Consider the following 56,626-nt stretch of genomic DNA (forward strand, 5'->3'; position numbering starts at 1 on the left):
GGCCGGGGTGCTGCTGTTCGGCGGGTGGCTGCACCAGCGGGGCATGGTGAGCCTCGGGGCGGTGGTGGCGGCCTCCCTGTATCTGCTGCAGTTGAGCGGGCCGCTGGACGAGGTGCTGATGCGGCTGGAGCAGCTCCAGTCGGGCGGCGCCTCCTTCGCCCGGGTGGAGGGCCTGGTGCGGGCGCCGCGCGCGGCCGAGCGGACGGACATCCCGGATCCGGACGGCGACCGCATCGACGTGACCGGCGTGCGCTACGCCTACGACGGGGGCGGCGAGGTGCTGCGCGGGGTCGACCTGACCGTGCGACCGGGTGAGCGGCTGGCGATGGTGGGGCCGTCCGGTGCGGGCAAGACCACGCTGAGCCGGCTGCTGGCGGGCGTGGACGCGCCGACCGCGGGGACGGTGACCGTGGGCGGGGTGCCGGTGGCCGGTCTCGACCCGGAGCGGCTGCGGCGGCAGGTGGTGCTGGTCACCCAGGAGCACCATGTGTTCCTCGGTTCGGTCCGTGACAATCTGCGGATCGCCGAACCGGCCGCCGACGACGAGCGGGTGTGGGCGGCGCTGGCGGTGGTCGGCGCCGACGCGTGGGTGCGGGAGCTGCCGGAGGGGCTGGACACCGAGCTGGGCGAGGGCGGCCACGCCACCGACGGCTCCCAGGCGCAGCAACTGGCGCTGGCCCGGGTGGTGCTGGCCGATCCGCACACGCTGATCCTGGACGAGGCCACCGCGCTGCTCGACCCCACGACCGCGCGGCACACCGAGCGTGCGCTGGCCGCCGTCCTCCAGGGCCGTACGGTCATCGCGGTCGCGCACCGGCTGCACACCGCGCACGACGCGGACCGGGTGGCCGTGATGGAGGACGGCCGGCTCACCGAACTGGGCACGCACGACGACCTGGTGGCGGCCGGCGGGGTGTACGCGTCCCTGTGGCACTCCTGGCACGGCGACCGCCCCGCGTCCTGACCGGTCCCGGACCCGCTCAGCGCATGACGGGCACCGCGTCGCCCTCCGGCCCGCAGCGGACGGTCCAGGGCGCCCGGGTCCGGGTGAGGTCCTCGTGGACGCGGATGTCGACCTCGGTGGCGGGCCGGTCCCCGGGGACGTCGGCGTGGGCGGCGGTGCAGGCGAGCTGGCTGATCGCCGTCACGTCCAGCTCGCCCGTGCCGACCGTGCCGGGCACGACGAGGTCGACCGCCCCGGTCGTCGCGGTGACGGTCAGCAGTCCCTCCATGGGCGGCACCTCGCTGGTCAGGCCCCGCTCCTTCTCGGCCCGGGTGGGGCCCTCGAGGAGGAGGTCGAGCGCCTGCTTCGGGGTGAGGGGCCGGGCGACGGGCCGGGTGACGGCGCGGATGCCGTACGGGCCGGAGAAGTACAGGCGCACCGAGCGGTCCTCGTCGCCGGGCCGCTGGACGCCCGAGGCGGGGGCGCCCGCCCGCGCGGGACCGGAAGGGCTGATGCCGCAGGCGGAGGCGAGGACCGCGAGCAGCACGGCGAGCAGAGCGCGTCGGGTACGGGATGTCATGGGCGCTCCCGCGGGATGCCGGCGAGGGGAAGGGTGAGGGTGAACACGGCTCCGCCGCCGGGGGCGTTGGCCGCGGTGAGCGTGCCGCCGTGCAGGACGGCGTTCTCGTAGGTGAGGGCGAGGCCCAGGCCGCTGCCCTCGGAGCGGGTGCGGGCGGTGTCGGCCTTGTAGAAGCGTTCGAAGACGTGCGGCAGCGCCTCCTCGGGGATGCCGGGGCCGTGGTCGGTGACGGTGAGCTCGGCCCGGCCGTGCGCGGCGCGGGCGGAGACGGTGACCGGGGGCAGCCCGTGGCGCAGCGCGTTGCCGACCAGGTTGGCCAGGACCACGTCGATGCGCCGGGGGTCGACGCGGACCGGGACCGGTGCGTGCAGGAGGGCGGTGACGCGCGGGTCGTCGGTCCAGCCGCGCACCTGGAGGGTCTTGGCCACGATGGTGCGCAGGTCCACGTCCTCCATGTGGACCCGGGCGGCTCCGGCGTCGAAGCGGGAGACCTCCATCAGGTCCTCGACCAGGCGGGCCAGGGTGCGGGTCTCGGCGCTGATGAGGCGGACGGCGTCGGCGGTGTCGGGGGGCAGGGTGCCGGAGGCGGCGTCCTCGTCGAGCACTTCGGTGACGGCGGACATGGCGGCCAGCGGCGTGCGCAGTTCGTGGGCGACGTCGGCGGCGAAGCGGCGTGCCTGTGCCTCCATGCGGCGCAGTTCGGCGTCGTCCTTCTCGAGGGTGGTGGCCATGGTGTTGAAGGAGCGGGTGAGGGCGGCGAGTTCGTCGTGGCCGTCGGCGTCGAGTCGGGTGCCGAGCTCTCCGGCGGTGATGCGTTCGGCGCCGTGCCGCAGGCGCCGTACGGGACGCAGCACGCTGCGGGCGGCGAGCAGGGCCGGTACGAGGGCGAGCAGCAGCGCGGCGAGCGCGCCGGCCTGCGCGGCGGTGACCAGGGCGGCGACGTCGGTCTCGTCGTCGTCGAGCGGGAAGGAGACGTAGGCCGTCAGCCCGGAGAGCCGGTCCCCGGCGTCGGTGGTGCCGGCGGCGTCGGCGTAGGCGACGGGCATGCCGACGGCCAGCCAGGAGCGGCCCCGGTGTTCGACGTACTGGTAGGTCGCCGACCCGTCGTCCTGGACGGCGCGGCGGAGCGCGCCGGGCACCGGCGGGGTGTCCTCGGTGCGCGAGACCAGGGGGCCGTCCCGGTAGGCGGCGGCCGCGTGCCAGTCCCGGCTGCCGCCCGCCCGGTCGAGCTGTCCGGTCAGGTCCCGCAGGTCCTCGGCGGCGGGCGGGAGGGTCAGTTCGGGGGCGAGGGAGCCGAGCTGGGTGCGCAGGTCGGTGACGGCGGCGTTGCGGGTGCGCTCCAGGATCGCGGAGCGGGCCTGCTGGAAGGTGAGGCCCGCGGTGAGCAGCGCGCCGAACGCGGCGGCGAGCAGGAAGGCGATGACGAACCTGGTCCGCAGGCCCTGGGGGAGGCGGAGCCGGAGGGCCATCACACGGGTCCGAAGCGGTAGCCGAAGCCGCGCACGGTCTGCACGTACACCGGCTTGCGGGGCTCGTCCTCGATCTTGGCGCGCAGCCGCATCACACAGGCGTCGACGAGGCGGACGTCGCCGTAGTACGAGTGCTCCCAGACCTGTTCCAGGAGCTGCTGACGGGAGTAGACCTGGCCGGGGGCGGCCGTGAGGAACAGCAGCAGCTTCAGTTCGGAGGGCGCGAGCGCCAGTTCCGTGCCGTGCTTGGCGACGACCAGGGAGGCGCGGTCCACGGTGAGGCCGCCGTGCTCCTCGGGCCCGCCGGGGGCGGGTGCCCCGGGGCTGTCCTGGGCGGGCGCGACCCGGCGCAGGACGGCCTTCATCCGGGCGGCGAGGATCTCCGGGCCGGCCGGTTTGACGATGTAGTCGTCGGCGCCGGCCTCGAGGCCGACGATCATGTCGATCTCGTCGCCGCGCGCGGAGAGGATGATGACGGGGAGCTGCTGGTCCTCCCGGATCCTGCGGCACACCTCCAGGCCGCTCATCCGGGGCAGCATCAGGTCGAGCAGGACCAGGTCGGGCCGGCGGCGCTGAAGCGCCAGCAGTCCGGTCTCGCCGCTGCCGGCGACCTCCACCTCGTGCCCCCGGCGCTTCAGCGCGAGGGTCACCCCCTTCTGCACGGCGGGGTCGTCTTCGATGAGCAGGACTCGGACCATGGGTGGTGCGCTCTTCTCCGGCGGGGCTGCGGCGTTCTTGACCAGGATGCTGGAAGCGTATGACGCCTGTTTCCGCGCCGTGTGAGGAAACGATGACAGAGGTTCCGGGCGGCGCGGGCGTCGTCTGTGCTCGAGGGCATGAACTTCGACAACCTTCCCCTCCCCCGCCGTACCGCACGACTGGCCCTGGTGTCGGCGGCGGCGCTGCTCGCGCTGACCGCCTGCCAGGACTCGGGGGACTCCGCCGGCGCCCCGGACGGCGACGCCGGCACCTCCGTCGCCGGCTCCGACGCCCGCGGAGCCGAAGAGAAGAACGACGCCAGGCCGCAGCGGCTGCTGTGGATGGGCGACTCCATCAGCGAGGCGCAGGCACCGGCCGTGGAGGCGGCCATGCGGGCCGCCGGCACGGAGTTCGAGTCGATGGCCTCCACCGGCGGCGGCGGGGTGGTCGGCGAGATCGCGGAACCCACCTGGAAGGCGCTGCCGAAGTCGCTGACGTCGTTCCGGCCGGACGTCGTCGCCTACCAGATCACCACCTACGACTGGGGCACGCCCGACGAGCAGCGCGCCGCCTACACGCGGCTGGCCGAGGCCGTCACCGACGCGGGCGCCGAACTGCTCCTCGTGTCCGCTCCCCCGTTCAAGGTGGGCGACTTCTACAAGCCGCACGAGGCCGAGATCAAGGCCGCGCCGAAGACGGCGAAGGCCGTCGCGGACGAGCAGGGCGAGGCGGTCCGCTTCGTCGACTCCGCCTCCCTGTGGGGCACCGACAGCGACGCGGCCATGGCCCAGCGCAGCAAGGACGGCATCCACTCCTGCCAGCAGGGGTCGGCCGCCTTCGCCCAGTGGTTCGGCAAGGAGCTCCACAAGCTCTACGGCTTCACCCCGGCGGACGCGGAGAAGTGGGCCACCGGCTCCTGGACCGGCGAGAAGGTCTACAGCCAACTCGGTTGTGCGTAACGCACAACGGCGACCGCTTCGACCCCACCCTCCCTGGAGACCCGCACCCATGCAGACGGCACCCCCTAAGACGACGCACCGGCGCACCGCCGGGCCCGCGGCGACCGCCGGGCGGCGGCACATCGCACCGCTGGACGGGCTGCGGGGCGCGGCCGTCCTGGGGGTGCTGTTCTTCCACGCCGGTCATCTCGGCGGCGGCTTCCTCGGCGTCGACCTGTTCTTCGTCCTGTCCGGTTTCCTGATCACCGGCCTGTTGCTGAAGGAGGCGCGGGAGGGCGGCGGCCGTATCGATCTCGTCGCGTTCTGGGGACGGCGTGCGCGCCGTCTGCTGCCGGCGCTCGCCGTCATGGTGGCGGGCACGCTGCTGCTCGTCCTGGCGTTCGGTCCGCCGCCCCTGCTGCGGTTCGCGCTCGACGACGCCCCCTGGGTGGCGGCCAACCTCACCAACTGGCACTTCGTCAACGATCAGGCCGGTTACTGGAACGGGGCCGACACCCGGGTCTTCGGCCACTTGTGGAGCACCGCCGTGGAGGAGCAGTTCTATCTGCTCTGGCCGCTGGTGGTGGGGCTGCTCGCCCGGGGACGCCATGCGCACCGGCGCATCGCCGTCGTGGCCGGGGCGGGGGCGGTCGGCTCGCTGGTCCTCATGGTCGTCCTCACCGCCGCGGCCGGTCCCGGCGACACGACCCGGGTCTACGAGGGGACCGACACCCGTGCCTTCGCGCTGCTGCTCGGTTCGCTGGCGGCGACGGCACCGGCCGCGCGCCTGTTCGCCCGCGCCCGCGAGGCCGCCCTGGCCTGGACGGGCGCGGTCCTCGCCGTCGGGATCGGGGTGTACTGGGCGCTGGCGGACGGGCAGCGGACCCCGTCGCTGTTCCAGGGTGGCCTGTTCCTGCACTCGCTGGCCGCCGCCCTGCTCATCGGCGCTCTCGCCCGGGCGCCGCGCAGCCCGCTGGGCCGCGCCCTGGCCGTGCCCGTGCTGCGCCGGACCGGAGAGTTGTCGTACAGCCTCTATCTGTGGCACTGGCCGGTGTTCCTGCTGCTCGACGAGGAACGTCTCGGCCTGTCCGGCCGGCCCCGTACGTTCGTCCTGCTCGCCGTGTCCTTCCTGGCGGCCTGGCTGTCGAAGGTGCTGGTGGAGGACCCGGTGCGGTTCCGGGCCGGGTGGGCGCGGGGCCGCCGCGGCGCCCTGGCGCTGGTCGCGACGTTCGCCGCGCTCGCCGCGCTGTGGGCGGCGATCCCCGAACCGCGGACGGGAGACGGATCCGTCGACGTCACACGGCTGATGTCGGCGGACGGCTGATCCTTTCGCCGCCGCTCGGGGCCCCGCACGGCTGATCGTTCCCGCCCCATGTCCGTGGCGGTTCGTATAACGGAACCGGACTCCCGGACAGCGAACGATTTCCGCCAAAATCTTGACGCGCTCCTGACAGCAACCGCGCTCCCCTGCGACGCTTCCCACGGCCGCTTTACAGCAACCCCACCGCGTCACCCCCTCCGCTGCAGGGCGGCCACGGCTCAGAGCACTTCCGTTCTGCCCGGGCGACTCACCAGCCGCCCGGTCTCCCCAGGCCGCGCGACCCGCGGTCCACGCAGAAGGAGTCAGCGTTGAGAACCAGGACGTCCCACAGACGCACCCCCCACACCACCCACCGCCGTGCCGCGGCCGTCGCCCTCGCCGGGGTGGCCGCGCTGATCGCCACGGCCGTGCAGTCCGGCAGCGCCACCGCCGCCCCCGAGCAGGCGCAGGCGGCCGCGAGCAAGGCCGGGCCCGGCGCCGAGCCGGCCAAGCTCAGCCCCGCCCAGCGTGCCGAGCTGATCCGGGAGGCGAACGCCACCAAGGCCGAGACCGCCAAGGAACTCGGTCTGGGCGCCAAGGAGAAGCTCGTCGTCCGTGACGTGCTCAAGGACCGCGACGGCACCGTGCACGTCCGCTACGAGCGCACCTACGACGGCCTGCCCGTCCTCGGCGGCGACATGGTCGTCCAGGGCGACGCGCCCGGCGAGGCCGACACCGTTGTCAAGGCCACCCGGGCCGCGGTGAAGCCCGCGACCACCACCGCCAAGGTGCCGGCCGCCGACGCCGAACGGCAGGCCCTGTCCGCGGCGAAGTCCGAGAAGGCCAAGGGCGCCGACGTCGACCGCGCCCCGCGCAAGGTCGTCTGGGCCGCCGAGGGCACACCCGTCGTGGCGTACGAGACCGTGGTGGGCGGTCTCCAGCACGACGGCACCCCGCAGGAACTGCACGTCGTCACGGACGCCACCACGGGCGAGAAGCTCTTCGAGTGGCAGGCCGTGCAGAACGGCACCGGCCACACCGTCTACAGCGGCACCGTCGACCTGACCACCACCCAGTCCGGGTCCTCGTACAACCTCACCGACGGGGCGCGCGGCGGCCACCGGACGTACAACCTCAACCGCGGCACCTCCGGCACCGGCACGCTGTTCTCCGGCCCGGACGACGTCTGGGGCAACGGCAGCCCGTCCAACGCGGAGTCGGCCGGCGCCGACGCCCACTACGGGGCCGCGCTGACCTGGGACTACTACAAGAACGTGCACGGCCGCAGCGGCATCCGCGGCGACGGCGTGGGCGCCTACTCCCGCGTCCACTACGGCAACAACTACATCAACGCCTTCTGGTCGGACAGCTGCTTCTGCATGACCTACGGCGACGGGGCGGGCAACGCCAACCCGCTCACCTCGATCGACGTCGCCGCGCACGAGATGTCCCACGGCCTGACCTCGGCCACCGCGGGCCTGATCTACAGCGGCGAGTCCGGCGGACTCAACGAGGCAACCAGCGACATCTTCGGCGCCACCGTCGAGTTCTACGCGAACAACTCCAACGACGTCGGTGACTACCTCATCGGCGAGGAGATCGACATCAACGGCGACGGCACCCCGCTGCGCTACATGGACGAGCCGAGCAAGGACAGCCGGTCCAAGGACTACTGGTACTCGGGCATCGGCAACATCGACGTCCACTACTCGTCCGGTCCCGCCAACCACTTCTTCTACCTGCTGAGCGAGGGCAGCGGCGCCAAGGTCATCAACGGTGTCTCCTACGACTCGCCCACGTCGGACGGCCTCCCGGTCACCGGCATCGGCCGCGACAAGGCCGAGAAGATCTGGTTCCGCGCGCTGACCACCAAGTTCACCTCCACCACCAACTACGCGGGCGCCCGCACCGGCACCCTGGCGGCGACCGGTGAGCTGTACGGCACGGACAGCGCCGAGTACAAGGCGGTGCAGGACGCCTGGGCGGCCATCAACGTCGGCTCGCGCTCCGACGACGGCGGCGGCGGTGGCGGTACGTCCTTCGAGAGCACCGACGACGTGGCGATCCCGGACTACGGCTCCGCGGTGACCTCCCCGATCACCGTCACCGGACGGTCCGGCAACGCACCGTCCAACCTCCGGGTGACGGTCGACATCGTGCACACCTGGAGCGGTGACCTGGTCGTCGACCTGGTCGCTCCCGACGGCACCGTGTACCCGCTGAGGAGCCGCAGCGGCGGCTCCGCGGACAACATCCAGGAGACCTACACGGTCAACGCCTCCTCCGAGGCCGCCAACGGCACCTGGAACCTGCGGGTGCAGGACCGGGCACGCTACGACACCGGCTACATCAACGGCTGGACGCTCACCTTCCCGTAGGCGGGGGCGAGCACCAGAAGCGAGATCCGGAAGCAAGATCCGGAAACGAGTGAATGAGCGGCGCCCCGCCTTCCCCGAAGGCGTGGGCGCCGCCCTACTCTTGGGTCCCATGTCTGCCGCGGACTTCACCTACGACCACGTCGGCGCGACCCGGGACCCCGACTTCTGTCCTCCCGGCTTCCACCCGATGCGGGTGCGCACCCGGCTCGGCGAGGGCGAGCCCGTCTTCCGGCAGGCCGCGGAGGCACTGCTCACCTGGGAACTCCACCGGGAGCTGGGGGTCGGCATCGACGCCACCGCCGACCGGGCGGCCCCGGACGTCGACGTCACCGTCACCCTCGCCGGGGTGGTCAAGGCCCCCTGCCGGGTGGTGTGGACGGTGGAGGAACACCGCAGGGCGGGCTGGGCGTACGGCACGCTGGCCGGGCATCCGGAGAGCGGCGAGGAGGCCTTCGTGGTGGACCGCACCGGGGACGGGACGGTGTGGCTGACCGTCTCCGCGTTCAGCAGGCCGGCCCGCTGGTACGCCCGCGCGGGCGGCCCCGCCACCCGGGGCCTCCAGCACGCCTACGCCCGCCGCTGCGGAAAGGTGCTGCGGCGGCTGGCCACGCGGGGCATCGAACAGGACTGATCCAGGACCGATCAGCGGGCGTCGCCGGGCAGCCGGCGGGCGAAGAAGACGGCCATGGGATGGCCCTTGTGGGGGCCGTAGCCCTCGGTGCGTTCATAGCCCTCGCGGTCGTAGAACGCGATCGCGTCGGGCTGTTCGGTCCCGGTGGACAGGTGCACGGTGTGCACCCCGCGCCGGCCGGCGTGCGCCTCCAGCATGCGCAGGATGCCCGTGGCGACGCCGGTACCGCGCGCCTCCGGCGCGACGTACATGCGCTTGACCTCGGCCATGCCGTCGGACATCAGCCTGAGCGCGCCGCAACCGGTCGCCTTGCCGTCGGCGTCGCGGGCGACGAGGAACACGTCGATGGTCTCCGCGGTGGGTTTCTCGGTCTCCTGGTCGGGTATGTCGTAGCGGGCCGCCAGTTCCGCCTCCATGTCGGCGCGCAGGCGGATTCCGTCGGCGCTGTCCCACGGCTCCTCGGCGATGGTCGGGGTCATGGCGCTCCGTTCGTCATGCGTCAAGTGGGGCTTTTCGATCAGTCAACCAGGCGGCTGACCAGGCCGGAAATGCCGATCGGGCACGTCGTGCCATGTCCCGGGGGCATGCGGCGATCAGCGGGTTCCGGCCCACCACCGGCGCGCGCACTCGACGAACCGCTGGGCGGTGCCGGGATGCGCACGTACGGAGGTCGCGATGTCCAGCCGGCTCGGGGACAGGCCCTCGACCGGGCGGATCCGGATTCCCGGCAGCGCGTCCGGAAGCGTCGAGCCGTGCGCGAAGGCGATGGCCCGGCCCAGGATGACGGCGTTGAGAACGTCGGTGTTGCTGCGGACCGTGGGGCCCTGCCGGCGTGGGAGGCGGTCGGAGTCGGCGCCGCTCCAGTGCTCCGCCTGTTCCGCGGACATCCCCGCCCAGTGGGTGACCGGCTCGTCCCTGATGTCGGCGACCGTGAGGGTCTCGTGGTCCGCCAAAGGGTGTCCCTCGGGGAGCAGAACGGAGCGCGGCTCCAGTGCGAGCCGGTGGACGACCAGATCGCGCCGGTCGTAGCAGTCCCGCAGGAACGCGACGTCCGCCTGCCCGGTGCGCAGGTCGTCGGGCGGCAGGGACCACTCGCGCGGGTTGACGTGCACGCGCGTGCCGGGGTGGGCCTCCTCGAACACCTTGCAGACGGCCGACACGGTCACGACGTCGCACTCGCAGACGCTCACCGTCAGGGTGGCGGTCGTGGTCTGCGCACCGCGGGCGCGCTCCAGTGCGGTGCGGGAGCGCTCCACTATCTCGCGGGCCTCGGTGAGGAGGGCGCGGCCGGCGTCGGTGAGTTCCGCTTTGCGGGGGCCGCGGACGAGGAGGGTGACGCCGGCCTTTCGCTCCAGTGCCTGGAGCGCCCTGGACAGGGCGGGCTGAGTGATCATCAGGCGTTCGGCCGCCTTGGTGATGCTGCCCGCCTCGCCGACGGCGATGAAATACCGAAGCTGCCGAATCTCAAGCTCGCCCATACCCCGACGGTACGTCAGCCTTGGCCGCAGCAGCGCCTTCACCCGCCCGGGCCCGCGAAGCCCCCGCAGCCCGTCCGGCGTTTGAGGACGAGGCCCGTTCAGGGCCGACAGGGGGTCCGGGGGCTTGCCCCCGGGGACGGACGGGACGGGAAGGGGCGGCGGGGGCGACAAACTGTGGGTGCGTGGCTGGGGGATGGAGCCGCTGCCCGCTGAAGGGGTGCCGCCTGCGCCCACCCGTGCCGCCCCAGCGGCACGACTGCCCGCAGGCTGGAAGGTGCAGCGAACGGCGTTGCCGAACCCGGCGAGGGGTTGCAGTGGACGGGGTGTCCGGGGTGGGGCCGTGGTCACCGCATCAGGAGGCCCGCTGCCTCTGCCAGGTCTTCCGACGGCAGCGCGATCAGGCCCAGTTCCGCGCCGGAGGCGAGCCGGCGGTGGCTGGGGAGGATGCGGACCGTGTAGCCGAAGGGACCCGTGCGGTCGAGGGACAGCGGACCCTCGTACACCCAGCGGCCCTCCTGATCGGCCGTGCCCACCGGCTTCAGCGGTACGGCCGCCGCATCCGTGATGCGGTCCTCCTCGTCCACCCGCCCGGACACCGCCTGCACCTCGACGTCCTCCGGCTTCAGCCCGCCGAGCCCCACCCGCACCCGCAGCCCCAGCGTCGTACCGAGTTCCGCCGTGGCCGTCGTCGCGGACGTCTCCACGTGGTCGACCGTCACCCCGTGCCAGGCGCCGCGCACCCTCGCCTTCCACGCGGCGAGCGCCCGCGCCGCGTCCGGGTCCATCGCGCGGTGCGCGTGCGCGGCGGGCACGTACAGGCGCTCGACGTACTCCCGGACCATGCGGCCGGCCAGCACCTTCGGCCCGAGCAGGCTCAGCGTCCGGCGCACCATCTCGATCCAGCGGTCGGGCAGTCCGCTGCGCCCGCGTTCGTAGAAGGCGCGGGTCACCCGCTGCTCCAGCAGGTCGTACAGCGCTGCGGCCTCTATGGCGTCGCGCCGGTCCGGGTCGGTCCCGACGCCGTCCGCCGTGGGGATGGCCCAGCCGAAGTCGGGCTGGAACCACTCGTCCCACCAGCCGTCCAGCACGGACAGGTTGAGGCACCCGTTGAGCGCGGCCTTCATCCCGCTGGTGCCGCACGCCTCCAGCGGCCTCAGCGGGTTGTTCAGCCAGACGTCGCAGCCGGGGTAGAGCTTCTGCGCCATCGCCATGCCGTAGTCGGGCAGGAACACGATCCGGTGCCGCACGCGCGGGTCGTCGGCGAAGCGGACCAGCTCCTGGATGAGCCGTTTGCCGCCGTCGTCCGCCGGATGCGCCTTGCCCGCGATCACGAACTGCACCGGCCGCTCGGGGTGCAGCAGCAGGTCCATCAGCCGGTCCCGGTCGCGCAGCATCAGCGTCAGCCGCTTGTACGACGGCACGCGCCGGGCGAAGCCGATGGTCAGCACGTCCGGGTCGAGCACCCCGTCGATCCAGCCCAGTTCGGCCGTCCCGGCGCCGCGCTGCCGCCAGGAGGCGCGCAGCCGCTCGCGGACCTCGAGCACCAGCAGTTCGCGCAGCGAGCGGCGCAGCTCCCAGATGTCCTGGTCGGCGATGTCCGCCACGGAGTCCCAGCGGTCGGAGTCGCCGACGCTCAGCGCCTCCTCGGCACGCTGGGTACCGATCTGCCGGGCGCCGAGCCGGAACACCTCGGGCGCGACCCAGGTCGGCGCGTGCACCCCGTTGGTCACGGAGGTGATCGGCACCTCCTCGGGGTCGAATCCCGGCCAGAGCCCGGAGAACATCTCGCGGCTGACCTGGCCGTGCAGCAGGGAGACACCGTTGGCGCGCTGGGCCAGGCGCAGGCCCATCACGGCCATGTTGAACAGGTTGGACTCGCCGCCGGGGTAGGTCTCCATGCCGAGCCGGAGGATGCGGTCGACCTCCATGTTCGGCAGTTCGGCGTGCGGACCGAAGTGCCGGGCGACCAGTTCGCGGTCGAACCGGTCGATGCCGGCCGGGACGGGCGTGTGGGTGGTGAACACCGTCCCCGCGCGGACCGCCTCCAGCGCCGCGTCGAAGTCCAGCCCCTCGGCGCGCAGTTCGGCGATGCGCTCCAGGCCGAGGAAGCCGGCGTGGCCCTCGTTGGTGTGGAAGACCTCGGGTGCGGCGTGCCCGGTGAGCGCGCAGTACGTACGGACCGCGCGGACCCCTCCTATACCGAGCAGCATCTCCTGGAGCAGCCGGTGCTCGCTGCCGCCGCCGTAGAGCCGGTCGGTCACCCCGCGCTCGCCGAGGGCGTTCTCCTCGATGTCGGAGTCCAGCAGGAGCAGCGGGATCCTGCCCACCTGGGCCAGCCAGATCCGCGCGCGCAGGCAGCGGCCGCCGGGCAGGGCGAGGGTGACCTGCGCGGGGGTGCCGTCGGACTCCTTGAGCTGGTCCAGGGGCAGCTCGTTGGGGTCGAGGACGGGGTAGTGCTCCTGCTGCCAGCCGTCCCGGGACAGGGACTGGCGGAAGTAGCCGTGCCGGTAGAGCAGCCCGACGCCGATGAGGGGGACGCCGAGGTCGCTGGCGGCCTTCAGATGGTCGCCGGCCAGGATGCCCAGGCCCCCGGAGTACTGGGGCAGGGCCGCGGTGATGCCGAACTCCGGGGAGAAGTAGGCGATGGCGGTGGGCAGCCGGCCGGGCTGCGCCTGGTACCAGCGGTCGCCGGTCATGTAGGCGTGCAGGTCGTCGGCGACCGCGTTCAGCCGGTCCAGGAAGGCGCGGTCCCCGGCCAGCTCCGTGAGCCGCTCGGTCGCCACGCTGCCCAGCAGCCGTACGGGGTCGCCGCCCGCCGCGGCCCAGCGCCCGGGGTCGACGGAGCGGAACAGGTCACGGGTGCCGGAGTCCCAGGACCAGCGGAGATTCCGGGCCAGGTCGCTCAGGGGACGCAGGGGTTCGGGGAGCACGGGTCGGACGGTGAATCGACGGATCGCCTTCACAAGCCACCTCGGCGCGTTCGTGAGAGACGCGGTGTGCGTCCGGGCATCGCTGCCGACAGTACCCGCGCGAACACGCTCCGCGCGGGAAGCCGGAAGACACGGGCCCCTTGGATCCCCTACCCAAATGATTCACCGCAAAGCGGATATGGCCGATTCCGCCCCCCTGGGCGTCCTTGCCCCGCTTCTCCCCGCACGAGACGCTGCCCTGCACAGGGCCCAGGCCCAGGAGGGGGACTCGGACCATGGCACGGACGCGGACCCGGCGTCTGCGCCGGGTGGGGGTGGGCGCGGCGGTGCTGTGCGCCGCGGCGTTCCCGGCCGCCACCCTGCCCGCGCACGCCGCACCTCAGGGACACATACGCGGAGCCGGTGCGCCCGGCTCCGTGACCGGCAGCTACCTGGTGACGCTCGAGGAGGGGACGGCGGCCCGCTCGGCGGCGGGCCGGGCCCTCGCCGCGGCGTACGGGGCGAGAATCAGCCACACCTACGGCACGGTGCTGAACGGGTACGCCGTACGGGCCGGTCCGGAGCAGGCGCGGCGGCTGGCGGCCGACTCCCGGGTCGTCTCGGTCGTCCAGGACACCCGCGTGGCGCTGGAGGGCACCCGGCCGGGACCGCCGCCCTGGGGCCTCGACCGGATCGACGGGCCCGACCTGCCACTGGACCACCGCTACACCGCACCCGAGCCGGCGGGCGCCGGCGTGACGGTGTACGTGATCGACACCGGCGTGCGCGTCACGCACCGGGACTTCGGCGGCCGGGCCCGGCACGGCTGGGACTTCGTCCGGAACGACCCCGGCGCCCAGGACGGCAACGGACACGGCACGCATGTGGCGGGCATCGTCGCGGGATCGGCGCACGGTGTCGCCGGGAAGGCCCGGATCGTCTCCGTGCGGGTGCTCGACGACGCCGGGTCGGGCACCACCGCCCAGGTGATCGCCGGTGTCGACTGGGTGACCCGGAACGCGAGGAAGCCCGCGGTCGCCAATCTCAGTCTGGGCGGCCCGCACAGCCCGGAGCTGAACGCCGCCGTCCGTACGTCCATCGCCTCCGGCGTCACCTACACGGTCGCCGCGGGCAACGACGGCATGCCGGCGGCGCTGTATTCCCCGGCGGGCGTGAAACAGGCCCTCACGGTCGGCGCCACCGACCGTCAGGACAAGAAACCGGCCTTTTCCAATTTCGGCTCGGCGGTCGATCTGTTCGCCCCGGGGGTGTCGGTCACCTCGGCCTCCGCCGCGGGCGACACCGCGCGGGCCACCCACTCGGGTACGTCCATGGCGGCCCCGCACGTGGCGGGCGCGGCGGCGCTGTATCTCGCCGGGCACCGGCGGGCGACCCCCGCCCAGGTGTCGAAGGCACTGGTCAAGGGGGCGGCGGACGGAAGGGTGACGGGGCGCGGGCTCGGGTCGCCGAACCGGCTGCTCCAGGTGCCGCGCTCCTGACGGCGCTCCCTGCGGGAACGCCGGACGCCGAGTGGCCGGGTCCGCGCCGGCGAGGGTGGGAACGAGCCCACGCGAGGCGCTTCGGGGACCGGCTTGCCCCCGTGCGAACAGGACCGGTCTTGTGTGTCGACATACGCGTGAGTAGTTAACAAAGGGCCGGATTGCCCACCCGAGCAGTGTGGGAAGGCTCCTGCGGGTACACCCCACAGAAACCCCGCAGGACCCACCTCCCCACAGTCATCCGCCCACCCTCGTTGACGCGGACAGGAGCGGTCATGCCCGCCAAGCACCACTCGTCACCACCCCCGGCGCCCGGCACCCCGGCGCCCGTGAAACGCGGGGCCGGGGCCTCTCCCGGCCGCCCTGCCGGGACCGGCCCCCGCCCGTCCCCCGCCCCGGACCCGGCCCCGGCCGCCTCCGGTCCCCCGACCGCCGTGGGGCGCATCCCCGTGCTCGACGTCCGCCCGATGGTCCGGGAGGGGCGCCGGCCGGCGAAGGCCGTGCCCGGTGAGTCGTTCGAGATCTCGGCGACGGTGTTCCGGGAGGGGCACGACGCGGTGGCCGCCGATGTGGTGCTGAGGGATCCCGAAGGGCGCCGGGGGCCGTTCACGCCGATGCGGGAGCTGGCGCCGGGCACGGACCGGTGGGGGGCGACCGTCACCGCCGGGGAGCCCGGGCTGTGGACGTACACGGTGGAGGCGTGGGGCGATCCGGTCACCACCTGGCGGCACCACGCGCGGATCAAGATCCCGGCGGGCATGGACACCGAGGTGGTGCTGGAGGAGGGCGCCCGGCTGTACGAGCGGGCGGCGGCCTCGGTGCCGGACGCGGAGCCGAGGAGCGTGCTGCTCGCGGCGGTGGAGGCGCTGCGGGACGAGAGCCGTCCGGCGGCGTCCCGGCTGGCGGCGGCGTTGACGCCGGAGGTGGACGCGGTGCTGGCCCGCCACCCGCTGCGGGAGCTGGTCACCAGCAGCGACCCGCTGCCGCTGCTGGTGGAACGCGAGCGGGCCCTGTACGGGGCCTGGTACGAGTTCTTCCCCCGCTCCGAGGGCACCCCCCAGCAGCCCCACGGCACCTTCGACACCGCCGCCCGCCGCCTGCCCGCCATCGCCGCGATGGGCTTCGACGTCGTCTACCTCCCGCCCATCCACCCCATCGGCACCACCCACCGCAAAGGCCCCAACAACACCCTCAACGCCGGCCCCGACGACGTCGGCGTCCCCTGGGCCATCGGCTCCCCCGAAGGCGGCCACGACACCGTCCACCCCCGCCTGGGCACCCTGGAGGACTTCACCCGCTTCGTCACCCGCGCCGGCGAACTCGGCCTCGAAGTCGCCCTCGACTTCGCCCTGCAGTGCTCCCCCGACCACCCCTGGGTGCACAAACACCCCGAGTGGTTCCACCACCGCCCCGACGGCTCCATCGCCCACGCCGAGAACCCGCCCAAGAAGTACCAGGACATCTACCCCATCGCCTTCGACGCCGACATGGACGGCCTGATCGCCGAGACCTGCCGCATCCTGCGCCACTGGATGGCCACCGGCGTGCGGATCTTCCGCGTCGACAACCCCCACACCAAACCCGTGGTCTTCTGGGAACGCGTGATCGGCGAGATCAACCGCACCGACCCCGACGTCGTCTTCCTGGCCGAGGCCTTCACCCGACCGGCGATGATGCACACCCTGGCCCAGATCGGCTTCCAGCAGTCCTACACCTACTTCACCTGGCGCACCACCAAGCAGGAACTGACCGAGTACCTCACCGAACTGTCGGGGGACGCCGCCTCCTACATGCGGCCCAACTTCTTCGCCAACACCCCCGACATCCTGCACGCCTACCTCCAGCACGGCGGCCGCCCCGCCTTCGAGGTCCGCGCCGTCCTGGCCGCCACCCTCTCCCCCTCCTGGGGCATCTACAGCGGCTACGAACTGTGCGAGAACACCCCCCTGCGCGAGGGCAGCGAGGAATACCTCGACAGCGAGAAGTACCAGCTCCGCCCCCGCGACTGGGACACCGCCGAACGCGAGGGCCGCACCATCACCCCCCTGATCACCCGCCTCAACACCATCCGCCGGGACCACCCCGCCCTGCGGCAACTGCGCGACCTCCACTTCCACCACGCGGACCAGGAGGCGGTCATCGCGTACTCGAAGCGGAAGGGTTCGAACACCGTTCTGGTGGTCGCCAACCTCGATCCCCACCACACCCAGGAGGCCACGGTCTCGTTGGACATGCCGCAACTCGGCCTGGACTGGCACGAGTCGGTGCCGGTGCGCGACGAGCTCACCGGCGAGGTCTATCGATGGGGCAGGGCCAACTATGTGCGTCTCGGCCCGGGCGGGGCGCATGTGCTCGTCGTCGGCCAGGAGTCCGGGGAAGGGCTCCCCGACGCGCACGGCAGGGTTCTGCGACCGTCCACCCCGCAGATCGGAGGGTCACCCACCACATGAGCGTCAACGAGCCCGTCCCGGACACCTTCGAGGACACCCCCGCCAAGGACCGGGACCCCGACTGGTTCAAACGCGCCGTCTTCTACGAGGTCCTGGTCCGCTCCTTCCAGGACAGCAACGGCGACGGCATCGGCGACCTGAAGGGTCTGACCGCCAAACTCGACTATCTCCAGTGGCTGGGCGTCGACTGCCTGTGGCTGCCGCCCTTCTTCAAGTCGCCGCTGCGCGACGGCGGCTACGACGTCGCCGACTACACCGCCGTCCTGCCCGAGTTCGGCGACCTCGCCGACTTCGTCGAGTTCGTCGACTCCGCCCACCAGCGCGGCATGCGCGTGATCATCGACTTCGTCATGAACCACACCAGCGACCAGCATCCGTGGTTCCAGGAGTCCAGGAAGGACCCCGACGGACCGTACGGCGACTACTACGTGTGGGCCGACGACGACAAGCAGTTCCAGGACGCCCGGATCATCTTCGTCGACACCGAGGCCTCCAACTGGACGTACGACCAGGTGCGGGGGCAGTACTACTGGCACCGCTTCTTCTCGCACCAGCCGGATCTGAACTACGAGAACCCGGCGGTGCAGGAGGAGATGATCTCCGCGCTGAAGTTCTGGCTGGACCTGGGGATCGACGGGTTCCGGCTCGACGCGGTGCCGTATCTGTACCAGCGGGAGGGGACGAACTGCGAGAACCTGCCGGAGACCCACGCGTTCCTGAAGCGGGTGCGCAAGGAGATCGACACGCACTACCCGGACACTGTGGTGCTGGCGGAGGCCAACCAGTGGCCGGAGGACGTCGTCGACTACTTCGGGGACTACGCCGCCGGCGGCGACGAGTGCCACATGGCCTTCCACTTCCCCGTCATGCCCCGCATCTTCATGGCCGTGCGCCGCGAGTCCCGCTACCCGGTCTCGGAGATCCTCGCCAAGACCCCCGCCATCCCCTCGGGCTGCCAGTGGGGCATCTTCCTGCGCAACCACGACGAGCTGACCCTGGAGATGGTCACCGACGAGGAACGCGACTACATGTGGGCGGAGTACGCCAAGGACCCCCGCATGCGCGCCAACATCGGCATCCGCCGCCGCCTCGCCCCGCTCCTCGACAACGACCGCAACCAGATCGAGTTGTTCAACGCGCTGCTGCTGTCCCTGCCCGGGTCGCCGATCATCTATTACGGCGACGAGATCGGGATGGGCGACAACATCTGGCTCGGCGACCGCGACGCGGTGCGCACGCCCATGCAGTGGACCCCGGACCGCAACGCCGGGTTCTCCTCCTCCGACCCGGGCCGGCTCTTCCTGCCCACGATCATGGACCCGGTCTACGGCTACCAGGTGACCAACGTCGAGGCCTCCATGGCCTCCCCGTCGTCCCTGCTGCACTGGACCCGCCGGATGATCGAGATCCGCAAGCAGAACCCCGCCTTCGGCCTCGGCTCCTACACCGAGCTGCCCTCCTCCAACCCCGCGGTGCTGGCCTTCCTGCGCGAGGCACCTCCGAACGGGGAGGACGGGGACGACCTGGTGCTCTGCGTGAACAACTTCTCACGCTTCGCGCAGCCCACGGAGCTGGATCTCAGCGCGTTCGAGGGGCGGCACCCGGTCGAGCTGTTCGGCGGGGTGCGGTTCCCCGCCATCGGCGAGCTGCCGTATCTGATGACCCTCGGCGGGCACGGCTTCTACTGGTTCCGGCTCCGCAAGGACGCCGCGTAGAACCCGGGGCGGGACGGTTTTCACCGGCCCGCCCTGGGCACGCATCAGTAACACCCCGCCCACCGGCGGCGTCCTTCGTGGCGCGCCGAAAGAGGGGAAAGGACGCGACGCCATGTCGGAAGCCGTCACACGCACCGTCACGACACCGCCCGGCCTCCTTGCGTCACTGGATCCGCTGCTGAGGGAGTGGCTGCCGCGGCAGCGCTGGTTCGCCGGAAAGGGCCGCCCGGTCACCGGGTTCGAGCTGGTCGCGGCCACCGAACTGCTGCCGGCCGACGCCAAGCTGGGCCTGTACCACCTGTTGGTCCGCGCCCACCAGCCGCTCCTGCCCGGCCACGGCGGCCATGAGCTGCCCGGCGACTGCTACCAGCTGTTCATAGGCGTGCGCGAGGCGCTGCCGCCCCGGCTGGCGCCCGCGCTGATCGGTCATGTCACCCGGGGCCCGCTGGCCGGACGGACGGTCTACGAGGCCCTGCACGACACCCGGCCCGCCGAACTGCTCCTGGAGGCCCTGCGCACCCGGGCCCGGATCGGCGGGCTTCGCTTCGAGCGGGACCCGCACCAGGAGATCCGCCCCGGTCTGGTGCCGCGCCTGGTGACCGCCGAGCAGTCGAACTCGTCGGTCGTCTACGGAGATACGTTCATTCTCAAGCTGTTGCGCCGGATCGTGCCCGGCGTCAATCCCGACCTGGAGCTGCCGCTGGCGCTGGCCCGCGAGGGCTGCCCCCGGGTGCCGCCGCCGACGGCCTGGCTGGTCGCGGACCCCGACCAGGCGCCCGGCCCGCCGCCGTCGGCCGAACCGTATGTGCTCGGGGTGCTCCAGCCGTATGTGCAGGGCGCCACGGACGGCTGGGAACTGGCGCTGCGGGAGCTCGCCAAGGGTGAGGACTTCGTCGCCGAGGCACGGGCGCTGGGCCGGGCCACCGCCGAGGTGCACACCGCGCTGGCCCGCGCGCTGCCGACGGTCACGCTCGGCCACACCCAGCTGCGCTCCCTGGTCGACGGCATGCGGGAGCGGCTCGAGGCGGCGGTGCACGCGGTGCCGTCGCTGCGGCCGTACGCGGACGGGCTCCGCACCGCGTACACGGCGCTGGACGACCTGGCCGCCGAGGGCCGCACCTGGACCGCCCAGCGGGTGCACGGCGATCTGCACCTCGGGCAGTGTCTGCGCTCCCCGGCGGGAGAGTGGTCGCTGATCGACTTCGAGGGGGAGCCGGCCCGCCCGCTGGCCGAGCGGCGGATGCCGCAGCCGGCGGTGCGCGACGTCGCCGGGATGCTGCGCTCCTTCGACTACGCGGCCCGCTCGGTGGACCCGCCGCAGCCGGAATGGGCCGTGCACTGCCGGGCGGCGTACTGCTCCGGGTACGCGCAGGCCGCGGGCCGGGATCCGCGCACGGAGCCGGTGCTGCTGCGCGCGTACGAGACCGACAAGGCGGTCTACGAGGCGGTCTACGAGGCCCGGCACCGCCCCGACTGGCTGCCCGTACCGATGGCCGCGGTGCACCGGCTCGCCGCGGCCGACCTGACCTGACCCGTTCCGACCTTCGCCCAGGAGGCTTCGCCCGTGACCCCCCGCCCCGAGTCCAGCGGTTCGCATCCGGAGCAGCCGTCCGAGCAGCGGCACGGCGAGCCGCCGGCGCCCGCACGGAAGAAGGCAGCCGTGAAGAAGGACAGTGCGAAGAAGACATCGGCGCAGAAGAGCGCCGCGGCGGCGAAGACCACGGCCACGAAGGCGGCGGCCGAGAAGTCGACGGTGAAGAAGGCGGCCGGGAAGACGACGCGGAAGACGGCGAAGAAGGCGGCCAAGACGACCAAGGCGACCGAGGCGGCGAAGGCGGCGACTGCGAAGGCGACCGAGGACGCGGCCCGCACGGCCTCGGAGCAGGCGCTGCCGGACAGTACGGGCATCGCCGCGGAGGCCCCCGTCGCGCGGTCCGCGCCGCCCGAGGTGGAGATCGCGGTCTCCCCCGCCGTGGACGCCGCCGACCGGGAGCGGCTGCTGGACGGCACCCATCACGCCCCGCACTCCGTGCTCGGCGCGCACCCGGTGCCCGGCGGGGTGGTCTTCCGGGCGTTCCGGCCGTACGCCCTGGCGGTGACCGTGGTCTCCGGAGGGCTGACCGTCGAACTGCACGACGACGGCGACGGGTTCTTCTCGGGTCTGCTGCCGCTGCGGGAGGTCCCGGCGTACCGGCTGCTGGTGACGTACGAGGGGACGACGCAGGAGACCGAGGACGCCTACCGCTTCCTGCCGACGCTCGGCGAGCTCGATCTGCATCTGATCGGCGAGGGCCGGCACGAGGAGCTGTGGACGGTGCTGGGCGCGCACCCGATGACGCACCAGGACGTCACCGGCACCCGCTTCTCGGTGTGGGCGCCGAACGCGCGCGGCGTGCGGGTGGCGGGCTCCTTCAACTTCTGGGACGGCACCGGCTTCCCCATGCGGTCGCTGGGCTCGACGGGTGTGTGGGAGCTGTTCGTGCCGGGCATCGGCGAGGGCGAGCTGTACAAGTTCGAGATCACCCGCCCCGACGGCTCGAAGACCCTGCGCGCCGACCCGCTGGCCCGCCGCACGGAGGTGCCGCCGGCGACGTCGTCGGTCATCACCTCCTCGGCGTACGAGTGGGGCGACGCCCAGTGGCTGGAGCAGCGGGCACAGGTGCCCGCGCACGAGGCACCGTTCTCCGTGTACGAGGTGCATCTGCCCTCCTGGCGGCCGGGCCTGACCTACCGTCAGCTGGCCGACCAGCTCCCCGCCTATGTCAAGGACCTCGGCTTCACCCACGTCGAGCTGATGCCGGTCGCCGAGCACCCCTTCGGGGGCTCCTGGGGCTACCAGGTCACCGGGTTCTACGCGCCCACGGCCCGCCTCGGCACCCCCGACGACTTCCGGTTCCTGGTCGACGCCCTGCACCGGGCCGGGATCGGGGTGCTGATGGACTGGGTGCCCGCGCACTTCCCGCGCGACGAGTGGGCGCTGGCGGAGTTCGACGGCCGGCCGCTGTACGAGCACGAGGATCCGCTGCGGGCGGCGCACCCGGACTGGGGAACCCTGGAGTTCGACTTCGGCCGGCGCGAGGTGCGCAACTTCCTGGTGGCCAACGCCCTGTACTGGTGCGAGGAGTTCCACATCGACGGCCTGCGGGTGGACGCCGTCGCCTCCATGCTCTACCTGGACTACTCGCGCGAGCCGGGCCAGTGGACGCCCAACGAGCACGGCGGCCGGGAGAACCTGGACGCGGTGGCGTTCCTCCAGGAGATGAACGCCACCGTGTACCGCAGGGTGCCCGGGGTCGTGACGATCGCGGAGGAGTCCACGGCCTGGGACGGCGTCACCCGGGCCACCCACCACAAGGGCCCGAGCGGCTTCGGCGGGCTGGGCTTCGGGCTGAAGTGGAACATGGGGTGGATGCACGACTCACTGCAGTACATGAGCCACGACCCGGTGCATCGCCGCCACCACCACGGCGAGATGACGTTCTCCATGGTGTACGCCTACAGCGAGAACTACGTGCTGCCGATCTCCCACGACGAGGTGGTGCACGGCAAGCGGTCCCTGGTGTCGAAGATGCCCGGCGACTGGTGGCAGCAGCGCGCGAACCTGCGCGCCTACCTGGCGTTCATGTGGGCCCACCCCGGCAAGCAACTGCTGTTCATGGGGCAGGAGTTCGCGCAGGGCGCCGAGTGGTCCGAGGCGCACGGCCCCGACTGGTGGCTGCTCGACCCGCACTACGGTGCCGAGGCCGACCACCGCGGGGTGCGCGACCTGGTGCGCGACCTCAACACCGTCTACCGGCACACCCCGGCGCTGTGGCAGGGCGACACCGAGCCGTCCGGTTTCCGCTGGGTGACCGGGGACGCCGCGGACGACAACGTGTTCGCCTTCCTGCGGTACGACGCGAGCGGCTCCCCGCTGCTGGCGGTGTCCCACTTCGCGCCGGTGGTGCGGCAGGACTACCGGATCGGGGTGCCCGACGACATCCCCGCCTGGCACGAGACGGTGAACACCGACGCCGGCCGCTACGGCGGCGGTGACCTCACGCATCCCGACCCGGTCAAGCCGGAGCCGCAGGGGTGGCACGGCTACCCGGCGAGCATCCGGCTGACCCTGCCGCCCCTGGCGACGCTGTGGCTGCGCCCTGCTTAGACCGTCAGGCTGCTTGGACCGTCAGGCCACGTCCACCAGGCCCTTGGGCAGCGGCTCGGTGTGGACCACGCCGAGCCGCTGGGTGGCGCGGGTCAGGGCCACGTACAGGTCGCTGGTGCCGTAGCGCCCCGGCTCGACGACCAGCACGGAGTCGAACTCGAGCCCCTTGGCCTGACGCGGATCCAGCAGGACCGTCCGCTGCGTCAGGTCGGGTTCGGCCCCGGCGGTGACGCCGTCCAGCCGTGCGGCCAGCACCCGGTGCAGCTCCCGCGGGGCGATGACCGCGACCCGGCCCTCGTCCGGAGTGAGCTCGCGCACCGCCTCGGCGACGGCTCCCGGGAGCTCGTCCACCGCCCTGATCCACGGCCGTACACCGGTGCTGCGCACGGAGCCGGGCGGTTCGAATCCCGGGTGCTCCGCCCGCACCACCGCCGCGGCGACGTCCATGATCTCCGCCGGGGTGCGGTAGTTGACGCCGAGCCGGGTGTGCTCCCAGCGGTCCTCGACATACGGTTCGAGGATGTCCGCCCAGGAGCCGACGCCACCGGCCTCCGAGGTCTGGGCCGGGTCGCCGACGAGGGTCATCGAGCGGGTGGGGCTGCGCCGCATCAGCAGCCGCCACGCCATCGGGGACAGCTCCTGCGCCTCGTCGACGATGATGTGCCCGAACGCCCAGGTGCGGTCGGCGGCGGCACGTTCGGCGGCGCTGCGGTGGTCGTCCTCCTCCTGCCGTTCGGCGAAGCGCTCGGCGTCGATGATGTCGTGCGCGGAGAGCACCTCGGAGGCCTCGGGGTCGTCCTCCTCCTTGTCCTCGAACTCGTAGGTCCGCGACGCGTACGACACGTCCAGGACGCCCTGGGCGTAGGCGATCTGCCGCTGCCGTTCGCGTTCGGCGCGCTCGCGGGCGAGCCGGTCGTCCTCGCCGAGGAGTTCGGCGGCCTCGTCGAGCAGCGGCACGTCGGAGACGGTCCAGTGCCGGGTGACGGGCCGGCGGATCGCGGCGGCGTCCTCGTCGGGCAGGTAGCCCTCGGGGGCGGCGAGGAAGTCGGCGACCAGCTGCTCCGGGGTGATCCGCGGCCAGAGCCGGTCGATGGCGGACCAGACCTCGGGGTTCTCGGCGAGTTCGTCGCGGATCTGGGTGATGTCGCTGGGGTCGAGCAGGTTGCTGCCGTCGTAGGGGTCGGTGCCGATGCGCTCGGCGACCATGTCGGTGAGCGCGTTGAGGATGTGGCCCTCGAAGTGTTCCCGGGCCACGTTGTGCGCCAGCCCGGTGGCGCGGGTGCGTTCCCGGGCGACGTTGACCAGGCCGTCGTCCAGCATGAGGATCTCGCGGTCGTGCTCGATCGCGATCACCGGGTCGGGCAGCGCCTGCCGGTCGCGTACGACGTCGGCGAGGACGTCGGCCATCCGCGCCGCGCCCTTGACGGCGGCGGCCTCGGGGGTGTCCGTACGGGTGGTCCGCACCCCGGGGTACAGCTCACCCACGGTCGCGAGGAGCACGCCGGTCTCGCCGAGGCTCGGGAGCACCTCCCCGATGTAGCCGAGGAACGCCGGGTTGGGGCCGACGATCAGGACGGCGCGGCGGGCCAGCAGTTCGCGGTGCTCGTAGAGCAGGTATGCGGCGCGGTGCAGGGCCACGGCGGTCTTGCCGGTGCCGGGGCCGCCCTCGACGACCAGCACCCCGCGGTGCGGGGCGCGGATGATGCGGTCCTGGTCGGCCTGGATGGTGCGCACGATGTCGCCCATGCGGCCGGTGCGCGCGGAGTTGAGGGCGGCGAGCAGGACGGCGTCGCCCGTGGGGTCCTCGTGTCCGGTGCGGGTCTCGTCGCCGAGGTCGAGGATCTCGTCGTGCAGGGCGGTGACCCTGCGTCCCTCGGTGGCGATGTGCCGGCGGCGCCTGAGCCCCATCGTGGTGTGCCCGGTGGCCAGGTAGAAGGGGCGGGCGACCCGGGCGCGCCAGTCGATGAGGATCGGCGTCCGCTCGGTGTCGTCGGCGCGCAGCCCGATGCGGCCGATGTGGTGCGTCCGGCCCGACGTGAGGTCGATCCGGCCGAAGCAGAGGGAGCCGTCCACGGCGTTCAGCGCGGCGAGCAGCCCGGAGCGCTCGGCGACCAGGATGTCGCGCTCCAGCCTGGCCTGCCGGGGGGTGTGGCCCTGGGCCAGCGCGTCCGCGACACCGGTCTCGGCGTCACCGCGCAGGACGTCCACGCGTGCGTACAGTCCGTCGATGAATTCCTGTTCCTGCCGCAATTCATCGTCCGGAAATTCGGTGTTTGACAATTCCGCTCCCGCCCGCATATACTGTGCTCACTGGACTTCACCGCGCCTTCGTTCATGCGAAGTCGCGAACCAATGAATATACGCAGGGAAAACCCCCGGACGCAATTGCCCGGGGGTTTATTCGTGTCCGGACCCGCGCCTCGCGTCGGGCCGATCCGCAGGTCAGAGCACTTCTTCCAGCTCCTGGCGCAGCCGCCGTCCGGGCCTGGCCCCCACCATCGACCGCAGCGGTTCCCCGCCGCGAAAGACCATGAAGGTGGGCATCGACAGCACCTTGTACGCGTTGGGCGTCCCGGGATTGGCGTCCACATTCAGCTGGACCACCTTCAGCCGGCCCTCCTCCTCGGCGGCCAGCGCGCCCAGCACCGGGGCCATCTGCCGGCACGGCGGACACCAGTCGGCCGTGAACTCCACCAGCACGGGCAGTTCCGCCCCGAGCACCTCCCGTGCGAAGTCCTCGTCCGTCACCTCGGGCACACCGCTCACCGCAGCTCCCCTCCCAGTTCGCACACCGGCTCCGGACCTCCCGGAACCGCCGCGTCGGCGGCCAGCGCCTCCCGGGCCCGCTCGGCCCGCGCCAGCTGCTCCCCGACCTTCGCCCGCACCGTCCGCAGCTCACCGATGAGCGCGTCGAGCTCGTCCAGCTTGCGCCGGTAGACCTGGAGCGAGGCGGGGCACGTGTCGCCCTCGGGGTGCCCGGCGCGCAGACACTCCACGAAGGGGCGGGTCTCCTCCAGGTCGAACCCGGAGTCCTGAAGCGTACGGATCTGCCGCAGCAGCTTCAGGTCGCTCTCGTCGTAGGTCCGGTAGCCGTTCGTGGCCCGCCGGGCCGGCAACAGCCCGCGCGACTCGTAGTACCGCAGCGTCCGCGTGGTGGTCCCGGCCCGTGCGGCCAGCTCGCCGATTCGCATACGGACGAACGTAAGCCTTGACGTCGGCGTCAAGGAAAGGGCGGGAGGAGCGGAGGGAGCCGGGAGGGACGGGAAAGGGCCGAGCGGCCGGGCTCGTGGGGGAGGTGGCCCGGCCGTCCGGCCGTGGGGGGAGGAGGCCCGGCAGGGTGGGTGCCGGGCCTCCGGGGCCGGGCGGCAGGGCTACGGGGGAGCGCCCTGCCGCCCGGGGTCCGCGGGGAGCGGGCCGGCCGTCAGGCCTTCGCCAGCTCCTTCTCGCCGCCCGGCTCGGCCTGCTCGGCGCCGGAGCCGTCCGCGTCGCCGGCGCCGCCGTGGTCGTCCAGGAGCGTCCGCTCGTCGAAGGGGGCCCGGCCGGCGAGGACCTCGTCCACCCGGTCCCGGTCGATCTCCTTGGTCCAGGTGCCGATCAGGACGGTGGCGATGGCGTTGCCCGCGAAGTTGGTCAGGGCGCGCGCCTCGCTCATGAAGCGGTCGATGCCGACGATCAGGCCGATGCCGTCCACCAGGGCGGGCTTGTGCGACTGCAGACCGCCGGCCAGCGTGGCGAGACCGGCGCCGGAGACACCGGCTGCGCCCTTCGAGGCAACGAGCAGGAAGAGCAGCAGCGGGATCTGCTCGCCGATGGACATCGGGGTGCCCATGGCGTCCGCGATGAACAGCGAGGCCATGGTCATGTAGATCATGGTGCCGTCGAGGTTGAACGAGTAGCCGGTCGGGACGGTGATGCCGACCACCGGCTTGCTGACGCCCAGGTGCTCCATCTTCGCGATGAGGCGCGGCAGCGCCGACTCCGAGGAGGAGGTGGACAGGATCAGCAGGAACTCGCGGCCCAGGTACTTGAAGAGCGAGAAGACGTTCACTCCCGCGATGACCCGCAGCAGCGTACCCAGGACCACGAAGATGAAGAGCACGCAGGTGGTGTAGAAGCCGAGCATCAGCACGGCCAGGCTCTTGAGGGCGTCGACGCCGGCCGAGCCGGTGACCGCCGCGATGGCGCCGAAGGCACCGATCGGGGCCGCCCACATGATCATCGCCAGGACGCGGAAGACCAGCCGCTGGATGTGCTCGATGCCGCGCAGCACGGGCTGTCCGGCGGAGCCCATGGCCTGCAGGGCGAAGCCGCAGAGCAGGGCGATCAGCAGGGTCTGCAGGACCTCGCCCGCGGTGAAGGCGGAGACGATCGTCGTCGGGATGATGCCCATCAGGAAGTCGACGGTGCTCTTGGCCTCCGCGTCGACCTGCGCCTGGCCGGTCTCCTTGACGGCGTCGGTCACCGCCAGGCCCGTACCCGGGTCCAGGATGTTGCCGACGATCAGGCCGATGGCGAGGGCGACGACCGACATCACCAGGAAGTAGCCCAGGGCGATGCCGCCGACGGCGCCGACCTTGGCGGCCTTCCGTACGGAGCCGATGCCCAGCACGATGGTGCAGAAGATGATCGGCGAGATCATCATCTTGATCAGGTTGACGAACCCGGTGCCCAGCGGCTTCAGCTCGGTCGCGAAGTCGGGGGCGATCAGGCCGACGGCGATGCCGAGGGCGACCGCGATGATCACCGCGATGTAGAGATAGTGCGTGCGGTCGCGCTTGGCTCTGGGTGCGGCAGGTGCCGTAGCGGCTGTGCTGGACACGGCGGCCCTCCTTGACGGCGTCGTCGGCATCACCGGCGTGCGGCTCACGTCCGGGGAGATGGGGTCAGGGCCCGTCGTCGGGCCCAGGGGGAATGCCGTGACTATGTCCTGCCTTGTGAGCGCGGTCACCCTTCCGTTCATTTAGTTCACCGTGGAAGCGGCAGGCAGACTGACGGCATGCGCATCCCCCTCCCCCGGCCCCGCAGCCTCGCGGGTCAGCTGTTCGCCATGCAGGCCGTGCTCATCACGGTCGTCGTGGCGGGGTACGCGCTGTTCACGTACGTCAGCGACCGCAGCCAGGCCGAGGAGGCGGCGGGCCGGCAGGCGACCGCGGTGGCCCGTTCGGTCGCCGACTCGCCGTCCGTGCGGGAGGCGATCCGTACGCCGGATCCGTCGGCGCGGCTCCAGCCGTACGCGCTGGCGGTGGTGCGCGACACCGACGTGGACTTCGTCACCATCATGAATCCGCGGGGGATCCGCTGGACCCACCCCAACCCCGACCAGATCGGTCTGCTCTTCCAGGGCCACACCGCCCCGGCGCTGCGCGGCCGTACCTTCACCGAGACCTACACCGGTACCCTCGGGCCGTCGGTCCGGGCGGTCACCCCGATCCGGGACGACGGCCGTATCGTCGGCCTGGTCAGCGCGGGCATAAGGGTCGAGGAGATCAGCCAGCGCGCCCAGGGCCAGCTGACCGCGCTGCTCGTGGTCGCGGCGGGCGCGCTCGCGCTGGGCGCGGTCGGCACGTACGTCATCAACGCGCGGCTGCGCCGGCACACGCACGGCATGAACGCCACCGAGCTCAGTCATATGCACGACTACCATCAGGCCGCGCTGCACGCCGTGCGCGAGGGGCTGCTGATGCTGGACGGCCAGTACCGGGTGGCGCTGATCAACGACGGCGGCCGGGAGCTGCTGGGTGTGGACCAGGAGGAGGACGTGGTGGGCAGGTCGGTGGCGGAGCTGGGCCTGCCGGCGCCGCTGACGGGCGCGCTGCTCGCCTCGGAGCCCCGGGTGGACGAGGTGCATCTGGCCGCGGACCGGGTGCTGGTGGTGAACACCTCGCCGGTCAGCGGCGGCCAGCGGCGCGGCTCGGTGGTGACGCTGCGGGACGTGACCGAGCTGCAGTCGCTCATGGGTGAGCTGGACTCGGAGCGGGGCTTCACGCAGGCGCTGCGTTCGCAGGCGCACGAGGCGGCGAACCGGCTGCACACCGTGGTCTCGCTGATCGAGCTGGGCCGGGCCGAGGAGGCGGTGGACTTCGCCACGGCCGAGCTGGAACTGGCGCAGGCGCTCACCGACCAGGTGGTCGCGGCGGTGAGCGAGCCGGTGCTGGCGGCGCTACTCCTCGGCAAGACCGCGCAGGCCAACGAGCGGGGCGTGGAGCTGGTGGTGTCGGCGGACAGCCGCCTGGACGACGGCCTCCTGCCGGACTCGCTGCCCGCCCGTGACCTGGTGACCATCCTCGGCAACCTGATCGACAACGCGGTGGACGCGGCGCAGGGCGGAGTCCGGCCCCGCGTGACGGTCACCGCGTCGACCGGACAGGACGGCGCGGAACTGGTCCTCCGGGTCTCCGACACCGGCCCGGGTGTGGATCCCGACCACGCGGAGGCGGTCTTCCGGCGGGGCTTCACCACCAAGCCGTCCGGCCCGGGCGGCCGGGGCCTGGGCCTCGCCCTCGTCCAGCAGGCGGTGGCCCGGCACGGTGGAACCCTGTCGGTGACCTCCGGCGACGAGGGCGGCGCGGTGTTCGAGGCCCGGCTGCCGCTGAGGACCCCGGCCCCGGGCACGCGGGCGGAAGAAGCCGAAGGGCCGGGAAGCACGCGGGCCGGGACGGATTCGGGAAGCACGCGGGCCGACGCCGCCCGTGGCGTGGCTCCCGGCGCGGCCGCACAGGACCCAGGAGCCCGCACATGACCGAGCGGCCCATCAGAGTGCTCGTCGTCGAGGACGACCCGGTCGCCGCGGACGCCCACGTGATGTACGTCGGCCGGGTACCGGGGTTCGTCGCGGTCGGCAAGGCGTACACCGGCGCGGAGGCCCGCCGCGCCCTGGAGCGCACGCCCGTCGACCTGCTCCTCCTCGACCTGCACCTGCCGGACGTGCACGGCCTCCAGCTGGCCCGCTCGCTCCGTGCGGCCGGCCACCACGCCGACGTGATCGCGGTGACCTCGGCGCGGGACCTGGCGGTCGTCCGCGAGGGGGTGTCCCTGGGCGTCGTCCAGTACGTCCTGAAGCCGTTCACGTTCGCGACCCTGCGGGACCGTCTGGTGCGGTACGCGGAATTCCACGCGGCGGTGGGCGAGGCCAGCGGCCAGGACGAGGTCGACCGAGCCCTGGCCGCCCTGCGCGCGCCCGGCCCGGCCGCCCTGCCGAAGGGCCTGAGCGCCCCGACCCTGGAACGGGTGACGGTGGCCCTCCGCGACGCCGGCGAGGGCCTCACGGCCGCCGGCGTGGCGGAAGCGGTCGGCATCTCCCGCATCACTGCCCGCCGCTACCTGGAACACCTGGTCGACGCGGGCCGCGCGGCCCGCCGCCCCCAGTACGGCACGGTGGGCCGCCCGGAGCTGATGTACTGGTGGGTTCGGGGAGCGGAGAAAGGGGGTTGAGGTAGTAAGGGGACGTTCATGCCGCCCTCGCGTACCCCACGGAGTGGGGCAATGTCGGCGGCGCCCCGCAGCAGGCGGGTCGCGTGCACATGGCGATCGAGGCGCACCCCGTCGGCACGACCGAGCTCGCGCCGCACACCTCGAGGCCGCCGCTGCCTTCACCCGTGCCAACGCCTCCGCCGAAGCCGCCAGAGCCCGCGCCCGTGCCCTCGCCGCCGGACAACCGGACTGACGCCTCCGCCCCGCCGTCCTCACCCCGTGCCGGGCTCCGGTGTGGCCAGGCGGGCCGGTGGGGGCAGGGGGGTGTTGTGGGGGCCGTGGGCGAGGGCCTGGATGATGTAGGCCGCGAAGCGGCGGGATGCGGCGGGGCGGGCGGTGGGTGAGGCCGTCTGCAGGCCCTTGTTGGCCAGGAGCATGAGGACGAGGTCGTCCGGTACGAAGTCGGAGCGCAGCCGGCCCGTGCGCTTCGCGCGGCCGGCCAGGTCGGTGATCGCCTCGAGCATGTGGCCGTGGCCGACGGTCGCCGTGAAGGCCCGGGGGTAGGCCGACAGGAATGCCTCGGTGAAGCCCCGGTCCTGTGCGTGCAGGACGCAGATGCGCTCGATGACCTGGCACAGCCCGCGCCAGGGGTCGGGATCCGCGCGGGCCTCGTCGATGATGTCCCGGCATGCTCGCAACTGGTCCTCGAAGGCGGCCGTGACCAGGGCCTCCTTGGTCGGGAAGTGCCGGTACAGCGTGGCCGGTCCGACGCCGGCGCGGCGGGCGACGTCCCGCATCGGGACGGTGAGGCCGTCGACCGAGAACAGCGCCCTGGCGGCGTCGAGGAGCCGGTCACGGTTGTCGCGGGCGTCGGAGCGCAGAGTGTGAGGCACTTTCGCGGTCATGCTCTCACTTTAGGAGAAACGGACGGGGGCGTCCGTTAGCGTCCGGAACGGAACTCACCTGGAGGAGAACACCGTGAAGGCCGTGAAGATTCGCGCGTACGGCGCCTCGGAAGGACTGGCCGTCGTCGACCTGCCCGCTCCCTCCCCGGCCGAGGGGGAGGTACTGATCGACGTCGAGGCGGTGGGGGTCGCCGGTGCGGACGTGGTGATCCGCAGGGGTGACCTGGCCGCCTACGGCTTCGAGCCGGGGTTCGTCCCGGGCAGCGAGGTTGCGGGGACAGTCACGGCCGTCGGCAGGGATGTGGACGCGTCGTGGACCGGCCGGCGGGTGTGGGCCTTCACCGGTGTCGGCGGAGGTTACGTGGAGCAGGCGTGCGTGCCGCTCGACCAGGTGCTGCCCCTGCCGGAAGGGCTGGAGCCGGCCGACGCGGTCACCCTCGGAAGCTCCGGGGCGGTGGCCCACTTCGCCCTGGAACACACCCGTTTCACCCCCGGCGAGGCGGTGCTGGTGCGCGGGGCGGCGGGCAGCATCGGTGTCGTCGCCGTGCAGTTGGCGGCCCGCGGGGGCGCCTCCGCCGTGGCCGTGACCACGTCGTCGGCCGAACGGGGCGAGCGGCTGCGCCGGCTGGGCGCGACGCATGTGCTGGACCGCTCCGGGGACGGCGGGCCCGATGCTCCGGAGGGCTTCGACGTCGTCCTCGACGTCGTGGGCGGCGCCGGACTGCCGGGACTGTTCGACCGGCTCCGCCCGAACGGGCGCCTGGTGGCCGTCGGCGCGGTGGGCGGCCCACCGCCCGCGGACTTCGGGATGACGCTGATGGCCCAGTTCCAGAGGTCGCTGTCGTTCGCCACCTTCAGCGCCGCCACGGTTCCCGCGGCGGATCTGCGGGCCGTGCGCGAGGACCAGTTCGCGGCCGCGACACGGGGCGGACTCACCACGGTGCGGCACGACGTCCTCCCTCTCGACAAGGCGGTCGTGGCGCACCAGCGGATGGACGCCGGCGAGGTCTTCGGCCGGATCGTGCTCGCGCCCTGACGCGCCCGCCCTCACCCCCCTCCAACGGAAAGGACACCCCCATGTCCGCACCCGCACCCCCCGCCTCCGGCGCCACCCTGCGCGTCGACGTGTGGATGGATTTCTGCTGCCCCGCCTGCTACTTGGCCGAGCCACGGCTGGAGGAGGCCGTGGCGGCCGAGGGCGGCACCGCGAGGATCACCGTCGTACGGCACTCCTTCGAGCTGCTGCCCGACGTCGACGCCACACGCGTCGACTCCTTCGGGTACGTGCTGCACAAGTACGGCGGTGACCGGGCCGCGGCCGAGCGGCACGAGCGGGGCATGGCCCGCCTCGCGGGCGACCAGGGCCAGGAGTACCGGCTGCACCGCCCGAGCTCCAACGGCTTCCACGCGCACCGCTTCCTGCACCTGGCCCGGGCGCACGGACAGGGCGACGCCTTCTTCGTCCGCCTGCAACGCGACCTGTTCACCGAGGCGGTCGACATCTACGACACCGCGTACCTGGTGGAGACGGCCACCCGGCTCGGTGTTCCGGCCGAGGAGGCCGAGGCGACGGCGCGCACGGACGCCTACGCCGACGCCGTGCGCGCCGACCGGCGCACCGCTCTCGACGCGGGCGTCACCGGGGTCCCGTTCACCGTGTTCGACAGCCGGCTCGCCATCCCCGGCGTCGCGACCGCCGACGCCTACCGCGACGCCATCCGTGCGGCCCGACAGGACGAGGAGCAGACCGTATGAGCACCGACCCCCAGCCCTTCACGATCCTCGACGTCCCCACCGACGCCTTCTGCGATCCCGACACGGGTGTCTGCGCCGTACCGCTGCCCGCGCTGCCGGCGCCGGACGGCGAGGAGGACGGCACCGGTACCCGTCCGGCCGTTCCGGACGGCCCTGCGGCGGTGGATTTGCGCCGCGCGGACGGCCGTCGCGCGGGGAACTGAGCGGGGTATCGCGTCGCACGGGGATTCGAGCACCGTGCGCCCGCACCCCGGCGGCGGCGCGGGCGGCATCGACGACGGCCTACGCATATGCCCACTGAGCTTGCCGTTCACCATCGGCGGCGTGTTCCCCGCGCCAAGCCACCGCTCCTCTCCCGGCGAACCGACTCCCCGGTAGCCGTACCTTCCTACAATCAGTGATCCTGGCCGAACAGACCGTAGTCACCCCTTGCGCGCGGGCCTAGCTTGAGGGCCGTGCACCATCCCTCCGCGCGTACCGACCGCCATCCGCCCCCGCCGTTCAACGCCCCCGCCGCCCGCCGGCTGCGGACCGCCCTGGGCATGGGCCCCGAGCACGTCGCCCACGCCCTGCGCGGCTCGTACGGACTGCCGTACGTCACCCCCGCGCTCGTCGCCGCCTGGGAACGCGGGACCGCCACCCCCTCCCATCCCGAACTCGCCGCCCTGGCCGGTGCGCTGTGGTGCTCGCCCGGGGAACTCATAGGGCGGCCGCGCTCCTTGCGCGAGCACCGGGTCGCGCGCGGTCTGGCCCCCGAGGACGTCGCCCGCACCGTCGGCCACGAACTGCACGCGTATCTGCGGATGGAGGAGACGGGCCACTGGCGCGGCACCGAGCGGCAGTCGGCCGCGCTGGCCCGGATGCTCGGCCTGTCCCTGGCCGACGTCATCACCGTCACCGGCCGGGAGGACCGGCTCGCGGAGCTGCTGCGCAGCGCGGCGACGACGCGCTGGCAGGCGTACGTGCGTCCGGTGTCGAAGATCGCCCCACTGGAACGCCGCCCGCTGGAGGAGGCCCTCCACCGCCTCCACCAGGACTACCAGGGCCACATGGCCGCCACCCTCAGCTGGGGCGGCGGCCACGGCGACGCGGGCGACAGCGGCCGCGAGTTCCTCGACCGCATCGTCGACCACTTCTGGACGGCGGTCGGGGACGCGACCCGGTGAGCGGAGCGCCCCTCCCGGAAGCGGGACCCGTCCGGTGAGCCTTCCTAGAAGACCGACTCCGCCTCGTCCATCCGGTCCTTCGGGACCGTCTTCAGTTCGGTGACCGCCTCCGCGAGCGAGACCATCACGATGTCGGTGCCCCGCAGGGACGTCATCCTGCCGAACTCGCCCTGGTGCGCCGCCTCCACGGCGTGCCAGCCGAAGCGGGTCGCGAGGACGCGGTCGTACGCCGTCGGTACGCCGCCGCGCTGGACGTGGCCGAGGATGACCGGCTTCGCCTCCTTGCCGAGGCGGCGCTCCAGTTCGTATGCCAGGGCCGTGCCGATGCCCTGGAAGCGCTCGTGGCCGAACTTGTCGATCTCGCCCTTGCCGTAGTCCATGGTGCCGTCGGCCGGGTGCGCGCCCTCGGCGACGCAGATCACCGCGAACTTCTTGCCGCGGGCGAAGCGTTCCTCGACCATCTTGACCAGCTGGGCCGGGTCGAAGGGACGTTCCGGCAGACAGATGCCGTGGGCGCCGGCGGCCATGCCGGACTCCAGGGCGATCCAGCCGGCGTGCCGGCCCATGACCTCGACGACCATCACCCGCTGGTGGGACTCGGCGGTCGTCTTCAGGCGGTCCATCGCCTCGGTGGCGACGCCGACAGCGGTGTCGAAGCCGAAGGTGCGGTCGGTGGAGGAGATGTCGTTGTCGATCGTCTTCGGGACGCCGACCACCGGCAGGCCCGCCTCGGACAGCATGTGGGCCGCGGTGAGCGTGCCCTCGCCGCCGATCGGGATCAGCGCGTCGATGCCGAAGTCGTGGATCATGTCGGAGGCGTTCTCGCAGGCCTCGCGCAGCCGGTCGCGCTCCAGCCGGGCGGAGCCGAGGATGGTGCCGCCGCGGGCCAGGATGCCGCTGACCGCGTTGAGGTCGAGGGTGCGGTAGCGGCCGTCCAGCAGGCCCGAGTAGCCGTCCTCGAAGCCGATGACCTCGTCGCCGTAGTTGTCGACCGCTCGGTGCACGACCGACCGGATCACTGCGTTCAGGCCGGGGCAGTCGCCGCCTGCGGTGAGAACTCCGATACGCATCGTGCTGTGTCTCCTGGTCCCTGTCGATACCGGTGAGCCAGTCCCGATTGTTTCATGTCCCCCGGAGCGGTGCCGACGACGGACGGACGGGCGTCCTAGCCAGCGCCAGAGGTATTGTCAAGAGGGATCTGCTCACCTCGGTGGGCGATTTTTGTGGCCCCAGGATGACACCTGCGGCCCGCCGGCCACTCGCACGGCCCCCCGACGAGGACGACTCCTGCTGCCCCCGACGAAACGGAGAGCGCGCGTGACCCGCAGCGTGTACGTGACCGGCATCGACCGCGGCGACGGCCGGCAGATCGTCGAACTGGGGGTCATGGAGCTGCTGACCCGGCAGGTCGACCGGGTCGGGGTGTTCCGCCCCCTGGTGCACGACGGCCCCGACCGTCTCTTCGAACTGCTGCGGGCCCGCTACCGGCTCACCCAGGACCCGGCCACCGTCTACGGCCTCGACTACAACGAGGCGTCCGCGCTCCAGGCCGAACAGGGGACGGACGAACTGGTGTCCACCCTCGTCGACCGGTTCCACCGGGTGGCCCGCGACTACGACGTCGTCCTCGTCCTCGGCACCGACTACGCCGACACCCAGTTCCCCGACGAGCTGTCCCTGAACGCCCGCCTCGCCAACGAGTTCGGCGCCTCGGTGATCGGGGTCGTGGGCGGCCGCAAGCAGACCGCCGAGTCGGTGCGTGCCGAGGCCCGCAACGCCTACCGCGCCTACGCCACCCTGGGCTGCGACGTGCTCGCCATGGCGGTCAACCGGGTCGCCCGCGAGGACCGGGACGAGATCGCCGAGCGGCTCGCCAGCCGGCTGCCCGTGCCCTGCTACGTGTTCCCCGACGAGCCGGCGCTCTCCGCCCCGACCGTCTGGCAGATCGCGAACACCCTCGGTGCGAAGGTGGTGCTCGGCGACGACTCCGGGCTCGCCCGCGACGCCCTGGACTTCGTCTTCGGCGGTGCGATGCTGCCGAACTTCCTCGCCGCGCTGACCCCGGGATGCCTGGTGATCACTCCGGGGGACCGTGCGGACCTGGTCGTGGGCGCGCTGGCCGCGCACAGCGCCGGCACCCCGCCGATCGCCGGGGTGCTGCTGACCCTGGGCGAGGTTCCGGCCGAGCACATCCTCACCCTCGCGGACCGCCTCGCCCCCGGCACCCCCGTGCTGTCGGTGCCGCGCACCAGCTTCCCCACCGCCGAGCAGCTCTTCTCCATGGAGGGCAAGCTGAACGCGGCCACCCCGCGCAAGGCGGAGCGGGCGCTCGGCCTCTTCGAGCGCTACGCCGACACCGCCGAGCTCACCCGGCGCGTCTCCGCGCCGAGCAGCGACCGGGTCACCCCGATGATGTTCGAGCACAAGCTGCTCGAGCAGGCCCGCTCCGACCTGCGCCGGGTGGTGCTCCCCGAGGGCACCGAGGAGCGGGTGCTGCACGCGGCGGAGGTGCTGCTGCGCCGGGGCGTGTGCGAACTGACCCTGCTCGGTGACGTGGACCAGATCCGCAAGAAGGCCGCCGACCTCGGCGTCGACCTGGGCGACACCCAGCTGATCGACCCCGCCGTCTCCGAGCTGCGGGAGTCCTTCGCCGAGCAGTACGCGGCCCTGCGCGCCCACCGGGGCGTGACCGTGGAGCTGGCCTACGACGTCGTCTCCGACGTGAACTACTTCGGCACGCTGATGGTGCAGGAGGGCCTCGCCGACGGCATGGTGTCCGGCTCGGTGCACTCCACGGCCGCGACGATCCGGCCGGCCTTCGAGATCATCAAGACCCGCGAGGACGCGCGGATCGTCTCCTCCGTCTTCTTCATGTGCCTGGCCGACAAGGTGCTCGTCTACGGCGACTGCGCGGTCAACCCGGACCCGGACGCCGAGCAGCTCGCCGACATCGCCGTGCAGTCGGCCGCCACGGCCGCGCGGTTCGGCGTGAAGCCGCGGATCGCGATGCTGTCGTACTCGACGGGCACGTCCGGCACCGGCGCCGACGTCGACAAGGTGCGCACCGCCACCGAGCTGGTGCGCTCCCGCCGGCCCGATCTGCGGATCGAGGGGCCGATCCAGTACGACGCGGCCGTCGAGCCGTCGGTCGCGGCGACCAAGCTGCCGGGCTCGAAGGTGGCGGGGCAGGCGACCGTGCTGGTCTTCCCCGACCTGAACACCGGCAACAACACCTACAAGGCCGTGCAGCGCTCGGCCGGCGCGATCGCCGTCGGCCCGGTCCTCCAGGGCCTGCGCAAGCCGGTCAACGACCTGTCCCGGGGCGCCCTGGTGCAGGACATCGTCAACACCGTCGCCATCACGGCGATCCAGGCCCAGTCCCCGGCCCCGAGCGGCCCGGGTTCCCCGAGCGAGAAGGCAGCCGATCAGTGAGCCCGTCCCGTGTCCTCGTCCTCAACTCCGGTTCCTCGTCGGTGAAGTACCAGCTGCTGGAGATGCACGGCAGCAAGCGGCTGGCCACCGGTCTGGTCGAGCGGATCGGCGAGCGGACCTCGCTGGTGCGGCACACCCCGCTCGCGTCGGGCGGGGAGACCCGCGAGCGGACCGGGCAGGTCGCCGACCACGATGCCGCGCTGAAGGCGATGGCCGAGGAGCTGGCGGCCGACGGGCTGGGCCTGGACTCCCCCGAGTTGGCCGCGATCGGCCACCGCGTGGTGCACGGCGGGAAGCGCTTCACCGATCCGACGGTGATCGACGAGCAGGTGCTGGCGGAGATCGAGCGGCTGATCCCGGTGGCGCCACTGCACAATCCGGCCAATCTGACCGGCATCCGCACGGCCATGGCGCTGCGTCCCGATCTGCCGCAGGTCGCCGTCTTCGACACCGCCTTCCACACCACGATGCCGGAGTCGGCCGCCCGCTACGCGATCGACGTGAGGACCGCCGACGCGCACCGCATCCGCCGCTACGGCTTCCATGGCACCTCGCACGCGTACGTCTCCCGGGCGACCGCGCGGCTGCTGGGCCGGGCGCCGGAGGAGGTGAACGTCATCGTGCTGCACCTGGGCAACGGGGCGTCCGCCTCGGCCGTGCGGGGCGGCCGCTGTGTGGACACCTCCATGGGGCTGACCCCCTTGGAGGGGCTGGTGATGGGTACGCGGTCGGGAGACCTGGATCCTGCCGTCATCTTCCATTTGATGCGCGTTGGCGGAATGTCCGCCGACGAGATCGACACTCTTCTGAACAAGAAGAGCGGTCTGGTCGGACTGTGCGGCGACAACGACATGAGGGAGATCCGGCGGCGGATCGACGAGGGCGACCGGGAGGCGGAGCTGGCGTTCGACATCTACATTCACCGTCTGAAGAAGTACATCGGTGCCTACTACGCCGTGCTCGGTCGGGTGGACGCCGTGGCCTTCACCGCCGGGGTCGGCGAGAACGCCGCTCCGGTGCGGGCGGCGGCCGTGGCGGGCCTGGAAGGAATGGGTCTGGCGGTGGACGAGGGGCGCAACGCCGTACGCGGCGGCGGGCCGCGGCTGATCTCGCCCGAGGGCGCGCGGGTCGCGGTCGCGGTGGTACCGACGGACGAGGAAATGGAGATCGCACAGCAGACATACGCACTGGTCGGAAAGAACAACTGAGCAGGGACTTTCTCATTTGTACATTCCGCCAGACGGAATATTCCGTAGCGAAACAAACCGATAGGATCGCCCCATGCGCCGTTCGAAAATCGTCTGTACTCTCGGCCCCGCGGTCGACTCCCACGAGCAGCTTGTCGCCCTGATCGAAGCCGGCATGAACGTGGCCCGCTTCAACTTCAGCCACGGCTCGCACGCCGAGCACCAGGGCCGGTACGACCGGGTCCGTGCCGCCGCCAAGGAGACCGGCAGGGCCATCGGTGTCCTCGCCGACCTCCAGGGCCCGAAGATCCGCCTGGAGACCTTCGCGGAGGGTCCCGTCGAGCTGATGCGCGGTGACGAGTTCACCATCACCACCGAGGACGTCCCGGGCGACAAGACGATCTGCGGGACGACCTACAAGGGCCTGCCGGGCGATGTCTCGCGCGGCGACCAGATCCTGATCAACGACGGCAACGTCGAGCTGAAGGTGCTGGACGTCGAGGGCACCCGGGTGAAGTCGATCGTCATCGAGGGCGGCGTCATCTCCGACCACAAGGGCATCAACCTGCCCGGCGCGGCCGTGAACGTGCCGGCGCTGTCCGAGAAGGACGTCGAGGACCTGCGGTTCGCCCTGCGGATGGGCTGCGACCTGGTCGCCCTGTCCTTTGTCCGGGACGCCAAGGACGTCGCCGACGTGCACCGCGTGATGGACGAGGAGGGCCGCCGGGTCCCCGTCATCGCCAAGGTGGAGAAGCCGCAGGCGGTGGAGAACATGGAGGACGTCGTGATGGCGTTCGACGGTGTGATGGTCGCCCGCGGTGACCTCGCCGTCGAGTACCCGCTCGAGAAGGTCCCCATGGTGCAGAAGCGCCTGATCGAGCTGTGCCGGCGCAACGCCAAGCCGGTGATCGTGGCGACCCAGATGATGGAGTCGATGATCACCAACTCCCGGCCGACCCGCGCCGAGGCGTCCGACGTGGCCAACGCGATCCTGGACGGCGCCGACGCGGTGATGCTGTCCGCCGAGTCCAGCGTGGGCGCGTACCCGATCGAGACGGTGCGGACGATGTCGAAGATCGTCCAGGCGGCCGAGCAGGAGCTGCTGTCCAAGGGCCTCCAGCCGCTGGTGCAGGGCAAGAAGCCGCGTACGCAGGGCGGTTCGGTGGCCCGTGCCGCCTGCGAGATCGCGGACTTCCTCGGCGGCAAGGGCCTGGTGGCCTTCACCCAGTCCGGCGACACCGCCCGGCGGCTGTGCCGCTACCGCGCCGTCCAGCCGATCCTGGCGTTCACCACCGACGAGTCCACCCGCAACCAGCTGGCGCTCAGCTGGGGCGTGGAGCCGCACGTCGTGCCGTTCGTGAACAGCACCGACGAGATGGTCGAGCTGGTGGAGCAGGAGCTGGTCCGGCTGAGCCGGTTCGGCGAGGGCGACATCGTGGTGATCACGGCCGGCTCGCCGCCCGGCGTCGCCGGCACGACCAACATGGTCCGGGTCCACCACCTGGGCGGCGCGACGTCCTGACCCGTACCACGCGCGTACGACACCGAGGGCGCCCCCTGTGGACGGGGGCGCCCTCGGTGCTGCGGCTCACGGAAGGGTGCTGACGGCGGCTCAGTCGGTGACGTACTGGTGCAGTCCCGGCACGTGCAGGGTGCCGCCGAACTGGCCGGCCTGCTGCACCTTCACGTTGGTGAAGTAGATCAGCGGGATGTTGAGCGGCGGCGGGTGCTCCGGGTCGAACGTGATCGGGATCAGGCCGAGCAGGTTGCCGGAGATGCTCTCGGTGTACATCACGGTGTCGCCGTCGCGGATCGTGGACGTCGATCCCTTGGCGGCCTGCACGTGGTAGGTCTTGCCGGACTGGTCGTCCTTGACCGTCTGATGCAGGTCCCCGATGTCGGTGCCGTCGGATATGACGTACTTCAACACCTTCTTGACGGTGCCGTTGGCGGTCCGCACCTCGACGATGCCCTTGTAGTCGGCGCCCTTCAGCAGCAGCGAGCTGGCGTTCAGGAACCACGGGTCGTCGGGCAGCGGGACCTTGTTGTCGACGCCGCCCTCGGCGTCCGTGGCGACCGGGCAGTCCTCGAGGTCGACGCCGGGCGTCTCGGAGGGGCTGGGCGAGGCGGTGGCGCCCGGAGTGGCGGTCGCCCCCGCCGTGGGCTCCTCGGCCTTCTCCGTGGCGTCCCCGGCCGCCTTGGAGGCCGTGTCGCCGACGTCCTTCGCGACGTCCCGCACGGTGTCCTCCACCGTGTCGGTGGCCGTCTTCTTCGTGCCCTCGGCCGTCTTGCCGGAGTCGGCGGGGGCGGAGGACGAGGCGGAGGAGGACGGGGTGGGGCTCGGGGCCGTCTCCTCCTCCTTCTTGTCCCCGGGAGTGAAGACGTCCTTCAGGGCGTCGCCGATGTCCTCGAGGAGGTTGCGGTCGGTCTCCGACGGGGAGGGCGCGGGCTCGGTGCGCTCCTCGTCGGCGGACTGGCCGCCCGCGGTCGCGGAGGGGCTCGGCGTGGACTCGGACTTGTCGTCGGAACCTGAATCCGGCGAAGAGTCCGAGCCGTTGTCCTCGGCCTTGTCCGATCCCGCGTCAGAAGCCTTGCCCGCCGCCGGAGCCGAGGAGGCCGGGTCCTTCGAGGGCTTCTCGTCCGGCGAGGCGGTGTCGCTCGCCGTGGCGGACGGGGTGGGCGACGCCTCGGCGTCCTCCCCCTTCTCGGCCTGCTCGATGGCCTCCAGGCACTCCTTGAACTCGTCGGCCGTCAGGTTCTTCGACGACGGCTGGTCGTCGGCCTGGGCGAGCGTCGGGGTGAAGCCCATGCCCATGAGGACCGCGGTCGGCATCGCCGCGATGGCTATCGCCTTCCCGGCGGGCATGTGGAACCTGGTGAACAGCGGCTTCTTGGGTGCCGCGTGACGCGGCCCGGTTCTCACACGGGACTTGCCCACCTCAGTCCCGTGGGTCACCTCGTCAGCCGGCACTGTGCCTCCCGTTCGCCCCGTTGGCCGGGCTCGTTCCTGACAGGTTCTTCTCTCCCGGCACCTCGGGGGCCCGGAAGTGATCCTCATCGCCCACCGGCACGGCGCCGTCCACGGGGTCCAGGGCCATGGTGTCCGCGGTCGCGCCCTCCGGTGTCCCACCGTGGCCGTCGCCGTTCGCCGGCGGCTCCTCGGCGGGCGGCACACCCGGCGCCCACGCCACGGCCATCGCCCCGCCCACGAGGGAGAAGAGGAAGCCGATGAGGAAGCCGCCGAGGTTGGACACGGGGATGGACACGAGCGCCAGCAGAATCGCCGCGACACCCGCGAAGACCCGGACGTGCTTCTGGAACCAGAGGCTGACGCCGAGTACGACGAGCAGCACACCGATGATCAGGGATCCGGCGCCCGCGGTGGTCGCCATGGCCAGCGTCAGATGCCCGATCTGGAGGTTCGCGTACGGGAAGTAGGCGATGGGGAGTCCGCCGAGCATGACGAACAGCCCGGCCCAGAACGGCCGCGCGCCCCGCCAGGCGCGGAACTGCAGCCTGCGGCGGGTGAACTGGCCGACGGCGGCAGGAGTCTCGGCGCTCATGGAAAACAGCTCCCTGGTACGGCTTTGCTGTGGTGGTGATGTGCGCCGCGTGTGAAGACGCGGCGGGAAGGTGGACGGGCGGGGGCGCCACCGGCTCCCCCGCCCGTCAGCGAGTGCTTAGTAGCACTCCTTGACACCCGTCGAGAGCGACATCTTCAGACCGCTGAGCTTGAAGGTTCCGGCGGTGGTCGCCCACGCCGTCTGCTTCACGTCCTTCAGCACGGCCTTGTCCGCCTGCTGGGCGAACCCGTAGGGGTTGGCCTGCTTGTTCGCGACCTCGCCCTGCTTCATGCCCGGACCCTTGTTGGCATCCTTGGCGGCCACACCGATGTCGATGTTCGTGAACGTCGCATCGGCGCTCAGGTCGGCGACGTCGATGTACAGGTTCTCGGCCTTGACCGGTTCGGAACCCTGGCCGGCCCGCAGGATCAGGCTGACGTTCCCGAGCACCGGAATGTTCGGGGTGACGACCGACTGACACAGGTTCTTGATGGTCGCGGACTTGAACGCCGAGACCGCGACGGGGTGAACCGCCTTCTTGCCGGAGAGGGTGTACCCCTCGTCAAGGGCGCCGTACTGCGAGAAGCCCTTACCGACGAGCTCATCCGTGGTGACCTTGAACGACTGCCCCGACACGCTGAACGACGCGGCGAGAGCGCCCTGCGCGAGGGCGACACCTATCGCGGCCGTCGCGGCCACGCTGGGCACCATGACCACAGCGAACCGCTTCCATCTGGTCCCGCCACGCACCTGGGACTCCATATTTCCTCCTTCTCGGACGTACATCTCCTGTCCTGACTCGCCGCCATGAACGGCGGACCGGCCGGGCAGGGATGGGAGAAGTGCTACGTCCTCGGGAAGGAGAGCGCCCGCACTCGGCGGCGCACGACATGCGCCCGAATCACCGGCGATCACCCCCGAGCGACAACCACTGGTCGCGCCTGACACGCATCACGCACAACCCTGCTGGACAGGCTTCGCCGGGTGGGCGAAGACCCCCCTGTCCAAGAGCCGGCGCCACTGCCGCCGGCCCTGCTCGGTGGGGACCCAGGAGTTCCCGCGGCCCGACCGGCTGTCGGGGTACGGGTAATGGACCGAGCGTCGCCGATCGTGGTGCATTCTCGCCGCCCGCACAAGGGGGTTCGTTACTCGCTAGTAACGGCCGGGTAACCATGACCCGACACGCAGGCCCCGCACAGCGACGCTCGGTGCATCGAAGGGGCCGTACAAAACTATTGATCGGTGGACAGAAACCGACAGATCAACGCCCGCAACTTACTTGCAGTAACAGCGGCCGCGATTACCAAGATTTGGTAAAACGCGGCCGCACCGGCCACCTGTCGACCAGTCCGCAACTCGGGCACCGGGCACCCGGCCGGCCGGTGAACCGGGCCGAATCGGGCACGCGTGCCCGGGGGCGTCGGGCATGCGTGCCCGGAGGCTCAGAACAGGGCCCGCGCCAGCGCCCGGCGCGCGGCGACCACGCGCGGGTCCTCGGCGCCGACCACCTCGAACAGCTCCAGCAGCCGCACCCGCGCGGCCTCCCGGTCCTCGCCCTTGGTGCGCCCCACCGTCTCGATGAGGCGGCCGAAGGCGTCCTCGACATGACCGCCCACCAGATCCAGGTCGGCGGCGGTGATCTGCGCGGCGACGTCGTTCGGCTTCTCGGCGGCCTCCGCGCGCACCTTCGCCGGGTCCAGCCCCTGGACCCGCTGGAGCAGCTCCGCCTGCGCGAGCCCCAGCTTGGCCTCCGGGTTGCCCGGGTCGTCGGCGAGCACGTTCCGGTACGCCTGGACGGCACCGGAGAGGTCACCGCTGTCCAGCGCCCGCACGGCGGCCTCCAGCAGGGCGTCGTACGGCCCGGCGGCCTCGGCCGGGGCGTCGGCCGTGTCCCCGCCCGGCTGGGCGTCGGGGTCGACGGTGAGACCGGTCAGGCCGAAGCGCTGCTCGCCGACCTGCACCAACTGGTCCAGGGTCTGGCGGATCTGCGCCTCGCCCGCGGCTCCCTGGAAGAGCGGCAGCGCCTGTCCGGCCACCACCGCGAAGACCGCCGGGATCCCCTGGATCCCGAACTGCTGCATCAGCATCTGGTTGGCGTCGACGTCGATCTTGGCGAGGAGGATGCGCCCGTTGTATTCGACGGTGAGCCGCTCCAGGAGGGGGCTCAGCTGCTTGCAGGGCTCGCACCACTCGGCCCAGAAGTCGATGACGACCGGGACCTCGGTGGACCGCTGCAGAACGTCGCGCTCGAAGCCGGCCTCGTCGACGTCGATGACGAGGTCGGCCGGGGAGACGGCGCCTCCGCCGCCCTGCCGGGCCGATTCGGCGCGCGCCTGCTCCGCCTTCGCCTTGGCCTCCTGGGCCGCCTTCACCGCGGCGAGGTCGACGACTCCGCTCATGGACATGTTCCGTGGCTGCATGCGCCTATCCTCCCCCGTACAGCGCGCGTGTGTGAAAAGCGCCCGGGAAACCCAGGCGTACGTGTGGTGTTGGCGCCGGGGTCCCCACCCCGCGCCGGTGGTCGTCGCTCGGGCACGCCGGTCACGCGTGCTTTCGCTACGAGACGTAGCGTAATGCCGACCGGGGTCCTCGCGGCACCCCGCCTCGCGATCTTCTCCGTGATCTCTCTCACCACAGACCGCCCGGTATCCGCCGGTTATGGTCGTGACATGCAGAGCCGCACCACAGCCAGTCGCGGACGCCCGCGCAGTGCCGCCGCGGACGCCGCGATCCTGGCCGCGACCCGTCAGGCTTTGGTGGAACTCGGCTGGTCCAAGCTCACCCTGGGAGACGTCGCGGAGCGCGCGGGCGTGGCGAAGACCACCCTCTACCGTCGCTGGGCGGGCAAGAACGAGCTGGTGGTGGACGCGGTCGCGGAGCTCTTCGACGAGCTGAACCTGCCCGACTGCGGCTCCCTGGCCGCCGACATCGAGGGCGTGGTGCTCCAGTTCGCGGCGATCCTGGCCCGCCCGGAGGCCAGGAGCGGGCTGATGGCCGTGATCGCCGAGGCCACCCGGGACGACCCGCTGCGCGAGCGCATCCGCGCCTCGATCGTCGAACGGCAGAAACGTCTCGTCCACGCGGGCCGGGCCCGCGCCCAGGAGCGGGGCGAGCTGCCGGTCCAGCCCGACGCCGAGGCGGCGGCCCGCACGGTCGACCTGATCTTCGACATGGTGGCCGGCGCGGTGGTGCACCGCACGCTGATCAGCGCGGAACCGGCCGACGAGGAATGGGTGCACGGCTTCACCCAGGTCCTGCTGTCGGGCCTGGCCGCCGCGCCCGGCTCCGCCAGCTCCGGCTGACGCCCCGACGGCCGGGGTCGGCCGGTAGTCGCCTGTCGCCGCCCCGCGCGCCCCTGCGAGGATCCCGATCATCCCCGCCGGGACACGGGACACCGAGCAGTCAGGGAGGGCGTATGACCGGGATGGGACCCGACACCGCACGGATCGACACCTCCAGAGCGCACCCGGCCCGGGTCTACGACTGGTTCCTCGGCGGCAAGGACAACTACTCCGTCGACGAGGAACTCGGCCGGCAGATCCTGGGCGTCGACGGCACGGCGCGGCACATCGCCCGCACCAACCGCTGGTTCATGCAGCGCGCCACGCGGTGGCTGGCCGGCCCGGCGGGCGTGCGGCAGTACCTGGACATCGGCACCGGCATCCCCACCGAACCCAATCTGCACCAACTGGCCCAGGGCGTGGCACCCGAGTGCCGCGTCGTCTACACCGACAACGACCCCATCGTGCTCACGCACGCCGAGGCGCTGCTGCACAGCACCCCCGAGGGCGTCACCGACTACGTCCAGGCCGATGTGCGCGAGCCGGAGCTCATCCTGCGCCGGGCCCGCGAGAGCCTTGACTTCGACCGGCCCGTGGCGCTGTCCGTGGTGGCGCTGACGCACTTCCTCGACGACGAGGACGACCCCCACGCCCTGGTGGCCCGGCTCGTCGACGCGCTTCCTTCCGGGAGCCATCTGGTGCTCTCCCAGCTCACCGCCGACTTCGCCCCCGAGTCGGTCGCCCGCGGGGTCGCGGTGTACCGGGCGGGCGGGGTCACGCTCGTGCCCCGCGGCCGCGCGGAGATCGCCCGTTTCTTCTCGGGCCTCGACCTCGTGGAGCCCGGCCTCGTCCAGGTGACCGACTGGCACCCCGAGCTCGCCGTCGGCGAGACCACCGACGACGGCGTCGTGATCTCGCTCTACGGGGCGGTGGGCCGCAAGCCGTGAGCTCCCCGGCGCGGGCCCGGCGGCACCCCAAACCCCGCTTATGATGCCCCGGTGTTCGATTCCCGGCACATCAAGACGTTCCACGAGGTGGTCAGGACCGGCTCCTACTCGGCCGCCGCCCGGGCCCTCGGCTACACCCAGCCGGCGATCACCCAGCAGATGAAGGCGCTGGAGCGGGACACCGGCTCGGCCCTGTTCGTCCGGGTCGGCCGCGGGCTGCGCCTCACCGAGGCCGGTGAGGCGCTGGCCCGGCACACCTCCACCATTCTCGACGCCATGTCCGCCGCGCAGGAGCAGATGAACGCCCTCACGCGGCTGCGCGCCGGACGGGTCCGCCTGTGCGCCTTCCCCAGCGCCAACTCCACCCTGATCCCCGAGACCCTGACGCGGCTGACCGCCGACCACCCCGCGCTCCGCGTGGATCTGCTGGAGAACGAGCCGCCCGAGTCGCTGCGGCGGCTCACCCGGGGCGAGTGCGACATCTCGCTGGCGTTCACCTATCCCGGACTGCACGAACAGGTGCCGGAAGGGCTGGTGGAGATCCCGCTCCTCGAGGACCAGCTGACCGTGCTGCTGCCGGCCGGCCATCCACTGGCCCGGCGGCGGGCGGTCCGGCTCACCGACCTGTCCGGCGAGCGCTGGATCGCCGGCTGCCCGCGCTGCCGGGCCAACCTGCTCCACGAGTGCGCGGAGGAGGGGTTTGTCCCCGACATCGCGTTCATGACGGACGACAACCTCGCCGTGCAGAGCCTGGTCGCGGAGGGGCTGGGGGTCGCCATGCTGCCCTCGCTCGTCCTGAACTTCATGCGCCACCCCAAGGTCGCGGGGCGTCCGCTGCGGCCCGTCTCCCGGCGCAAGATCTCGGCCTACGTCCTGCCCGAGCACCTGCGGATACCGGCGGCGGCGCGGGTGCTGGAGGGGCTGAAGGCGGTGGCGGCCGCGAAGGACGGCTGCTGACGCCGCCGCCGTACGGGCCGATCCATAAGCGGTTCTTGGGAAAGGCGAAGAAACTCGCGTTGGACGTCATACGTCCGCCGGGCCGACGCTCCTGATATGCCTCCCGCTCCCGGTGCCACGAGTCTCCCGGACGCCTTCACCGTCCCGCGCCCCACCGCGCGCCTCGCCGCGCTGATCGCGGACATCAGAGCCACGGTCGGTCGCGGGCTGCCGCCCGACCCCACGGCCCACCTCGTCGGCGAGTGCCTCGCCCCGCACCTGGGCGCCCCCGGCCTGCTCACCGACGAGCAGTGCGAGAGCGACCCGGAGCGCTACCGGCAGCACCTGCTGCACGCCGAGCACGACGGCAGCTTCTCCCTCGTCGCCCTGGTCTGGCTGCCCGGTCAGGGCACGCCCGTGCACGACCACATCGCCTGGTGCACCACCGGCGTCCACGAGGGCCGGGAGCACGAGCGGCGCTACCGGCTGCTGCCGGCCGCCGGCCCGCACGACGGCGCGCGGCTCGTCGCCACCGCCGACGTGGTCAACGCGCGCGGCGAGGTCTGCGGCTTCGCCCCGCCCGGGGACATCCACCGGGTCCGCAACGAGGGGCCCGGCAGGGCGATATCCCTGCACGTCTACGGCGCCGACCTCTCCCGTTTCGGCACCAGCGTCCGCCGTGTCTACCCGCAGCCGGCCGACCGCTGATGGCGCTGCTGGACAAACGGCCCGCACGGCCGTCGCCGGGCGTCGCCATGCCCGCGTCCCGCCGGCCCGGACTCGCCCTCGCGGCACTCGCGGTCGCCGTGGCGTGGTGCGTGCACCGGGTGCTGCCCGGGGTGCCGATGCTCACCTCGGCCGTGGTGCTGGGCGTCGTGGCGGCGCATCTGCCCCGGCTGCGGAGCGTCGTACGGACCACCGCGCGGCCGGGTCTTTCGTTCGCCGGCAAGCGCCTGATGCGGGCCGGGATCGTGCTGCTCGGGCTGCGGCTCGCCTTCGCCGACATCCGGGCGCTGGGCTGGGCCACCGTCCTGATGGTGATCGGCGTCGTGACGGTCACGCTGCTGGGCACCTGGTGGCTCGGCAGACGCCTGGGGCTACCCGGCGACCAGCCGCTGCTGATCGCCGCCGGGTACGCGGTGTGCGGGGCGTCGGCGATCGGCGCGGTGGGCGAGGCCCGGGGCAGCGACGAACGGGACGCGGCCACGTCGGTCGCCCTGGTGACCCTCTGCGGGACGCTCGCCATCGCCGTACTGCCGCTGCTGCAGGGCGTGCTCGGGCTGAGCGACGCCGAGTTCGGGCGCTGGGCCGGGGCGAGCGTGCACGACGTGGGTCAGGTGGTCGCCACCGCGCAGACGGCGGGCGGTGCGGCGCTCGGCGAAGCCGTGCTGGTGAAGCTGATGCGGGTGGCCCTGCTCGCCCCGATCGTCGCCGCGGTCGCCCTGGGCGTCCGGCGCCGCACGGGCCGCGTCGCGGGCGCGCCCCGGGTGCCGGTCGTGCCGTTGTTCGTCGTCGGCTTCCTCGCCGCCGTGGCGCTGCGCAGCACGGGCCTGCTGCCCGCGCCGGTCCTGGAGGCGGCCCACGTCGCGCAGGAACTGCTGCTCGCCGCCGCGCTGTTCGGCCTGGGCAGCGCGGTCGACCTGCCCGCCCTGACCCGCACGGGCGCCCGCGTCGCGGCGCTGGGCCTGGGCGCGTGGGTGGTGGTGGCCGGCCTGTCGTACGCCGGGGTGCTGCTGATCTCCGGCTGACGCGCGCTCCCGCGCAGCGGCACGACACCCCCCGCGGCCGCGCACCGGGCGCCGGCGGCGACCGCGGCCGGCCCGCCGCGCCGCACCCGACCGCGCCGGACGACTTGCCGGGCACGACGCCCCCGCTCCGCCCGACGGCAGGCCCACCGGGCGACGGACACACGCGGCGTGCCCCCGGAAACCGCTGCCCCGCACAACGCACCCGGCAGACACGGTTGTCCGTCGACACCGAGCCTGCCGGGTTGCCGTGCGGGGGCGGCCGGGGTTCAGAAGCCGGCCGGCTCCGTGTACACCCCCCACTCATCGCGCAGGGCGTCGCAGATCTCGCCGAGCGTCGCCTCGGCGCGTACGGCGTCGAGCATCGGCTCGATCATGTTGGCGCCGGAGCGCGCGGCCGCGACCATGGCGTCGAGCGCGCCGCGCACCTTGGCGTCGTCGCGGGCGGCCTTGCGCTCGGCGAGCAGCCGGACCTGCTCGCGCTCCACCTCGTGGCTGACCCGCAGGATCTCCAGGTCACCGGTGACCGACCCGGTGTGGACGTTGACGCCCACGACCTTCTTGTCGCCCTTCTCCAGCGCCTGCTGGTAGCGGAACGCCGACTCGGCGATCTCGCCGGTGAACCAGCCGTCCTCGATGCCGCGCAGGATGCCGGAGGTGACCGGCCCGATCGGGTGCTTGCCGTCCGGGTGGGCGCGCAGGCCCCGCTCCTTGATCTGCTCGAAGATCTTCTCGGCGTCCGCCTCGATGCGGTCCGTGAGCTGTTCGACGTACCAGGAGCCGCCCAGCGGGTCGGCGACGTTGCCGACGCCGGTCTCCTCCATGAGCACCTGCTGAGTGCGCAGGGCGATCTCGGCGGCCTGCTCACTGGGGAGGGCGAGGGTCTCGTCCAGGGCGTTGGTGTGCAGGGAGTTGGTCCCGCCGAGCACCGCGGCGAGCGCCTCGACGGCCGTCCGTACGACGTTGTTGTACGGCTGCTGGGCGGTGAGCGAGACACCGGCGGTCTGGGTGTGGAAGCGCAGCCACTGCGCCTTGTCGCTCTTCGCCCCGTACACGTCCCGCATCCAGCGCGCCCAGATGCGGCGGGCGGCGCGGAACTTGGCGATCTCCTCGAAGAAGTCGACGTGCGCGTCGAAGAAGAAGGAGAGGCCGGGCGCGAAGACGTCGACGTCCAGCCCGCGGCTGAGGCCCAGCTCCACGTACCCGAAGCCGTCGGCCAGCGTGTACGCCAGCTCCTGGGCGGCCGTCGCCCCGGCCTCGCGGATGTGGTAGCCGGAGACGGAGAGCGGCTTGTAGGCGGGGATGCCGGCGGCGCAGTGCTCCATCAGGTCGCCGATGAGGCGCAGATGCGGCTCGGGCTGGAACAGCCACTCCTTCTGCGCGATGTACTCCTTGAAGATGTCCGTCTGGAGGGTGCCGTTGAGCACGCCCGGGTCGACGCCCTGGCGCTCGGCGGCGACGAGGTACATGCAGAAGACGGGCACGGCGGGCCCGCTGATGGTCATCGAGGTGGTGACGTCACCGAGCGGGATGTCCCGGAACAGCACCTCCATGTCGGCGGCCGAGTCGATCGCCACGCCGCAGTGGCCGACCTCGCCCAGCGAGCGCGGGTCGTCGGAGTCGCGGCCCATGAGCGTCGGCATGTCGAAGGCGACGGAGAGCCCGCCCCCGCCGTTGCCGAGGATCATCTTGTACCGCTCGTTGGTCTGCTCGGCGTTCCCGAACCCGGCGAACTGCCGGATGGTCCACGTCCGCCCCCGGTAGCCGGTCGGATACAGACCGCGGGTGAAGGGATACTCACCGGGCCAGCCGATCCGCTCGAACCCCTCATAGGTGTCCCCGGGCCGGGGACCGTACACCGGCTCCACGGGATCGCCGGAGAGCGTGGTGAAATCCGCGTCGCGCTTACGCGCGGCGTCATACCGGGCCTGCCAGCGTCGGCGGCCCTCCTCGATGGCGTCAGCGTCCATACCCTCGAATTTACTAGGACGTCCAAGTAAATGACAGCGGTGCAGGCCAGGAGGCGGACGCCGGCCCCCGCACCGCACCGGCTACCCTCGACGCCATGAAGAAGAGCGTCTTGACCCGGTACCGCGTGATGGCATACGTCACGGCAGTCCTTCTGGTGCTGCTGACCGTAGGTGTGATCGGCAAGCGCCTTCTGGGCCTGGACGGCTTCGACGGCTTCGTCACGGTGGTCGGCATCGCTCACGGCTGGCTGTACGTGCTGTACCTGATCTTCGCCTTCGACCTCGGCAGCAAGATGAAGATGCCGGTCGGGCGCCAGCTCTGGATCCTGCTCGCCGGCACCGTTCCCACGGCGGCCTTCTTCGTCGAACGCCGGGTGACCCGCGAGGCCGAGCCGCTCCTCGCCCAGAAGACCGACACCACGCCCGCGGCGGCCTGACACCGCCCGCGCATCGCCTCCGGCCGCAGGCACCTCACTTGGTGATGTAGTGGCACTGCACGGCACGCAGCTCGCCGTTGATGTGGAGCTTCGCGCACGCCTTCCCGTGGTGCCGCAACGTCCGTGGTGCGGCGTGCCGCAGAGGAGCTCCCTCGCAGGTCGCGTGGGTGGCACCACGTGAGGTCAGATACGTCCGGTTGCCCGTGTCGGCGTAGGCGAAGTCGATCCTCCAGTTGCAGAACCGGGAGAACGTGGCCGCGACGCCCATACAGTCGACACCGGCGAACTCACTGGTGATCCGCTTGCCGGAGCCCTTGATGGTGTGCGTCAGGAAGCAGCCGACCGGGACCTTGATCGTCGCGCCGCGCACCGCGTAGTCAAAGCTGCTGATGGCCGTGGACCCGGTGGCACTGGCATGCGCCGCACCGGCGGACCCGGCGGCGAGCACCAGCGCCCCCACGGCGGCCACCACAGGGCGAACAGAACGACGAAGACGCATGCACCGGCTCCCATCGGATCGAAGCGGACGGCGATCGTCCGCGGCACGACGAGGTAACAGGATTCCGGTGCGGGCGAAGTGCCCGAGCGTTTCTGCACGCCCAGAAGGGCGGAATTCACCACCACGCGGTACCCCGGTCAACCGACCGCGTCCCGCCCGTACCGGCCGGCGTGCGAGGCGGCGTCAGCCGTCCTCGAAGTCGCCCGCTGCCAGGCGCAGGGGGCGGAGCATGGCGAAGAGTTCGGCGCATTCGTCGGCGTCGTAGGCGCTCAGGCCGAAGTCCATGGCCATCAGGTCGCGGGTGGCGGCCTCGACGACCTCGCGGCCCTTGTCGGTGATGGTCGCGAGGGTGCCGCGGCCGTCGTTGGGGTTGGGGCGCTTGTCGACCAGGCCCGAGCGCACCAGGCGGTCCACGGTGTTGGTCACCGACGTGGGGTGCACCATGAGCCGTTCGCCGATCTTGGACATCGGCAGCTCACCGGACTTGGAGAAGGTCAGCAGCACCAGGGCCTCGTACCGCGCGAACGTGAGCCCGTACGGCTTGACCACCGCGTCGACCTCGGCCAGCAGGATCTGGTGCGCCCGCATGACCGAGGTGATCGCGGCCATCGACGGCACGTTTCCCCAGCGCTGCTTCCAGAGCTCGTCGGCGCGGGCGATGGGATCGAACGAGAGACTGAGCGGCTTCGGCACGGAGCAGACCCTACCGGCCGGTCATATGTCGGTCAGCCCTGTCTCACACATCGGTCCGCGCTCATCCCCGGCCCTGCGCCAGGTGCCGCTCGACGGTCTCCACCTTCGAGGTGAGCCCGTCCTGCACTCCCGGGCGGATGTCCGCCTTGAGGACCAGGGAAACGCGCGGCGCGCGCTCCTCCACGGCGGCCACGGCGCGTTTGACCACGTCCATGACCTGATCCCACTCACCCTCCACCGAGGTGAACATCGCGTCCGTGCGGTTCGGCAGCCCCGACTCGCGCACCACGCGCACCGCGTCGGCGACGTACTCCCCCACGTCCTCGCCGACGCCCAGCGGCGTCACGGAGAAGGCGACGATCACGCGTTCACGACCCCCTCGGTGCGGGCGCGGGAGGCGATCACCGCGTCCTCGGCCTCACGCTTGAGCCGGCGGTCGGCGAAGAAGCCGCCGCTGGGCAGGACCGACATCAGGAAGTAGAACGCCGCGGTCTTCAGCGGCCACTTGGCGCGGTTCCAGGCGTCCGCCCAGAAGAGCACGTACAGCACGAAGAGGAAGCCGTGGACCGCGCCCATCACCGGGACGGCGTTGAAGTCCGTGGTCCGCTTCAGGACCGAGCAGACGAGCAGGAGCAGGAACGAGATCGCTTCCGGGCCCGAGACCAGGCGGAGTCGGCGGAGGGCGGTGGCGGTCTTGATGTCCACGGGTCACCTTCGGTGGGAGAGACGTCGGCGTCGACGGTTCGGACGGCTGGCGCGAGTGGTTTGTGAACACACGCACAAGCGCGCGTCCATTGTGGCAAACCCCGGACGCGATCACGGGAGGGGGTCCATGAGGGGGCCATTGGGGTCCACGGGGGTCCATGAGGGGGCCGTGAGGGGGCCATCGGGGTTTCCTAGGGGTGCGACTCCGCCCCGGGGATCTGTCGAAGGGGCAAAGGGGCCGCTACCGTCGCAAGCGTGGCGATGTTCCGACTTCAGAGCAGCAAGGTGCTCGCTGTCGACCTGACCGGGGACGCCGTGAAGGCGAAGAACGGCTCCATGGTCGCGTACGACGGCGAGATGGCCTTCAAGAAGCTCACGGGTGGCGGTGAGGGCCTGCGGGGGATGGTGACCCGGCGGCTCACGGGCGAGCAGATGACACTGATGGAGGTGAAGGGGCACGGGACCTGCTTCTTCGCGGACCGGGCCTCCGAGATCAACCTGGTGGGGCTCCAGGGCGACAAGCTGTACGTGGAGTCCAGCAATCTGCTGGCGACGGACGGAGGGCTGCGCACCGGGACCACATTCACCGGTCTGCGCGGGGCCTCGCAGGGCAACGGGCTGTTCACGACCACGATCGAGGGGCACGGCCAGGCGGCGATCATGTCCGACGGTCCGGCCGTGCTGCTCCGGGTCAGTCCGCAGTACCCGCTGACGGTCGACCCCGGGGCCTACGTGGCCCACCAGGGGAATCTGCGGCAGTCCTTCCAGTCGGGTGTGACCTTCCGCACGCTGATGGGAGAGGGCGGCGGCGAGGCCTTCCAGATCCGGTTCGAGGGCGACGGAGTGGTCTACGTCCAGCCCAGTGAGCGCAACACGATCGCGGGGGACGTCTGACGTGACTCCACCCACGCGTGAACGCGCGGGCTTCCTGGTTCGCCGACTAGGCGGCGTCGCAGAGGGCCAGCCCGGCCCTGGTGAGGACGTTCGTCGCGCCGACGGCGTCGGCGTTGGCGGTGTACGGGCATGCCGTGCACCGGAACGTGGCCTGGGTGACACGGTTCTCCTTCGCGGTGTGCCCACATGCAGGGCAGGTGCGGGAGGTGTTGCGGGGGTCCACGGCGATGACGGTCCGACCGGCACTTTCAGCCTTGTCGGCGAGGATCGCGAGGAACACCCCCCAGCCCGTGTCGAGGATGCTGCGGTTGAGTCCGGCCTTCGCCGCCCGCTGGTTCGGCAGGTACACGCCTGCCTGCTCGGGGTCGGGCTTCGGCTTGGGGGTGCGGGTCATGCCCGCCGTGTTCAGCTTTTCGTGGGCGATCACGTCGTGATCGCGGACCAGGGCGAGCGCGGTCTTGTGGTGGTGGTCGAGGCGTTGGCGCCGGATCCTGGCGTGCAGCTTGGCGACCTTCCGGGCGGCGGCGCGGTGCTTCTTGGTGCGCTTGCGGGTCCGCTTCGGGAATGTGGCGAGGTGCCGCTGGGCTTCGGCCAATTCCTCGGCCGCCGCCTCGGCAAAGCGCGGGTTGGGTACGTGCTCGCCGTCGGAGGTGGTCAGAAAGTGCGTGACGCCCATGTCGATCCCGACGGCCGTGCCCGTGGTCGTGAGGGGTTCGGCAGGTACGTCGGCGCAAGCGAGAACGACGTACCAGCGCGCTCCCTCGCGTTTCACCGAGATCGTCTTGACGCGACCCTTGACCGGCCGGTGCTGGTGCACGCGCACGTGGCCGACACCATGGAGGCGTACGCGGGTCTGAGGGTCGTGCGGGGTGGAGCCCCAGCGGCAGCCGTCCCCGTCCTTGGGGAAGGTCACGGTGTCGAAGTGCCCGGCCCCCTTGAACCTCGGATAGCCGGGCGTCTGGCCGTTCTTGATGCGGCGGAAGAAGGCTTGGAACGCCTTGTCGAGCCGCCGGAGTGTGGCTTGCTGACTGGAGAACGACCAACGGCCCTGATGCTCGGGGTCGAACGCCCGGATCTCCTTCAACTGCGCCGACTGGTCACCGTATCTGATGGTGCTTTTGGACACGTGCCGATAGGCGTCTCGGCGTTCCTGAAGTGCCCCGTTATACAGCGCGCAGTGGTCTCGCAGCATCTCGGTCAGGGCCTGGGCCTGACGGACGGTGGGACGCAGGAGGAACTTGTACGCCCGGATCACCGCTCCGACTCCCGCAAGAGGCGCGCACCTTCGGCCAGGAGCAGGATCGCGGCGGCGTTGACGGAGATGCCCATGCGATGGGCGTACTCCTCGACCTGCCGCTTCACCGCCGGGGGCACTCGAAGATTCAGCGACTCCCGGACATCCCCTCTAGCCACAACCAAAACGCTACCACAATTGATGCCTCGTCATAACCTCGCATATCTGGGGACTTTGCCCTCCGACACAAAGACTGCAGCACTCCGCCCCGCGGCGATCGATTCGAATATCCCACCGGCTGAATCCAGTGGCCCCCTCGAAAGGAATCTGATGGGCTTCCGGGAGATCAACTCCAAGATGATCGAGGTCACCGTGGCACCCGGTCAGCGGCTGTTCAGCCAGCGCGGGGCGATGCTCGCGTACACGGGCGAGGTCTCGTTCACCCCGAACATGACCGGCGGTCAGGGCGGGGTGATGTCGATGATCGGCCGACGCGTGGCCAACGAGGACACGCCCCTGATGACCGTCGAGGGCAGCGGCACGGTCCTGTTCGGGCACGGCGGCCACCACATCCAGGTGATCAACCTCGCCGGGGACACGCTGTACGTCGAGGCGGACCGGCTGCTCGCCTTCGAGGGCACGCTGGAGCAGGGCACGGTGTTCCTCGGCTCCCAGGGCGGGGTGATGGGCATGGTCCGGGGGCAGGTCTCCGGGCAGGGGCTGTTCACCAC

At 71.9% G+C, this 56,626-nt stretch carries 50 protein-coding genes (2 of these 50 only partly in view); 27 read left to right on the plus strand and 23 right to left on the minus strand.

The features are described 5' to 3' along the window. Window positions 1-964 carry the 3' portion of an ABC transporter ATP-binding protein gene (locus AC5L3C_RS10900; RefSeq protein WP_493648731.1) on the plus strand. Its footprint begins 794 nt before the window's first position, so only the last 964 of its 1,758 coding nucleotides appear in the window; its start codon lies off the left edge, out of view; its stop codon occupies window positions 962-964. A gap of 16 nt (window positions 965-980) precedes the next feature. On the opposite strand, the gene AC5L3C_RS10905 is transcribed toward AC5L3C_RS10900, so the two are convergent. Genes AC5L3C_RS10905 through AC5L3C_RS10915 form a run of 3 tightly spaced genes read right to left on the minus strand, consistent with a single transcriptional unit; the run spans window position 981 to window position 3,690 of the window. Beyond that, entirely contained in the window at window positions 981-1,523 is a 543-nt protein-coding gene (locus AC5L3C_RS10905) for a GerMN domain-containing protein (protein ID WP_493648733.1), read from the minus strand. Then, window positions 1,520-2,992: a sensor histidine kinase gene (locus tag AC5L3C_RS10910; protein WP_493648735.1), complete on the minus strand. Its 1,473-nt coding sequence runs from the start codon at window positions 2,990-2,992 to the stop codon at window positions 1,520-1,522. The genes AC5L3C_RS10905 and AC5L3C_RS10910 overlap by 4 nt, the downstream gene beginning before the upstream one ends. Continuing rightward, window positions 2,992-3,690 carry a response regulator gene (locus AC5L3C_RS10915; protein WP_493648737.1) on the minus strand — a complete coding sequence of 233 codons (699 nt, stop codon included), beginning with the start codon at window positions 3,688-3,690 and terminating at the stop codon, window positions 2,992-2,994. The genes AC5L3C_RS10910 and AC5L3C_RS10915 overlap by 1 nt, the downstream gene beginning before the upstream one ends. Window positions 3,691-3,828: 138 nt before the next feature. Here AC5L3C_RS10915 and AC5L3C_RS10920 point away from each other — a divergent pair, with 138 nt between their 5' ends. The 4 genes from AC5L3C_RS10920 (at window position 3,829) to AC5L3C_RS10935 (ending at window position 8,938) form a co-directional block, all read left to right on the plus strand. Continuing rightward, window positions 3,829-4,650, plus strand: a complete 822-nt coding sequence (locus AC5L3C_RS10920) for an SGNH/GDSL hydrolase family protein (protein WP_493648739.1) — start codon at window positions 3,829-3,831, stop codon at window positions 4,648-4,650. A gap of 49 nt (window positions 4,651-4,699) precedes the next feature. Next, window positions 4,700-5,953 carry an acyltransferase family protein gene (locus AC5L3C_RS10925; protein WP_493648740.1) on the plus strand — a complete coding sequence of 418 codons (1,254 nt, stop codon included), beginning with the start codon at window positions 4,700-4,702 and terminating at the stop codon, window positions 5,951-5,953. A gap of 305 nt (window positions 5,954-6,258) precedes the next feature. After that, window positions 6,259-8,307, plus strand: coding sequence for a M4 family metallopeptidase (locus AC5L3C_RS10930; protein ID WP_493648742.1), 2,049 nt, complete (start codon window positions 6,259-6,261; stop codon window positions 8,305-8,307). A 109-nt stretch (window positions 8,308-8,416) separates the two neighbouring features. Next, window positions 8,417-8,938 carry a DUF1990 domain-containing protein gene (locus AC5L3C_RS10935; protein ID WP_493648744.1) on the plus strand — a complete coding sequence of 174 codons (522 nt, stop codon included), beginning with the start codon at window positions 8,417-8,419 and terminating at the stop codon, window positions 8,936-8,938. Window positions 8,939-8,949: 11 nt separating this feature from the next. Here the strand turns inward: AC5L3C_RS10935 and AC5L3C_RS10940 are convergent, their stop codons facing one another. The 3 genes from AC5L3C_RS10940 to glgP form a co-directional block, all read right to left on the minus strand. Continuing rightward, window positions 8,950-9,417, minus strand: a complete 468-nt coding sequence (locus AC5L3C_RS10940; RefSeq protein ID WP_493648745.1) for a GNAT family N-acetyltransferase — start codon at window positions 9,415-9,417, stop codon at window positions 8,950-8,952. A 114-nt stretch (window positions 9,418-9,531) separates the two neighbouring features. Beyond that, window positions 9,532-10,416, minus strand: a complete 885-nt coding sequence (locus tag AC5L3C_RS10945) for a LysR family transcriptional regulator (protein ID WP_493648747.1) — start codon at window positions 10,414-10,416, stop codon at window positions 9,532-9,534. A 344-nt stretch (window positions 10,417-10,760) separates the two neighbouring features. Further along, entirely contained in the window at window positions 10,761-13,379 is a 2,619-nt protein-coding gene (gene glgP, locus AC5L3C_RS10950; RefSeq protein ID WP_493648749.1) for an alpha-glucan family phosphorylase, read from the minus strand. 242 nt (window positions 13,380-13,621) lie between these two features. Here glgP and AC5L3C_RS10955 point away from each other — a divergent pair, with 242 nt between their 5' ends. From AC5L3C_RS10955 to glgB, 5 genes are all read left to right on the plus strand, one after another. Then, window positions 13,622-14,824: a S8 family peptidase gene (locus AC5L3C_RS10955; RefSeq protein WP_125504124.1), complete on the plus strand. Its 1,203-nt coding sequence runs from the start codon at window positions 13,622-13,624 to the stop codon at window positions 14,822-14,824. A gap of 275 nt (window positions 14,825-15,099) precedes the next feature. Further along, the gene (locus AC5L3C_RS10960) at window positions 15,100-17,274 is read left to right on the plus strand and encodes an alpha-1,4-glucan--maltose-1-phosphate maltosyltransferase (RefSeq protein ID WP_493648751.1); all 2,175 of its coding nucleotides are present in this window, start codon (window positions 15,100-15,102) and stop codon (window positions 17,272-17,274) included. After that, window positions 17,271-18,989, plus strand: coding sequence for a maltose alpha-D-glucosyltransferase (treS, locus tag AC5L3C_RS10965; RefSeq protein WP_493648753.1), 1,719 nt, complete (start codon window positions 17,271-17,273; stop codon window positions 18,987-18,989). Before AC5L3C_RS10960 ends, treS begins: the two co-directional genes overlap by 4 nt. Window positions 18,990-19,101: 112 nt before the next feature. After that, entirely contained in the window at window positions 19,102-20,520 is a 1,419-nt protein-coding gene (locus tag AC5L3C_RS10970) for a maltokinase N-terminal cap-like domain-containing protein (RefSeq protein WP_493648755.1), read from the plus strand. A 33-nt stretch (window positions 20,521-20,553) separates the two neighbouring features. Next, window positions 20,554-23,136 carry a 1,4-alpha-glucan branching enzyme gene (gene glgB / locus AC5L3C_RS10975; protein WP_493648757.1) on the plus strand — a complete coding sequence of 861 codons (2,583 nt, stop codon included), beginning with the start codon at window positions 20,554-20,556 and terminating at the stop codon, window positions 23,134-23,136. A gap of 21 nt (window positions 23,137-23,157) precedes the next feature. Here the strand turns inward: glgB and AC5L3C_RS10980 are convergent, their stop codons facing one another. The 4 genes from AC5L3C_RS10980 to AC5L3C_RS10995 form a co-directional block, all read right to left on the minus strand. Next, window positions 23,158-25,434, minus strand: a complete 2,277-nt coding sequence (locus tag AC5L3C_RS10980) for a HelD family protein (protein ID WP_493648759.1) — start codon at window positions 25,432-25,434, stop codon at window positions 23,158-23,160. 144 nt (window positions 25,435-25,578) lie between these two features. Continuing rightward, window positions 25,579-25,902 (minus strand): thioredoxin family protein, encoded by a 324-nt coding sequence (locus AC5L3C_RS10985; protein WP_276313883.1) that lies wholly within the window; start codon window positions 25,900-25,902, stop codon window positions 25,579-25,581. Then, entirely contained in the window at window positions 25,899-26,327 is a 429-nt protein-coding gene (locus AC5L3C_RS10990; RefSeq protein ID WP_125504130.1) for a MerR family transcriptional regulator, read from the minus strand. The genes AC5L3C_RS10985 and AC5L3C_RS10990 overlap by 4 nt, the downstream gene beginning before the upstream one ends. Window positions 26,328-26,557: 230 nt before the next feature. Further along, complete coding sequence (locus AC5L3C_RS10995; protein ID WP_125504131.1) at window positions 26,558-27,955, minus strand: cation:dicarboxylate symporter family transporter; 1,398 nt, start codon at window positions 27,953-27,955, stop codon at window positions 26,558-26,560. Between the two features lie 177 nt (window positions 27,956-28,132). Here AC5L3C_RS10995 and AC5L3C_RS11000 point away from each other — a divergent pair, with 177 nt between their 5' ends. Beyond that, on the plus strand, window positions 28,133-29,875 hold the full coding sequence (locus AC5L3C_RS11000; protein WP_493648762.1) for a sensor histidine kinase: 1,743 nt from the start codon (window positions 28,133-28,135) through the stop codon (window positions 29,873-29,875). Further along, the gene (locus AC5L3C_RS11005) at window positions 29,872-30,567 is read left to right on the plus strand and encodes a response regulator (RefSeq protein WP_493648764.1); all 696 of its coding nucleotides are present in this window, start codon (window positions 29,872-29,874) and stop codon (window positions 30,565-30,567) included. Before AC5L3C_RS11000 ends, AC5L3C_RS11005 begins: the two co-directional genes overlap by 4 nt. Window positions 30,568-30,818: 251 nt before the next feature. Here the strand turns inward: AC5L3C_RS11005 and AC5L3C_RS11010 are convergent, their stop codons facing one another. Beyond that, on the minus strand, window positions 30,819-31,451 hold the full coding sequence (locus AC5L3C_RS11010) for a TetR/AcrR family transcriptional regulator (protein WP_493648766.1): 633 nt from the start codon (window positions 31,449-31,451) through the stop codon (window positions 30,819-30,821). A gap of 73 nt (window positions 31,452-31,524) precedes the next feature. Between AC5L3C_RS11010 and AC5L3C_RS11015 the strand changes: the two genes are divergently transcribed. The 4 genes from AC5L3C_RS11015 to AC5L3C_RS11030 all read left to right on the plus strand — a co-directional run bounded on the left by AC5L3C_RS11015 (window position 31,525) and on the right by AC5L3C_RS11030 (window position 34,372). Continuing rightward, a complete protein-coding gene (locus tag AC5L3C_RS11015; protein ID WP_493648768.1) occupies window positions 31,525-32,487 on the plus strand; it encodes a zinc-binding dehydrogenase in 963 nt (320 codons plus the stop codon). 41 nt (window positions 32,488-32,528) lie between these two features. After that, window positions 32,529-33,206, plus strand: coding sequence for a DsbA family oxidoreductase (locus tag AC5L3C_RS11020; RefSeq protein WP_493648770.1), 678 nt, complete (start codon window positions 32,529-32,531; stop codon window positions 33,204-33,206). Further along, on the plus strand, window positions 33,203-33,409 hold the full coding sequence (locus tag AC5L3C_RS11025; RefSeq protein WP_493648772.1) for a hypothetical protein: 207 nt from the start codon (window positions 33,203-33,205) through the stop codon (window positions 33,407-33,409). Before AC5L3C_RS11020 ends, AC5L3C_RS11025 begins: the two co-directional genes overlap by 4 nt. Window positions 33,410-33,661: 252 nt before the next feature. Continuing rightward, on the plus strand, window positions 33,662-34,372 hold the full coding sequence (locus tag AC5L3C_RS11030; RefSeq protein ID WP_493648774.1) for a helix-turn-helix domain-containing protein: 711 nt from the start codon (window positions 33,662-33,664) through the stop codon (window positions 34,370-34,372). A 44-nt stretch (window positions 34,373-34,416) separates the two neighbouring features. Here AC5L3C_RS11030 and AC5L3C_RS11035 read toward each other — a convergent pair whose 3' ends face one another. After that, the gene (locus tag AC5L3C_RS11035; RefSeq protein ID WP_493648776.1) at window positions 34,417-35,442 is read right to left on the minus strand and encodes an ATP-dependent 6-phosphofructokinase; all 1,026 of its coding nucleotides are present in this window, start codon (window positions 35,440-35,442) and stop codon (window positions 34,417-34,419) included. Between the two features lie 247 nt (window positions 35,443-35,689). On the opposite strand from AC5L3C_RS11035, the gene pta reads away from it, so the two are divergent. The 3 genes from pta (at window position 35,690) to pyk (ending at window position 40,513) form a co-directional block, all read left to right on the plus strand. Continuing rightward, entirely contained in the window at window positions 35,690-37,804 is a 2,115-nt protein-coding gene (gene pta / locus AC5L3C_RS11040; protein ID WP_493648778.1) for a phosphate acetyltransferase, read from the plus strand. After that, a complete protein-coding gene (locus tag AC5L3C_RS11045; protein WP_493648779.1) occupies window positions 37,801-39,012 on the plus strand; it encodes an acetate kinase in 1,212 nt (403 codons plus the stop codon). The genes pta and AC5L3C_RS11045 overlap by 4 nt, the downstream gene beginning before the upstream one ends. A 73-nt stretch (window positions 39,013-39,085) precedes the next feature. Further along, window positions 39,086-40,513, plus strand: coding sequence for a pyruvate kinase (gene pyk / locus AC5L3C_RS11050; RefSeq protein ID WP_493648781.1), 1,428 nt, complete (start codon window positions 39,086-39,088; stop codon window positions 40,511-40,513). Window positions 40,514-40,603: 90 nt separating this feature from the next. Here the strand turns inward: pyk and AC5L3C_RS11055 are convergent, their stop codons facing one another. The 4 genes from AC5L3C_RS11055 to AC5L3C_RS11070 form a co-directional block, all read right to left on the minus strand. Further along, the gene (locus tag AC5L3C_RS11055; RefSeq protein WP_493648782.1) at window positions 40,604-41,962 is read right to left on the minus strand and encodes a hypothetical protein; all 1,359 of its coding nucleotides are present in this window, start codon (window positions 41,960-41,962) and stop codon (window positions 40,604-40,606) included. After that, the gene (locus AC5L3C_RS11060) at window positions 41,952-42,554 is read right to left on the minus strand and encodes a DUF6114 domain-containing protein (RefSeq protein ID WP_493648784.1); all 603 of its coding nucleotides are present in this window, start codon (window positions 42,552-42,554) and stop codon (window positions 41,952-41,954) included. Before AC5L3C_RS11060 ends, AC5L3C_RS11055 begins: the two co-directional genes overlap by 11 nt. Window positions 42,555-42,671: 117 nt before the next feature. Beyond that, entirely contained in the window at window positions 42,672-43,316 is a 645-nt protein-coding gene (locus AC5L3C_RS11065) for a DUF6230 family protein (RefSeq protein ID WP_493648786.1), read from the minus strand. Window positions 43,317-43,996: 680 nt separating this feature from the next. Then, the gene (locus AC5L3C_RS11070; protein ID WP_493648788.1) at window positions 43,997-44,974 is read right to left on the minus strand and encodes a tetratricopeptide repeat protein; all 978 of its coding nucleotides are present in this window, start codon (window positions 44,972-44,974) and stop codon (window positions 43,997-43,999) included. Between the two features lie 249 nt (window positions 44,975-45,223). Between AC5L3C_RS11070 and AC5L3C_RS11075 the strand changes: the two genes are divergently transcribed. The 5 genes from AC5L3C_RS11075 to AC5L3C_RS11095 all read left to right on the plus strand — a co-directional run bounded on the left by AC5L3C_RS11075 (window position 45,224) and on the right by AC5L3C_RS11095 (window position 49,466). After that, complete coding sequence (locus tag AC5L3C_RS11075) at window positions 45,224-45,856, plus strand: TetR/AcrR family transcriptional regulator (protein ID WP_493648790.1); 633 nt, start codon at window positions 45,224-45,226, stop codon at window positions 45,854-45,856. Between the two features lie 113 nt (window positions 45,857-45,969). Then, complete coding sequence (locus tag AC5L3C_RS11080) at window positions 45,970-46,782, plus strand: SAM-dependent methyltransferase (RefSeq protein ID WP_493648792.1); 813 nt, start codon at window positions 45,970-45,972, stop codon at window positions 46,780-46,782. 51 nt (window positions 46,783-46,833) lie between these two features. Further along, window positions 46,834-47,739, plus strand: coding sequence for a LysR family transcriptional regulator (locus AC5L3C_RS11085; protein ID WP_493648793.1), 906 nt, complete (start codon window positions 46,834-46,836; stop codon window positions 47,737-47,739). Window positions 47,740-47,835: 96 nt separating this feature from the next. Next, on the plus strand, window positions 47,836-48,426 hold the full coding sequence (locus tag AC5L3C_RS11090) for a cysteine dioxygenase family protein (protein WP_125504149.1): 591 nt from the start codon (window positions 47,836-47,838) through the stop codon (window positions 48,424-48,426). Beyond that, window positions 48,426-49,466, plus strand: a complete 1,041-nt coding sequence (locus AC5L3C_RS11095) for a YeiH family protein (RefSeq protein ID WP_493648794.1) — start codon at window positions 48,426-48,428, stop codon at window positions 49,464-49,466. Before AC5L3C_RS11090 ends, AC5L3C_RS11095 begins: the two co-directional genes overlap by 1 nt. A gap of 266 nt (window positions 49,467-49,732) precedes the next feature. Here the strand turns inward: AC5L3C_RS11095 and icmA are convergent, their stop codons facing one another. Beyond that, window positions 49,733-51,433, minus strand: coding sequence for a coenzyme B12-dependent isobutyryl-CoA mutase large subunit (gene icmA, locus AC5L3C_RS11100; RefSeq protein WP_493648795.1), 1,701 nt, complete (start codon window positions 51,431-51,433; stop codon window positions 49,733-49,735). A 95-nt stretch (window positions 51,434-51,528) separates the two neighbouring features. On the opposite strand from icmA, the gene AC5L3C_RS11105 reads away from it, so the two are divergent. Continuing rightward, window positions 51,529-51,870 (plus strand): DUF3817 domain-containing protein, encoded by a 342-nt coding sequence (locus tag AC5L3C_RS11105; RefSeq protein WP_125504152.1) that lies wholly within the window; start codon window positions 51,529-51,531, stop codon window positions 51,868-51,870. Window positions 51,871-51,904: 34 nt separating this feature from the next. Here AC5L3C_RS11105 and AC5L3C_RS11110 read toward each other — a convergent pair whose 3' ends face one another. From AC5L3C_RS11110 to AC5L3C_RS11125, 4 genes are all read right to left on the minus strand, one after another. Next, window positions 51,905-52,369: a hypothetical protein gene (locus AC5L3C_RS11110; RefSeq protein ID WP_493648798.1), complete on the minus strand. Its 465-nt coding sequence runs from the start codon at window positions 52,367-52,369 to the stop codon at window positions 51,905-51,907. A 183-nt stretch (window positions 52,370-52,552) separates the two neighbouring features. Continuing rightward, window positions 52,553-53,062, minus strand: coding sequence for a MarR family winged helix-turn-helix transcriptional regulator (locus tag AC5L3C_RS11115; RefSeq protein ID WP_493648799.1), 510 nt, complete (start codon window positions 53,060-53,062; stop codon window positions 52,553-52,555). 61 nt (window positions 53,063-53,123) lie between these two features. After that, window positions 53,124-53,426 carry an MTH1187 family thiamine-binding protein gene (locus AC5L3C_RS11120; RefSeq protein WP_493648801.1) on the minus strand — a complete coding sequence of 101 codons (303 nt, stop codon included), beginning with the start codon at window positions 53,424-53,426 and terminating at the stop codon, window positions 53,124-53,126. Beyond that, the gene (locus tag AC5L3C_RS11125) at window positions 53,423-53,767 is read right to left on the minus strand and encodes a DUF3817 domain-containing protein (RefSeq protein ID WP_493648803.1); all 345 of its coding nucleotides are present in this window, start codon (window positions 53,765-53,767) and stop codon (window positions 53,423-53,425) included. Before AC5L3C_RS11125 ends, AC5L3C_RS11120 begins: the two co-directional genes overlap by 4 nt. Before the next feature lie 261 nt (window positions 53,768-54,028). Between AC5L3C_RS11125 and AC5L3C_RS11130 the strand changes: the two genes are divergently transcribed. After that, entirely contained in the window at window positions 54,029-54,661 is a 633-nt protein-coding gene (locus AC5L3C_RS11130) for an AIM24 family protein (protein ID WP_493653823.1), read from the plus strand. A gap of 46 nt (window positions 54,662-54,707) precedes the next feature. Here the strand turns inward: AC5L3C_RS11130 and AC5L3C_RS11135 are convergent, their stop codons facing one another. Next, the gene (locus AC5L3C_RS11135; RefSeq protein ID WP_493648804.1) at window positions 54,708-55,916 is read right to left on the minus strand and encodes an RNA-guided endonuclease InsQ/TnpB family protein; all 1,209 of its coding nucleotides are present in this window, start codon (window positions 55,914-55,916) and stop codon (window positions 54,708-54,710) included. Further along, complete coding sequence (locus tag AC5L3C_RS11140) at window positions 55,913-56,074, minus strand: hypothetical protein (RefSeq protein ID WP_493648806.1); 162 nt, start codon at window positions 56,072-56,074, stop codon at window positions 55,913-55,915. Before AC5L3C_RS11140 ends, AC5L3C_RS11135 begins: the two co-directional genes overlap by 4 nt. A gap of 151 nt (window positions 56,075-56,225) precedes the next feature. Here AC5L3C_RS11140 and AC5L3C_RS11145 point away from each other — a divergent pair, with 151 nt between their 5' ends. After that, a protein-coding gene (locus AC5L3C_RS11145; protein WP_493648808.1) for an AIM24 family protein crosses the window boundary here: on the plus strand, window positions 56,226-56,626 show its 5' portion. The gene runs 250 nt beyond the window's last position; only the first 401 of its 651 coding nucleotides appear in the window; the start codon lies at window positions 56,226-56,228; the stop codon falls past the right edge of the window.

This window comes from Streptomyces speibonae, from assembly GCF_984686075.1.

Bases quoted from the DNA above. Each gene is read 5' to 3' on its own strand.
- AC5L3C_RS10905 (WP_493648733.1), bottom strand. From the start codon at position 1,523: ATGACATCCCGTACCCGACGCGCTCTGCTCGCCGTGCTGCTCGCGGTC.
- AC5L3C_RS10910 (WP_493648735.1), bottom strand. From the start codon at position 2,992: ATGGCCCTCCGGCTCCGCCTCCCCCAGGGCCTGCGGACCAGGTTCGTC.
- AC5L3C_RS10915 (WP_493648737.1), bottom strand. From the start codon at position 3,690: ATGGTCCGAGTCCTGCTCATCGAAGACGACCCCGCCGTGCAGAAGGGG.
- AC5L3C_RS10920 (WP_493648739.1), top strand. From the start codon at position 3,829: ATGAACTTCGACAACCTTCCCCTCCCCCGCCGTACCGCACGACTGGCC.
- AC5L3C_RS10925 (WP_493648740.1), top strand. From the start codon at position 4,700: ATGCAGACGGCACCCCCTAAGACGACGCACCGGCGCACCGCCGGGCCC.
- AC5L3C_RS10935 (WP_493648744.1), top strand. From the start codon at position 8,417: ATGTCTGCCGCGGACTTCACCTACGACCACGTCGGCGCGACCCGGGAC.
- AC5L3C_RS10940 (WP_493648745.1), bottom strand. From the start codon at position 9,417: ATGACCCCGACCATCGCCGAGGAGCCGTGGGACAGCGCCGACGGAATC.
- AC5L3C_RS10945 (WP_493648747.1), bottom strand. From the start codon at position 10,416: ATGGGCGAGCTTGAGATTCGGCAGCTTCGGTATTTCATCGCCGTCGGC.
- AC5L3C_RS10955 (WP_125504124.1), top strand. From the start codon at position 13,622: ATGGCACGGACGCGGACCCGGCGTCTGCGCCGGGTGGGGGTGGGCGCG.
- AC5L3C_RS10960 (WP_493648751.1), top strand. From the start codon at position 15,100: ATGCCCGCCAAGCACCACTCGTCACCACCCCCGGCGCCCGGCACCCCG.
- treS (WP_493648753.1), top strand. From the start codon at position 17,271: ATGAGCGTCAACGAGCCCGTCCCGGACACCTTCGAGGACACCCCCGCC.
- AC5L3C_RS10970 (WP_493648755.1), top strand. From the start codon at position 19,102: ATGTCGGAAGCCGTCACACGCACCGTCACGACACCGCCCGGCCTCCTT.
- AC5L3C_RS10980 (WP_493648759.1), bottom strand. From the start codon at position 25,434: ATGCGGGCGGGAGCGGAATTGTCAAACACCGAATTTCCGGACGATGAA.
- AC5L3C_RS10990 (WP_125504130.1), bottom strand. From the start codon at position 26,327: ATGCGAATCGGCGAGCTGGCCGCACGGGCCGGGACCACCACGCGGACG.
- AC5L3C_RS11000 (WP_493648762.1), top strand. From the start codon at position 28,133: ATGCGCATCCCCCTCCCCCGGCCCCGCAGCCTCGCGGGTCAGCTGTTC.
- AC5L3C_RS11005 (WP_493648764.1), top strand. From the start codon at position 29,872: ATGACCGAGCGGCCCATCAGAGTGCTCGTCGTCGAGGACGACCCGGTC.
- AC5L3C_RS11010 (WP_493648766.1), bottom strand. From the start codon at position 31,451: ATGACCGCGAAAGTGCCTCACACTCTGCGCTCCGACGCCCGCGACAAC.
- AC5L3C_RS11020 (WP_493648770.1), top strand. From the start codon at position 32,529: ATGTCCGCACCCGCACCCCCCGCCTCCGGCGCCACCCTGCGCGTCGAC.
- AC5L3C_RS11025 (WP_493648772.1), top strand. From the start codon at position 33,203: ATGAGCACCGACCCCCAGCCCTTCACGATCCTCGACGTCCCCACCGAC.
- AC5L3C_RS11035 (WP_493648776.1), bottom strand. From the start codon at position 35,442: ATGCGTATCGGAGTTCTCACCGCAGGCGGCGACTGCCCCGGCCTGAAC.
- pyk (WP_493648781.1), top strand. From the start codon at position 39,086: ATGCGCCGTTCGAAAATCGTCTGTACTCTCGGCCCCGCGGTCGACTCC.
- AC5L3C_RS11060 (WP_493648784.1), bottom strand. From the start codon at position 42,554: ATGAGCGCCGAGACTCCTGCCGCCGTCGGCCAGTTCACCCGCCGCAGG.
- AC5L3C_RS11065 (WP_493648786.1), bottom strand. From the start codon at position 43,316: ATGGAGTCCCAGGTGCGTGGCGGGACCAGATGGAAGCGGTTCGCTGTG.
- AC5L3C_RS11070 (WP_493648788.1), bottom strand. From the start codon at position 44,974: ATGCAGCCACGGAACATGTCCATGAGCGGAGTCGTCGACCTCGCCGCG.
- AC5L3C_RS11075 (WP_493648790.1), top strand. From the start codon at position 45,224: ATGCAGAGCCGCACCACAGCCAGTCGCGGACGCCCGCGCAGTGCCGCC.
- AC5L3C_RS11080 (WP_493648792.1), top strand. From the start codon at position 45,970: ATGACCGGGATGGGACCCGACACCGCACGGATCGACACCTCCAGAGCG.
- AC5L3C_RS11090 (WP_125504149.1), top strand. From the start codon at position 47,836: ATGCCTCCCGCTCCCGGTGCCACGAGTCTCCCGGACGCCTTCACCGTC.
- AC5L3C_RS11095 (WP_493648794.1), top strand. From the start codon at position 48,426: ATGGCGCTGCTGGACAAACGGCCCGCACGGCCGTCGCCGGGCGTCGCC.
- icmA (WP_493648795.1), bottom strand. From the start codon at position 51,433: ATGGACGCTGACGCCATCGAGGAGGGCCGCCGACGCTGGCAGGCCCGG.
- AC5L3C_RS11105 (WP_125504152.1), top strand. From the start codon at position 51,529: ATGAAGAAGAGCGTCTTGACCCGGTACCGCGTGATGGCATACGTCACG.
- AC5L3C_RS11110 (WP_493648798.1), bottom strand. From the start codon at position 52,369: ATGCGTCTTCGTCGTTCTGTTCGCCCTGTGGTGGCCGCCGTGGGGGCG.
- AC5L3C_RS11130 (WP_493653823.1), top strand. From the start codon at position 54,029: ATGTTCCGACTTCAGAGCAGCAAGGTGCTCGCTGTCGACCTGACCGGG.